The organism is Micromonospora avicenniae (assembly GCF_900156065.1).
Taxonomy (GTDB): Bacteria; Actinomycetota; Actinomycetes; order Mycobacteriales; family Micromonosporaceae; genus Micromonospora; species Micromonospora avicenniae.
On sequence record NZ_FTNF01000004.1, the window covers coordinates 345,016 to 402,327 of the forward strand.

A 57,312-nucleotide genomic window follows, 5' to 3' on the forward strand; every position below is an offset into this window, starting at 1 on the left:
CAGCTTTCGGGTGATCGACGGTGCGAGCAGGGCGTCGCCGCGCGCCGCGACGCGGATGGCGTGCAGAAAGTCTTCCGGCTGGATGTCCTTGACGAGGAATCCGGCAGCGCCGGCGCGCAGCGCGTGGAAGACGTGTTCGTCGAGGCCGTAGTTGGTCAGGATGACGACGTGCACCCCCGCCAGGGCCGGGTCCGCGGCTATGCGCCGGGTCGCCTCGATGCCGTCCATGACCGGCATCTGGATGTCGATGAGCGCGATGTCGGGCAGGTGTTCCTTCGCCAGTGCCAGGCCCTGCTCGCCGTCGGCGGCCTCGGCCACCACCTCGATGTCGTCCTCGACGTCCAACAGGGCACGGAAGCCGCTGCGCAGGAGCGGCTGATCGTCGACGAGCAGGACCCGGATCATGACGCTGGGCCGAAGGGCAGTTCGGCGTGGACGGTGAAGCCGCCCTCGTTGCGCGGCTCCGCGCGTAGGCGACCGCCGAGAGCGGTGACTCGTTCGCGCATCCCGAGCAGCCCGACGCCGGGCATCGGGGCGGTGTCCGGCATGGCCTTTCCGTCGTCATCGACGCGGATCGCGATGGCGTCCGGACGGTAGTCGACCCGGACCGACGCGCTAGCGGCGGCGGCGTGACGGGCGATGTTGGTGAGGGACTCCTGGACGACCCGGTAGGCGGTCCGGCCCACCGCTGCCGGTACGTCGTGTCGTCGTCCTTCGATCGTCAACGTCGCGTCCAGGCCGGTGGAACGGGCGCGCTCCACCAGTTCCGGAAGTTGGTCGAGCCCATGCGACGGCGCCTCGCCGTCGTCGCGCAGCGCCTCCAGGGTCGCTCGCAGCTCCCGGGTCGCCTCGCGGCCGGCGTCCCGGATCGCCAGGAGGGCCTCCGGCACCGGTTCACCCCGCTTGCGGGCGAGGTGGACGGCCACCTCGGCCTGCACCTTGATGATCGAGATCTGGTGGGTGAGCGAATCGTGCAACTCCCGCGCGATGTGCAACCGTTCCTCGTCGGCGCGTCGCCGCGCGGTCTCCTCCCTCGTACGCTCGGCTTCGTCCGCCCGCCGCTCGGCCTGCCGCAATGCTTCACCCGCCGCACCGGCGGCGACCAACCAGGCCAGTTCGAGGACGCCGCGGGCCCGGGCGAGCGCCTCGCCGACCGGCATGTCCGGTGGCAGGGCGAGCGCCGCGAGCGGGAGTGCGGCCAGCGTCATCACAGCCGCCACGACGGTGACGACGCGATGGCCCGCACGCACAGCGGCGTACACGGCGAACAGGAACGCGACGGCGGGCACCTCGAAGCCGACCGCCTGGTAGCCGACGGCGCACACGCCGGTGGCGGCCAGGACGGGGACCGGAGCCCGGCGGCGCGCGGCCAGCGCCAGGCCGCCGGCCACCAGCAGCACGTAGCCCAGTGGATCGACATCGGTGGCGGAACGGTTCTCGGACAGCCCGACGACCAACAGCACCGCCGCCACGCAGACGGCGATCGCCCAATCTCTGACACCGGCCCGAACCTCAGGCCGTCCTGTGCTCATGCGCGCACCTTAGCCGGATGTCGCGACGGGCGACTCCTGCTGGCGGACGAGCGGCCGGCTACCGCGAACGCAGTACCGGCGCGGCAGCTACGGCATCCGCAGCAGCCGGATGCGCCACCGGCGGCAGTGCGAACTGCATCCGCCTGCCGGACGACCGGCGGCCCGCTCGGCGACACGATCAGACGACACCCGGGCCTCAAAACGAGACGACGAAAGAGGAGAGAGTCATGAGCTCGTCAGGAATCCTGAGGTCGGTTCGACTGGTGCCTGCCGTCGCCGTAGCCGCGCTGCTCGGCGGCTTCGGGCTCGCCACACCGGCGGCCGCGCACGTGGCGGGGCAACCCGCCGCCGTCAGCGTCTACACCATGAGCGCCGGACGACTCGGGGCAATTGTCGCCGCCGTGCTGGGGCTTACCGGAGTTGTCGTCGGCGGGCTGGCTCTGGTCCGCCCCACCAGCCGTGTCGGCACCGGCAGCGGACGGCTCGGAGCGTCCATAGCCCTGGCGGCGGGGCTGGTCGGCGTCGCCCTCGGCGGTCTGGTCGTCGCCACCTCCGACAGCGGCATCGGCACCGGCAACGGACGTGCCGGGGCCTACGTGGCCCTGGTGGTGGGGCTGTTCGCCATGGTTGTCGGTGCGCTGGCGCTGGTCCGTTCCCGCCGTTACCGGATGGGCAGCTGACCGGCCTGGCGCGGTCAGTGCCCGTGTTGCGGCTCGTGCCTTCGCCGAGTAGGCCGACGGGGTGCGGCGAACTCGGCGAACGCCGCACGCGTGAGCCGGAGGGCGAGGGGCGTGGCAGGGCCGGATGCTGCCCGTGGCGGGTTGCCACGGGCAGCATCACCGTCGCGACGGCCGGCCGCGCTGGCAGGGCTGGGCTATGTTGCCGGCCATGGCTGGCGGTAGGGGACGTGGCCGGTCGGCGTCCGCATCGGACGCCGGGCGGGACGCCCGGGACCGGCGGGTACGGAGGCGGAAGAGATGGCCGCTCTGCGCACCCTTGTTGGCGGTGCCGTGCTCGGCCGGGCCGACGATGGTGTTCATCGGCGCCACGGGTACGCCACGAGCCGAGGTGATGGTGCCGCTGGTGGCCGGCACGGTGCTGGTCGCGTGGGGCATCTTCTACCTGACCCGCGTGCTGCCGATATCCAAGCAGGAGCTGATCGATGCCAGAAGGAACTGGTGGATCGTCCGCGCCGACTAGCCGCGCACTACCGGCTCGGGAAGCCGCCGCGAGCCCGGGACCAGCGTCAGCGCACGGTCACGCCTGCTTTGGCAGGGTGAGGATCTCGGCTCCGTCGTCGGTGATGGCGATGGTGTGCTCACTGTGCGCCGTCCGGCAGCCCGTCGCGCTTCGCAGCGTCCAGCCATCGGCATCGGTGACGAGCTCGGCGGTGTCCGCCATGATCCATGGCTCCAGTGCCAGCAGGAGCCCGGGGCGCAGCTTGTATCCGCGGCCGGGCCGGCCCTTGTTCGGGACGTGCGGGTCCTGGTGCATCGTCGATCCGACGCCGTGCCCGCCGAACTCGGTGTTGATCAGATAACCCGCCTCGCTGAGGACCGAGCCGATGGCGTGGGAGATGTCACCGAGGTGAGCTCCGGGGCCGGCCGCGGCTATCCCCGCGCTCAACGCGCGCTCGGTCGCGTCGATCAGCGCGACGCTCTCCGGGGACCGCACGTCGCCCACGATGAAGCTGATGGCGGAGTCGGCGACGACTCCGCCCTGGGAGACGGCGAGGTCGAGCGAGAGCAGGTCGCCGTCGGCGAGCGTGTAGTCGTACGGCCGCCCGTGGAGCACCGCGTCGTTGACCGACGTGCAGATGTAGTGACCGAACGGCCCGCGTCCGAAGGGCGGCTCGTAGTCGACGTAGCAGGACTGCGCCCCGGCCTCGATGATCATGCCCTTGGCCCACCGGTCGATGTCCAGGAGGTTGGTGCCGACCGTGCTGCGGCTCTTCAGGGTCTGCAGGATGCCGGCGACCAGGGCGCCGGTGTCCTTCGCGCGCGCCAGGTCGGTGGGGTCAAAGAGTTCGATCATGCGGCACCCTTAACTCGTACAGCCAATAAGTATCCCGGCCATATTATCCCGGTACTAGAATCGGAACCATGGTCAGGCTGCCACTCACTCCCGAAGAGGTCGAACGCGGGCAGCGCCTCGGCGCTCTCCTGCGTCGAGCCAGAGGGGAGCGTTCGATGCTCGTCACCGCGTTGGAGGCAGGTGTCTCGCCGGAGACCCTCCGGAAGATCGAGTCCGGTCGCGTGGCCACCCCTGCCTTCCCGACCATCGCTGCCATAGCCGACGTCCTCGGCCTCTCCCTCGATGCGGTGTGGTCGGAGATCAACCGGCCGGACGGCGGGGTCGCAATCGCCAGAACAGGTCGCGCCCTGGGTGCGCGGTTGGCCTCGTAGTCTCCCCGCAGCCGGTTCAGAGCCAGCCGTTCGCCCTGGCGCTGAGGGCCGCCTCGATCCGGTTACGGGTACCGGTCTTGCCGATCGCGGCCGACAGGTAGTTGCGTACCGTGCTCTCGGACAGGTGCAGGCGGGCGGCGATGTCGGCGATCGTGGCGCCGTCCGCGGCCGCCGCCAGTACGTGCCGCTCCCGGTCGGTGAGCGGGTTCGGGCCGGCTGACAGCGCCGCCGCCGCGAGCGTCGGGTCGATCACCCGCTCGCCGGCGAGCACTCGGCGCACGGCCACCGCGAGTTCCTCGACCGGCCCGTCCTTGACCAGGAAACCGGCCGCGCCGGCCTCCATCGCCCGGCGGAGGTAGCCGGGCCGGCCGAACGTGGTGAGGATCAGCACCCGGCACTGGGGCAGCTTCTTCCGCAGCGTCGCCGCGGTGTCCAGGCCGCTGCCGTCGGGCATCTCGATGTCCAACAGCGCCACGTCGGGTCGCAGCCTCAGGGCGGCCGCCACCGCCTCGGCGGTGGTTCCGGCCTCGGCCACCACCTCGATGTCCGGTTCGAGGTTCAACAGCAGGGCCAACGCGCCACGCATCATGCCCTGGTCCTCGGCGAGCAACAGCCGGATCATCCGGTCACCCCACGGCCTGTCGCGCGGGGACCCGGGCGGTGAGCAGCAGGCCGCCGTCGCGTGCGGGACCGACGTGCAGGGTCCCGCCCGCCTGCTCGAGCCGCTCGGTGAGGCCACGCAGGCCGTTGCCCGGCTGCGGCCGACCGCCCACCCCGTCGTCGCGGACGGTCAGCACCGCCCCGTGGGCGTCGGTGCTGACCTCGATGTCGCACCGCGAAGCCCGGCTGTGCCGCAGCACGTTCGTGACCCCCTCGCGGAGCACCCAGCGGAACGCGTCGTCGGCCTCGACGTCGAGCAGGTGCCCGCTCGCTCGTACCGTGACCATGATGCCGACGTCGGACAGGGCGTTGCGGGCGTTGTCCAGTTCCCGGTCGAAGCCGTGCTCGCGGTAGCCGGTTACCGCCTCGCGGACCTCGGCGAGCGCGGTGCGTCCGATCCGCTCGATCTCGGCCGCCTCGGCCGCGGCCCGGCCGGGATCCGCAGGGGCGAGCCGGCGCACCACCTCCGCCTTCACCACCACCAGCGACAGCGTGTGGCCGAGCAGGTCGTGCAGGTCCTTGGCGAACCGGAGCCGTTCCCGCTCCACCACCGTGCGGGCCAACTCCCGCTGGGTACGGCGAAGCTCGTCCACGAGACGGGCCACCCGGGCGAAGGCCAGTGTCATGGCACCCGCGAGCAGCGTGATCAGCGCCATCTGCGCGATGTCGTCCGCCGCCAGCCGTCGCGCTGCCCCGATCACCAGCACCGCGGCGACGCTGCCGCCGACCCAGCCGAACCCCCAGCTCGCCCGGATCAGCCCCACCGCGCCCGCGGAACACACGTACGTCAGCAGGGCCAGCCAGCCCGCCGGGTCACCGGCGTACGCGGCGGCGAGCCCGATCCCGAGCAGCGCGAGCAGGACCAACCCGGCGTGGTGCAGGGCCGGCCGGACGGGCAGGTCCGCCACGGGCACCGCCACCAGCGCGAGGTAGAGCAGTGCGAAGGCGGCCAACCCGACAGCTGCCACGGGCGCGTGGTGGATCTGTCCACGGGTGATCGCGGAGGCCGGTGGCAGGAGCAGCCAGAGCCACAACGTGTGGGCTGCCACGAGCATGAGCCCGCGACGTCGCCGGCTCCGGTCGACGGAGCTCGTGGCGTGCGTTGCACCGCGCATCAGGGTCACCCTAGCGACAGTCAACGGTGTGCGGTCGAGCGCCGATAGGCCCACGCCGCGAGGGTGGCGAAGAGGACGGTCCACACCGCCAGTACGCCGAGTCCGGACGGGGTCGGCGCGAGGCCGGCGACCGACCGCCAGCCGAGTTCGGCGTACCGGTAGGTCGGCAGGGCGTGCCCCAGGTGCCGCAGCGCGTCCGGGAAGTACGTCACTGGCACCAGCAGGCCACCGAGCACCGACAGGCCGAGGAAGGCCAGGAAGTTGACCGGTTGGGCGAGCTGCGGGGCGAGGCCGTAGCCGATGGCGAGGCCGAGCAGGGCGAACGGCACCGTACCGGCCCACATCAGCAGCAGCAGCGCGATCCACCGGCCGGCGCTCAGCTCGACGTGGTGCTGGAGCCGCCCGGTGATGCCCACCGCGATCACGGAAGGCACGCCGCTCAGCGTACTGACCAGGGCCTTCGCGGCGACCGCCTGCCAGGGTGGCAGCGGGGTGACGCGGAGTTGGGACAGCCAGCCCACCGCGCGTTCCTGGGAGACCAGGGAGCCCACCGAGAGCACGCCCGCCACGGCGCCGTACCCGGCCAGCCCGACCATGAGGGCGGCCGCAGCGTCCACACCCTCCAGTTGGTCACCGCCACCGGCCAACCCGGAGAAGATCAGGTACGTGACCACCGGGCCCAGAACGCTGAACAACGCGAGGCGGGGATCGCGGGCCAACCGGCGCAGCTCGAACCACAGGTAGGCACGCATCTCAGTGCTCCGTTCCGGCGGCCGTGAGGGTGAGGAAGGCGGTCTCCAGCCCGGCGGAGACCTCGAGGTTGCGGAAGCCGTGACCGGCGGCCAACGCCAGAACGGTGGCGTCGGCGTCGTCGGTGGTGAGCACCACCCGGTCGCCGCGGACCTGCACCGATCGGACACCGGGCAACAGCTCCAGGCCCTCCAGCCTCGCACCGGCGGCGTCGAAGGTGACGGTACGCCCACCGGCCAGGGCACGGATCTGCGCGGGTGGTCCGTCGGCGACCACCCGGCCTGCGGCGAGCACCACCACCCGGTCGGCGAACTCGTCCGCCTCAGGTAGCTGATGGGTGGTGAACACGACGGTACGGCCCTCGGCCGCGTACCGGTGGATGGCGGCCCAGAACGCCTGCCGGGCGGCGACGTCCATGGCTGCGGTCGGTTCGTCGAGGACCATCAGGTCCGGGGCACCGGACAACGCGAACGCGAACCGGGCGCGTTGCGCCTCGCCACCGGAGAGCTTGTCCAGCCGCCGGCCGGCCCGGTCCGCCAACCCGGCCATGGCGAGGATCCGGTCGGTGGCCAACGGTCGCGGGTACAGCGCCCGGGCCAGCTCGACCACCTCCCGGACGGTGGCGGTGGGCACCACCCCGGAGTCCTGGAGCATCGCGCCGACCCGGCCGGCCCGGACCGCCTCGGTGGGTGTCCGGCCGAACAGGGTCACCGTGCCCGCGTCGGGTTGGGTGAGGCCGAGCATCATCGAGATCGCGGTCGTCTTGCCCGCGCCGTTGGGTCCGAGCAGGGCGAGGGTGGTGCCCCGCGCGATGGCCAGGTCGAGGCCGTTGACGGCTCGAACCGATCCGAACCGTCGGGTGAGTCCGGTGAGGCGTACCACTATGTCATCCATGCCCGTCACGCTACGAACGCGCGACGGACGCCGGCAGAGTCGCCGGTACGCGGCTGGCCGGGACAAATGTCCTGGCCTGCGCCGTCAACCCGCCGACGCGCCCCCACCAGCCGAGAAGCAGACTGCGGTTCGTGTGGTGGCGGAACATGGCGACAGTGCCCTTGACGCGAGGATGTTAGTCACCGGCGCGGGCGCAGGCGGTGTCTCCCGGGCCTGTCCCGGGCCGCCTCTGGTCGAGGGCGTCAGCGGCAAGGGGCGTCGCCTTCGTTCCGGCCGCACGTCGCCAGGCTGCACCACCGGCGCATCCCGCTCTCGTCGAGGAACAACCACCCGCACCTCTCGTCCGGACAGACCCGGATGGTCGAGCGGCGGGGGTCACTGAGCAGCTCGGCGGCGCTCCAGGCGACGGCGTGCACCGGCAGCCGGAGCCCGGCGGCCAGGTCCGCCCTCCAGCGTCCGCGGCCGTCGGCGTCGCGCCGAAACACGAGTGTTCTCGCGGCGGCCTCCGCGTGCCGGGCCACCGCGTCGAACGCCGATCGGTCGTCGGGATCGGTGAGGCAGGCGTAGAGCCGAGTGCGCAGCGCGCGGGCGTTCTCGAGCTCCACGGCGGCGATGTCGGGCTCGCGCCGAGCGAGTTCGATCAGCCGGCTGACCGTGACGTCATCGGCCAGCCCCAGGTGCCCCGTCCACACCGCCAGCGTGCGGTACGCACGGAGCCACTCCGAGCCGGGCAGCGGCGGGTGGTGTCCCCAGCCGGCGAAGGTGTTGCAGAACTCCAGCGCCGGGTGGCCACCGACGCTCCACGGGAGGCTCTCCTCATGAACTCGGACCTCGTACACCGGTCGGTTCGGCCGGTCGAGGCGATGGTCGTCGCGCAGGATCCGCCGGTGTACCTCCCGCAGACGCATGCCGGGCTCGACGCCCAACTCCTCGATCAGCTTCTGCCGGGTCACCCGGTACAGCGCCAGCGCCTCTGCCTGCCGCCCGCCCCGGTACAGCGCGGTCATCAAGGTACCGACCAGTTCTTCGCGGGTCGGGTGTCGGGCAACCAGTGGCGTCAACTCGTTGATCACCTCACGGTGGCGATCGAGGACCAGCTGCGCCTCGGCCCGCAGTTCGAGGCTGGTGAGCCGGAGCTCCTCGATCGGGCCGTACAGCCGGTCACGCAGCTCCCCGTCGGCTGTGTCGGCGAGCAGCGGGCCCCGCCAGAGCGCCAATGCCCGGTCGAGCAGACCTACCCGCTGCGCCGGGTCGGCGGTGCCGCTCGCCTTGTGTGCGAGCCGGCTGAACTCCTCGACGTCGACGTGGTGCCCGCGCTCGATCAGGTATCCGTCCCCACCGGTGCGGATCTGCACCCCGTACGGCGCCAGCGACGCGCGGAGCCGTCCGATGTAGGTGTGCACTGCGCCGCGCGCTGACGCGGGCGGGCGCCCGTGCCACAGCAGGTCGATGAGGCGGTCGGTGGTGACCAGATGCCCCAGATCGAGCAGGAGGACGGCGAGGATGCAACGCTCCTGCCGCCGGCTGCCGAGCTCGACACGCTGGCCGTCCTGGCACGCCTCGAACGGTCCGAGTAGTCGGAACTCCATGGCGGCGGCACCTCCTCCGCGCCCACGTCGGGTGGTCGAGCCCGGTAAGCCGTTGGTGAGTGATCGTACGGAGGCAGCGGCGAGCGGACGGCTCAGGCGGCGGCGCACGGTCAGGATGTGGTCAGCGAAGCCAATGACGCTGATCAGGTCCGATCGCCGAACAGCGTGGAGTAAGCATGATCAGGAAATTGGTCCTCGGATTGATCTCGGCTACGGCTGTGGTCGGCGTGAGCCTCTCCGGCTCCGTGCCCGCCGTCGCGGACGGCCCCGGACATGGAGGCTGGGTGCCGGCACCGCAAGAGGCGTTCGAACAGCCGGCCGGAGCGCGGTGCGACTTCGCCGTCCGCGTCCAGCCCGTCGTGGACGAGGTCCGCAAGCTGGTGCTGGCGGAGTACCCGGACGGCTCACCTCGGCGGGAGTTGTACACCGGCAGGCTCGTCGACGAGGTGACCAACCTCGACACCGGGGCCGTCACGAGGGTGGACGCGAGCGGCACATCGCTCGTCGAATACGCCCCGGACGGCTCGATGACCTGGTACGTGACCGGGCCCGTACTGCTCGGCTTCCGCGAGAACGCCGGCTCCCTGCCGCGTGGCATCTGGATCGTCGACGGCGTGTACGTCGTCGAGTTCGACCCGACCTACGTTTACAAGACCATCACGCTGGTGCACGGCAGCACCCACAACGTCTGCACCGACGTGGACTAGAAGTCCTGGTCGCGGCGAGCCGAGAGCCACGAGATCAGCTACTCGATGGCAGGCCTGGTCGGGCCGGCGCATACCGCACGGATGCGCCGGCCCGGCCCCGGGCAGGACGTCTAGCGCGAGAGCAGCAGCGGGGCCAGGGTGCGCAGCTGCGGCAGCAGCTCCTCCGGCCCGTCCACGAGCGGCTGGACGCAGACGTGGTCCGCACCGGCGGTGTGGTGCGCCCGGACCCGCTCCGCCACCGTCTCCGGGTCGCCCCACGGCACGAGGGCGTCGACCAGGGCATCGCTACCCGCGCCGGACAAGTCGGCCTCGGCCCAGCCCAGCTCCCTCAGGTTGTTCACGTAGTTGGGCAGGGTCAGGTATCGCGAGGTGTACCGCCGAGCCTTCTCCCGGGCCGACTCGGGATCGGTGTCCAGCACCACGGCCTGCTCCGGTGCCAGCACCGGCTCCGGGCCGAGGATCTCGCGGGCGCGCGCGGTGTGCTCCGGCGTCACGAAGTACGGGTGCGCGCCCGCGCTGCGCCGCGCCGCCAGCTCCAGCATCCCCGAACGCAGTGCGGCCAGCACCCGCGGGGCCCGCTGCGGCAGCGGCGCGTCGTACTCGGTCTCGTCCATCGCGTCGAGGTAGGAGCGCATCGCCGCGAGCGGCCGCCCGTAGTCGTGGCCGCGCGGCGAGACCAGCGGCGCGTGACTCACCCCGAGGCCGAGCAGGAGCCGCCCGTCGTACGCCTCGGCCAGCGCGCTCGCGCCGTTCGCGGCGGCGGTGGCGTCACGGACCCAGATGTTGGCGATGCCGGTGGCCACCACCATGCGCCGGGTGGCGCCGAGCAGGATCGCCGAGTGGACGAGCGCCTCCTTGTTCCTCGCCGTCTCCCCCACCCAGAGCGCGCCGTAACCCAGCTCCTCCACCTCGGCCGCCACCGTGCGGCCGAACTCGGCCGACTGCCCGCCGAGGACCCCCGTCCAGACCCCGATCGGACCAATCCGCCGCTTCACCTGGGCCGGGTCGACGTCACCGGGCCGCTGTTGCTGAGCCATGGCATCTCCTTGCGCAACACAGACGATCGCCACCCCGACGCTATCTCGCCGGACGACAGGCTCACGGCGTGATCGCCGGGGTGGTGGGTTCCCGCCGTCCCCGCCGCTCGATCTCCGTCCGCGTCTGACACCCGGCTCGCCGGCCTGTTCTGACGTTAGGCCAGCAGGCCCGCCGCGTCACCAGTTGCGCCGTCGGCAACCACTCCTGCGGGCGGCAGCGGCACGCTCCGGCGGTCGAGGATGCCCGGCGGGCGGACGACAAATAGAAAAGGCAAGGAGATCGGACTCCTTGCCACTTCTAACGTATAGCGCACCGGGGGGCTTGCGGCAAGACCCGGGTCCTGCCGCAGAATCGGCGGCCGGACCAGCGCCGACGAACTAACGCGGGGCACGACGTGGGTGTTTGTCGACGTACGGGAGACGCGGCGACCTTGAACCGTTGACCAGTTCGGCGGGTGCGGTTGCGGGCGCTTGACGCGGAGGTGTCGCAGTGAACGAGCAGTACGTCCTGGATCTTCAAGAGGTCGACGAGACACAGATGGCGGTCGTCGGCGGTAAGGCCGCGCACCTGGGCGGGCTGTCGCGGATCGAAGGCATCCGCGTACCGGCCGGGTTCTGCGTGACGACGACCGCCTTCCGGCAGATCATGGCGGAGGTCCCGTCCATCGGCGACCGGCTCGATCATCTGTCGCGCCTGCACCCGGACGACCGGGAGGCGATCCGCACACTCAGCGCGGAGATCCGCCGAACCATCGAAGGGGCCGCCATCCCGGACGGTATGGCGGCGGCGATCACCCGGGCGCTCGCCCGTCTCGGCGAGCGAGCCGCCTACGCCGTGCGCTCCAGCGCGACGGCAGAGGACCTGCCGACCGCCTCCTTCGCGGGCCAGCAGGACACGTACCTCAACGTCGTGGGGCCGGCGGCGATCCTCCGGCACGTCAGCCGCTGCTGGGCGTCGCTGTTCACCGAGCGGGCCGTGACCTACCGCCTGCGCAACGGCATCGGCCACCGGAACGTCGACATGGCCGTGTTCGTGCAGCGGATGGTCTTCCCGGACGCGGCCGGCATCCTGTTCACAGCCGACCCGGTCACGGGTAACCGGAAGGTCGCCACCGTGGACGCCAGCTTCGGCCTCGGCGAGGCCTTGGTCTCCGGCCTGGTGACCCCGGACGTCTTCAAGGTGCGCGATGGCGAGGTCATCGCCAAGGCGGTCGCCGCCAAGAAGCGTGCCGTTCACACCCTGCCGGACGGCGGGACGGCGGAAGTGGCGATCGACCCGCAGCGGCAGGAGCAACCGGCGTTGACGGATGCGCAGGTCGTACGGCTCGTGCAGCTCGGACGGCGGATCGAAGCGCAGTTCGGACGCCCGCAGGACATCGAATGGTGCCTGGTCGACGACGACTTCCAGATCGTGCAGAGCCGACCGATCACCACGCTGTTCCCCGTACCGGAGACCGATGACCGGGAAAATCACGTCTACCTCTCCGTCGGTCATCAGCAGATGATGACCGACCCCATGAAGCCGCTGGGGCTCTCCATGTGGAAGCTGACGGCGATGGCACCGATGCACGAGGCCGGCGGGAGGCTGTTCGTCGACGCCACCCGGCACCTGGCCTCGCCCGCGGGACGTGCCGGCTTCCTGGAGATGGCGGGGCGGGGCGATCCGCTGACCAGGGACGCGCTGGAGACCGTCCTCGACCGCCACGACTTCGTACCCACGCTCCCGGAGGCTCCCGGCAGGCCACCGGTCGGCGCCGCTCCCACCTCGATCGCGACCGATCCGGTGATCGTCACCGAGTTGATCGAGCGCAGCCAGGCCTCCATCGCCGCGCTGCGGCGCGACATCCGGACGAAGACCGGGCCGGCGTTGTTCGACTTCCTGCTCGAGGCCTTCCAGGAACACAAGCGGGTACTCAGTGATCCGTTGAGCATGCAGGCGATCATGGCGGGGATGGAGGCCACCTGGTGGCTCAACGACCGGCTGCAGGAATGGCTGGGTGAGCGGAACGCGGCCGACACCCTCACGCTGTCCGCCCCCGGCAACATCACGTCGGAGATGGGACTGGCGCTGCTCGACGTCGCGGACGTGATCCGCCCCCACCCGGAGGTGGTGGCGTTCCTCCTGCAGAGCGTCGAGGACGACGGCTTCCTGGATGAGCTGCCGAAGTTCGCAGGCGGATCCGAGGCGCGCGACGCCATCGAGGCCTACCTCGACCGGTACGGCATGCGCTGCGTCGGCGAGATCGACATCACGAGGCCGCGGTGGAGCGAGCGACCCAGCACCCTCGTCCCCCTGATCCTCGACAACATCAAGCTCTTCGAGCCGGGCGCCGCCGCGCGGCGCTTCGAGCAAGGGCGGCAGGAGGCACAGAAGAAGGAACAGGACGTACTCGCACGCTTGCGGGCCCTGCCGGACGGCAAGCAGAAGGCCGACGAGACCAAGCGGATGATCGACCGGGTCCGGACCTTCATCGGCTACCGCGAGTACCCGAAGTACGGCATCGTCAGCCGCTACTTCGTCTACAAGCAGGCCCTGTTGGAAGAGGCCGAGCGCCTGGTGCGGACCGGCGTGCTCACCGAGAAGGAGGACGTCTTCTACCTCACGTTCCAGGAGCTCCACGACGTCGTGCGCTCGAACAGGGCAGATGAGAAGCTCATCCAGCAGCGCAAGGACGCGTTCCGGTCGTACCAATCGCTCACGCCGCCGCGGGTGCTGACCTCGGATGGCGAGGCCATCACCGGGGCGTACCGGCGCGACGACGTGCCGACCGGCGCCCTGATCGGCATACCGGTCTCCGCCGGGACGGTCGAAGGACGCGCCCGCGTCATCCTGGACATGGCCCAGGCCGCCCTCGAACCGGGCGACATCCTCGTCACGGCCCACACGGACCCGAGCTGGACGCCCCTCTTCGTCGGCATCGCAGGCCTGGTGACCGAGGTCGGCGGAGCGATGACCCACGGCGCGGTGATCGCACGGGAGTACGGCCTGCCGGCTGTCGTCGGCGTGCTGGACGCCACCCGGCTGATTCCCGATGGACAGCGGATCCGCGTGCACGGAAGCGACGGGTACGTCGAGCTCCTGCCTTGACGGTCCACTCACCAGGGAGGCCCCCGGCAGGTCGCCGCGTGCCGGTGGTCCTCGGTGAGGAGGAGGGCCACCACGGCGAGGAGTGGTCCGGAGGACCGGCGGGATCGACGTTATCCCGGTAGCGTCGGTCGCATGTGGGTGGTGATCGGCGAGCAGCGCGGCCTGTCGGCGGATGCCGGAGAGCGGCGGGCCCAGTTCGAGCACATGGCGGAGGTGACCCGCCAGAGTCCGGGCTTCGTCCGGGGCTGGTGGGGAGCGGACGACACCGATCCTGAGGTGATGCACGTTCTGGTGATGCTGGACTCCCTGGGAAACGCTCAGGCGTTGAAGCAGATGGTGGAGCGGAACGTCTCGGGTGTGCGCTTGCGGATCATGGAGGTCGGCGTCGAGGTCCCCGAAGCGGGCTGATCCACACCGGGGCCGAGACTCGCGCGCCCGGTGTGGGCCCGTTTCCGTTTTGCGTCCGATCCCCTAGCTCGCCCTCCGGCCCACGACCGCAGCGTCGGTCAGCGTGATCTCCCGTCCCGGCCACCGGGACCGCAGCCGCCGATCATGGCTGGCGAGGACGATCGCGCCCGGCCCTGAACCCAGCGCGTCCTCCAACTCGTCGCAGAGCCGCGGCGAGAGGTGATTCGTCGGCTCGTCCAACAGCAGCAGCTCCGGCGGGTCGGCGACGAGCATCGCCAGCGCGAGCCGGCGACGCTGGCCGACGGAGAGCGCCGACACCGGCCGGTCGAGGTCGGCGGACGCCAGCAGCCCGAGCGAGGAGAGCGGCACCGCCTCGGCGCGTTCCGGCCCGACGGTCGCTGTGAACAGCTCGCGCGCGGACCGGTGGGAGTCCTCGAAGAGGGTGTCCTGAGTCAGCAGGCCGACGCGAAGCCCCGGCCGCCGCCGGACGGCCCCGTCGACGACCAGACCCCCGGCCAGGACCGCGAGGAGGGTCGATTTGCCCGCGCCGTTCGGCCCGCTGACCAGTAGGCGGTCGGTGGCCGTGACGTCGAGCCGGTCGAGCCGGAGCCGGCCGGGCACGACTGCCCGCCGTACCGCGACCACGATCTCGTCACCGCCGCCGGCGGCCAGGACGGGCGCGTGGAGACGCAGCGGTTCAGGTGGCGCGGCGACCTGGTGACGTTCGAGCGTCTCGAGCCGGCGAGTGGCATCCCGGACCCGGCGGGAGATCTGGTTCTGCACGCGGCCCGCGGTGTGCCCGTACCCCATCTTCTCGTTGTCGCGAGGAGCGCGGTCATGGGCGACCCGGTGCCCGGTCACCGCTGCGGCCAGGCGAAGCTCGGCGAGTTGCTGCTGCTCCTCGTCGTAGCGGCGGCGCCAGCGTTCGGCCTCGGCGTGCTTCATCGCCAGGTACGCCGTGTAGTTGCCGCCGAAGCGGACCGGGCCCTCCACCGCCGGATCCAGGTCGATCAGGTCGGTACAGACCACGTCGAGGAACGCCCGGTCGTGCGTGGCCACCACCAGCACACCGGGGATCGCGCGCAGATGCTCCTCGCAGAAGGCCGCCGCCGCGTCGTCGAGATGGTTGGTGGGCTCGTCGAGCAGCAACGCCGCCGGCCGGCGGATCAGCAGCGCGGCCAGCGCCAGCCGGCCCCGTTGACCTCCGGAGAGGGTGGCCAGCGTCCGGTCGTGCGGGATCCCGTCGAGTCCGAGCCCGGCGAGCACCGTGAGGGCACGGCGGTCGGCGTCCCAGGCGTCGCGGTCCTGCGCCCGCTCCAGCGTCTCGCCGTACCGGGCCAGCAGCTGGGCGTGTTCCTCGGTGTCCTCGGGCGCGGACGCCAACGCGTCGCCGAGCCGGTCCAGGGCGGCGAGGTCCTCGCGGGCTTCACGCGTCGCGTCCTCCAGGACCGTGGCGACGGTCTCGGTAGGGGTGAAGGGTAGTTCCTGGTGGAGGAAGCCGAGATCCGGCGGGCGGGTGACGGTGCCGCCGTCCGGTTCGTCCAGGCCGGCCAGGATTCGCAGCAGGGTGGTCTTGCCGGTGCCGTTCTCGCCGATGAGCCCGATCCGATGCCCGGGCGCGGCGGCCAGGGAGATCCCGTCGAGCACGCGACGCGTGCCCCGGATGCGGATGAGGTCATGGGCGATCAGCGCGGGTCGCTGCCCGTGAGACATGGAGATCCTCGGAGAAGGTGAGATCCGGGCGCGCGTACGCACCCGTTCGGGGCAGGGCATGACGACGGTGGCCGCGTCGACGGCGTGATCACGCGCGTCGGCGGCCGATCCGGGCTCTCACCCGGAGATGTCGTCGTCACCTGCCACGTCTGCTCCCATCTCCGGCGACTCGCGAAAGGATAGCCCAGCGCCCGGCACGTGGCTCCCGCGAAGCGGGTCGGATCCGACATCCGTGCCGATCACGCACATCGGGCGTAGGTGATGCTCGGCCCCGCTGAGTCCAGCAGTGCCCGCGCCTCCCCGGCCGGCAGCCCTTCGACGCGCAGCTCCGGCAGGCCCGGGCGTTCGCCGATGCCGCGGCTACCCGCGACGATGCTCCGGGTGGTCACCGTGCTCGGTGACCACCCGGAGCCGACCGGCGTCCGACGATCAGCGCTTGAGGAGCGCGCCGTCGGGGCTGAACTGCGGCCGTAGTTGCTGGACCGCGGTCGCGTCCACCTCGGCGGCCGGGCCGTGGTAGATCGCGTTGTAGAGCAGGTTGTACTGAGCCCGGGGCAACGTACGGAAGGTGATCTCGCTGCCGTACGTCACGACCTGGCCCTTGCCGACGTCGAAGGACGCGACGTTGGTGGTGCCCCGGATGTGCTCGGCGCCGCGCAGGTAGCCGCTGGCCAGGATCTCACCCTCGGCGGGGTAGTTCGAAACCACCTCGCCGGAGTCGTCGGTGAGCTCCCACGCCTGGGTGTCGTAGAGCCAGACCGGCCAGGACTCGGGCATGCCCCAGGCGACCGGGTTGTCCGGGTCGAACTCCTGGTTGAGCAGGCTGCCGCCGGTGACGAACTCGTCGTCGTCGTTGGGCAGCGCCGGCTTCATCGGCAGGTCGAGCAGCTGCTGGGCGGTCTGCACCGAGTCGCCGATGGCCAGCAGCGTGCCGCCCTTGCGGACGAACTGCTGGAGCATGCGCCAGCCCTTCTCCCCCACCCCGTAGGCCCAGGAGTACGCCTCGTCGTACTGCGCCGGGTCCAGGCCCTCGACGATGTCGTCCCGGGACACCCCGGACGAGACGACGATCGTGTCGTACAGCTCGTTCAGGGACTTGCGCTGGAAGTCCTGGGCGGAGACCACGTCGTAGTTGATGCCGTACTGGTCGAACTGCCACATGTCCCAGCCGCCGGGCATGTTCCCGACGCCGCGCAGCAACCCGACCCTGGTCTTCGGCTTGAGTTGCACCCCGGCGACCTTGGGGGTCCGGTCCACGGCGGTGACCTGGAGTCCGACCTTGGCCGACGCGGTCGCCAGCACGTTACGGGCCTGCGGGGTGGCCGGGACGATGTAGGTGCCGGCGGGGTAGTCGACGCCCTTCGCGCTGAATCCCTTGCCGCCACGGAAGGTCGGGATGTTGGCGTCCTGCAAGGCCGAGACGATCTGGATGGTCCCGTACGACTCGGGGCGGACCAGGTACGCGCCCTTGGCGCTCGGCGCGGGTGGCATCGTCACCTGCGGCGGTTGGACCGAGGTCACCCGCTCCAGCTGCGCGTCGAACGGAGTGCGGACCTCGGCGACGTCGACGCCGAGCTGCAACGGCAGGCTGGTCGTCGCCTCCGCGTACGGCAGCAGCACCGGACATTCACCGCAGTCACGGACCTCCGGGTACCGGTCGGTACCGAGGACCTGGTGTGCCCAGTTGCCGCGCGGCTGGTGCATCTTGATGACGTACGACCCGGCGTCGTAACGCTTTCCGTCGGCGACGAACGCCGTCTTCGCGCGGTCGATCTCGACCTCCGTCCACTCCAGGCGCTGGAGCATCTCGAAGGTCGCGTACGTGTCGCGCTGCTCGGCGTCGACGACGAACGCGAAGGTGCCCGACGGCACGCCCTTGGTCAGGTACTCGTGCGGCACCGCGTACAGGTTGTCGTAGAGCAGCTTCTCGCCGTTGCTCGCGGTGTACTCCATGCCCGCGTAGGTGGCGATCTTCGCGTAGTCGACGATGTCCGCCAGGGTCCAGGTGTCGGAGCGATACGGCTCGATCAGGTTCATCCGGGCCTGCTGCGGACCGAGCGGGCGACCGTCCTGCGACTTCTGCGGGTACGCGTAGTCCGTCACCGAGGCGATCTCGGTGAGGTAGACACCCGCGCCGGTGAACGGGAAGTACCCGACGGGCTGCTCCAGGGTCCAGAAGATGTGGTAGTCGAGGCTGCCGACTCCGGTCTTGCCGGCCGCGGCGAACGCCCGGGCGGCGTGCTGCCCGATCGCCGACACCGAGGCGCTCATGTTCGCCGGGACGTTCTCGCTGGTGATGCCGCCATAGGGCGGGACGAAGATCCGGCTGCCCGAGTTCCCCTTCTGGTGCATGATGTGCACGATCGCCGGGCGGTACTTCTTCTCCAGTTCGAGCCGGTACCGCGCCTCGACCTGGGTGAACATCGTCCAGTCCCGGTTGTCGTCGTGGCCGGTGTATTTGTGGTACAGGTCCGGGTAGGTCCGCCGGTAGTCGGTACCGGCGGTCCGGTTGAAGTGGTCGATGATCAGTTGCTGCCCGTCGGGGTTCTGCGACGGCACCAGGACGACGACCGAGTTGTTCAGGACGTTCCGGGTGAAGTCCGAGTCCTCGGTGGCGAGGCGGTGGACGATGTCGTTGATCGCCTGCCCGTTGCCCACCTCACTGGAGTGGATCGTCGCCTCCAGGTGGTAGAACGGCACCCCCTCCGCGGCCAGCCGGCGGGCCTCCTCGGGTGTGGTGCCACGTGGATCAGCCAGTTTCTGGTTGATTTCCACCAGGCGATCCAGGCGGCGCAGATTCTTCGGCGCGCTGATGATGACGGTCCCGTATTCGTTGCCCATCGTCGTCGGACCGACGGTCTGGTAGTCGACGCGGTCCGACCGTTCTGCAATCAGTTTCATGTACTTGAGCACGTCGGAATATGAGGCGAGTTTCCCCTCCGTGCCCATCTTGAAGCCGAAGTGCTGTTCGGGGGTAGGGATGCTGGCGGCCCGGGCGGCCGCGGCGCGCGTCAGGTCGGGGCCGGCGCTGGCGACCGGGGCGGTCGCGGTGGCTCCTACCAGCGCGAGCAGGGCGACGCAGGCGCCGTACAGCAAGGGTGGACGGGTTTTGAGCATCGGCGAACCTTCCGACTCGACATTAGCCATAGTCGATCGACTGTGGCTGAACCGTAGCGAGGTACACCGGCCCGCACAGTTGCTCCGCTGTTCGCGTTTGTTCGCTTTTCCGCCGCCCGGAAAGCTCAAGAATGCCTCAACATGGTTGCCGCGGGTTCAGCCCACGCGGTATCAAAAGTCATGATCACCGAGGTGTCGCAACCGAGGTTGACCGAAACGCTCGACGGAGTCACCAGGGAGGTTCCCACGCGGCGACCACAACGTCTGCACGCCAGCACACTCGCATTGATGTTCACCGACAGATCCGCCCGCGGGATCGCCGACCGCCTCGGTGACCTCATCCACTCCGGGGAGATCGCCCAGGGCCTGCGCCTGCCCACCGTGCGCGCGCTCGCCGCCGCCCTGCACGTCGGCCCCACGACCATCGCCTCCGCCTGGGCCCAGCTGCGTCAGCGCGGGCTGATCCACTCCGATCGGCGGCGCGGCAGCTTCGTACGCGGCCCCGGAGCGCTGGCGGGCCGGCGGTTCGCCAGCCTGCCACCCTCACCACCGGTCCGGCTCGACCTCTCGACGGCCTATCCCGACCCGGCCCTGCTGCCCGACCTGTCCGGCCCGATGGCTGTGGCCGTCGCCGGTGCGCACTGGCGGACGTACCCGGACGACACGGTGGACGTCCACCTGGCGGCCGTGCTGCACGCGACGTGGCCCTTCGAGGCCGAGGACTTCACCGTCACCAGCGGCGCCCAGGACGCCGTCCACCGGGTCGCCGGTGTCGTCCTGCAGCCCCACGACCGGGTGCTCGTCGAGGAGTTCGCCGCCGCCTCGCTGCTCGACATCGTGGAGGACCACCGGGCCCAGGCGGTACCGGTGCGCTGCGACGACGAGGGCCCACTGCCGGAGGCGCTCAAAGCAGCCCTGGCCACCCGGCCCGGGATGCTGCTGTTGCAGACCCGGATGGCCAGCCCGTACGGCCACGCGCTGTCGCGCCGCCGAGCCCGGGCGCTGACGCCGCTGCTCGCCGGTCACGACATCGTCATCGTGGAACAGGACATCGTGCACGAACTCGCCCCGACCCCCGACGTGTCGCTCGGTGAGTTCCTGCCCGAGCAGACCCTTCTCGTCCGCAGCTGGAACAAGTCGCACGGCCCCCACCTGCGGGTCGGGGCCCTGGCCGGGATCGGGCGGGTCGTCTCGCGGGTACGGGCACGGCAGAAGGCCACCGGTGGCTGGCCGTCGGTGCTGACCCAGCGCGCGCTGGCACAGATGCTCACCGACCCGCGGACCCGGGAGACGATTCGCCGGGCCGGGGCCACCTACCACCACCGCCGCCAGCAGATGGTCCAGGCGCTGCGGGAGCATGGTCTGACGCCCACCGGGGTCGCCGGGCTCTCCGTCTGGGTGCCCGTGCGCGACGCCGCGACCGCGATCCGGTCGCTGGCCGCCGACGGAATCGGCATCGCCTCGGGCGCGCCGTTCAGTGTGCACGGCGACGGGCGGTCGCACGTCCGGATCGCCACCACGCTTCGGCACGACGAGCACCGGCGGATCGCCCGCGTCCTCGCCGACGCGCACCGGTAACGGTCTGACACCGGCCACTCCTCGCCAGGCAAGGAACGAGAGCGCCAGCCGGTCCGGGCCGGTGATTCCACCCCATCGGCTCGGGCGCCCGACCACGGCCCGGCCGCTGAACCGGCCGGGCAGCGAGCCGTCGTAAGCCTTTCCCCTGGTTCCGCGGCCACCGCCCCCAGCACCACGTACCGTCCCAGGTAGCAGAGCCGGACCTGGTCAGGTGCCATCGCCGGCCGAGCGGAGGAGGCTGCCCCGCGCCGCGGCGCCGGTGCCGCAGGTACGGGACGTCGGACGATCGCCCGATCGGCCCGTCCCGACCGGGAGGTACGAGGAGCGCCATGGGAACGCTCGACGGGAAGGTGGTGCTGATCACCGGCACCGGCGGCGGGATGGGCCGCACCGCGGCGCTGGTCTTCGCGCGGGAAAGGCGCGACCGTGGTCGGGTGCGACATCTACCCCGCCGGCAACGACGAGACGGTCGAACTCGTCCGCAGCGCCGGCGGTGAGATGACGGGTATCGCGCCGGTCGATCTCACCGACCCGGAGCAGGCACGCCAGTTCGTCGAGGACGCCGGGGCCGCCTACGCCGGGTTCGACGTGGTCTACAACAACGCGGCCTCGCAACGCTTCGGCCCGATGCCCGACTTCTCCGTGGCGGACTGGCGGGCGACCATAGCCGGCGAACTCGACATCCCCTTCTTCGTGTCGAAGTTCGCGTGGCCGCACCTGGTGCGCCGCGGCGGTGGCGTCATCATCAACGTGGCGTCCATGGCCGGCATGATCGCCGGAGAGTTCCCCCCGATGATCGGGCACTGCGCGGCGAACGCCGGCGTCATCGGCATGACGCGGCAACTCGCGCTGGAGGGCGCGCCCGTGGGGATCCGCGCGGTGGCGATCAGCCCCGGGCCGGTGCTGACGCCGGCCAGTGACCGCGACCTCGGCGACGACCAGGCGGCCCGGGACGCGATCACCCGCAAGACGATCCTCAAGCGCTTCGCCCAACCCGAGGAGGTCGTCGAACTGGCGGCGTTCCTCGCCTCCGACCGGGCGTCCTTCCTGACCGGTTCCAACTTCCCGGCCGAGGGCGGCGCCACCGCCTGGTAGCACGCCGGGGTGGTTCAGGCAGGTGCGGCAGGTTGGCCCGGTTGGTCAGATGCCGGCGCCGGCGTCGGGCGTGGTCCCTGCGGGGCAACTCGTTGGAGAGGCAGCGTCGAGCGAAGTCCGACGAGCCCGAGCCTCGCCCTGACTGCCGGCACCGCGCCCGCAGAGGAGACCTTCATGACCAGCACCGATGCCGAGATCGTTCGAAATGTCATGGACCAGTGGCGGTCCGCCGTCAACGCCCACGACCCTGATCGTGTCGCGTCGAACTTCGCCGACGACGCGATCTTCCAAGGCCTGCGCCCGTACAGCGTCGGCCCGGCCGGCGTTGCCGCGTACTACGAGGCCGCGACGGTCGGTATGACCGCCGCGTACGAGGTCCGCGAGACCCGGCGACTCGCTGACGATGTCGTCCTCGGCTACCTGAGTGTGGACTTCGCCTTTCCCGAGCGGCCGACGCTGTCCGTCAACCTGGGCGTGATCGTGCGCCGGATCGGCGATCGCTGGCTCATCAACCACTACCAGGTATCGCGGCTCGGATGATCCGGACGGCTTGCCCGCCGCCGGCGGGGTGCGATCGGCCGGTCACACACTGAGGTGGTTCATTCACGAGCTGGCAGACCGCTCAGCCGCCACACCCCGGATGCGACGTCGTAGGCCGCGCTGCGATCGACGCGCGCCGGGATCGGCTGACCAAGCCGCCACGGTTCCGGCGTCGCACACAGATCAACGGCCACCGACTCCCGCGACGTGATGCCGAGCATGCCGATCCAGTGCCGGCTCTGCTCCAACAAGCTCTCCAGGGCCTCTACGCCGGGCTCCGACACTTCCACCGGCGAGGCGTCAACCAGTGCCGAGCCGACCAGCAAGGCCAAGAGGCGGCCCATGATCATCGCGGGCAACGACCGGTCCGTCGACTCGACAACGACGTAACAGTCGTCGTGCCCGGAGAAGAACAGACGCGAGCCGCCAAGAGCGGGCAGGACCGGCTCATCGCGCGTGGCCGTTCCGATGGCGAGGACGATCTCGTCCAGACGCTTGGCGGTCAACCTGCCCGCCACGTCGATCAGTGTCAGCTCGTACGGATACCAGTCGCCCAGAAACCGGGGCAGGTCGTCGCGGCGGATCGCCAGGGCCTCCTCGCTGAGGCCGACGACGCCAGACGCCAGTACACCGAGGTCATGAACCTCGTAGTCGACGCCGAAACCGTCGGCGCTGGGCGGCTCCCTGTCGGTCGAGGCACTCGCTGCGCACGGCGGCTGTCGCCGCACGCCACCCGTTCGGTCAGGGCAACGGCGCGGCGGGGGGCTGCGCCGGCCCGGACGGGCGCCGGGTCAGGGCGACGATCCCGGTCACGGCGGTGGCCAGCACCGCCACCACCTCGAGCGGCACGGCCAGCAGGAAGGGCATCCGCCAGGTCATTCCCCGCGTCAGGAACTCCCCGGCCGCTGCGGACGAGAAGCCCACCGTCAGCACCACCGCGCCGGCGACGAGTGGTGCCACCCAGACGCGCGGTAACCTCATCTGCGCGATCAGCGCCGCCGTGACGCCCCAGGCCAGACCGGCCCCGATCCCGGTCAGCACGCGGCCGAACAGCAGCAGACCGCCGCCCGGGGCCAGCGAGGTCAGCAGCGTTCCGAGAATCAGCAGGACGGCCGCGGCCAACGCGATGCCGGACGGCCAGCGCCGGCCGACCAGGACGCCGACCGGAACCGCCAGTAGCGCCGGCACCAGGTACGCGACGAGGTGTCCGGGGACCACCGAGTCGGAAAGGTGCACGTCCCGCTGCATCACCCTTCCCACCAGCCCGAACGGGACGGCGAGCAGGTAGACACCCAACAGCGTGGTGAGCGCCGGCCCGATCAGCAACCAGGCCGGGCGGACAGGGGGCGGGCCATCACCACCGATCACGAGGATCACGCTGGAGCGTGGGCCGTTCGGGGGAACCTGGTTGGCGGTGCCGGGGGATGGCGCGGTCACGCTTGAGAGCATACGGACACAGCGCTCCGCGGCAAGTAGCGTCGGTCGATGGGCGTGGATTGTCCGATACCGGGTGCGGTCACGGGCTGCCGCGCCGCCGCTGCTCGGCTTCGAGCACGTCCGCGAGCGCGGATCGCTCGGCCTGATGGCGGCCGAGAAGGTCAGCGCTGAAGGCGGTCCACGCCGCCTCCTGGGCCGGCGTCATCTGGACTCCGTCGACTTCGGACTCGACATCCGGGTGGGCGTCGAGGAACGCCGAGAAGAGCAGACCCATCTCACGGCTGTGCCGCCGGTTCAGCTCGATGCGCCGCGGATCCATCGTCCTCATGCCTCCGGGAGATCCTCGCAGAGCGCCAACTGATCGAACACCACCAACGCTACCCGGGTGGGATCGCCTGGTGGATGCACCCGCAGGGTGTGATGTGGATTCGGCCCGTCGTCGAGGATGACAACGGTCTCGATTCCCGCCGGCAGGTCGGCGGGCCAATCGATCTCGTCGGTAGGTTCCTCGACGAGGACCCGGGCCAGCCTTCCGCGCAGACCCGTCTGGTCGTAGCGCAGCGGTGTCGGATCCTGCTCGTCTCTCATCTGCTGGCCCCCGCCTTCGAAACCTCGCAGTCGTCGGCCCAGCGTATCGGCAAATTTGAGATCATGCCGGCCGGGGCGCGGTCCGTAACGGCCGAGGCAATCCGCGATCAAGCCGGCCTCCCGCCCGGCCCGGATCGAAGAATCCCGGGCCGGGCGGGAACCGTTTGGCGGTCAGTCCGACCAGCGGCCGAACATGCCGGGCTCGTAGGAGCCGCCCTGCTGGTGCACGATCACGGCGAGCCGGTTGGCCGCGTTGATCAGGGCGACCAGGCAGACCAGCGCGGCGACCTGGTCGTCGTCGTAGTGCTTGCGTACCTGCGCCCAGGTCTCGTCCGACACGCCCGGGTGGGCGTCGGCGAGCCGGGTGCCCTCTTCGGCGAGCGCCAGCGCGGCCTGCTCGGCCTCGGTGAACACGGTCGACTCGCGCCACGCGGCGACCAGGTTGAGCCGGACCGAGGTCTCACCGGCAGCGGCGGCCTCCTTGGTGTGCATGTCGATGCACCAGCCGCAGCCGTTGATCTGGCTCGCGCGCAGCGAGACCAGCTCCTGAGTGGACTTCGGCAGCGGCGACTGATGGATGGCGAGACCGGCGTTGGCGAACCGCTTGGCGAACCTGACGCCGATCTCGTTGTCGAACATGTTGAATCGGGTGTTCATCGCTTCGTCCTCACTCGTGGTGTGGGGCTGGACGAACACGAGATGCCGAAAAACCGGCCCCTGTGACAGCAGGTGACGCGCGCCACATCCAGGCAGCTGGTTACCGTCGCCGTGTCACAGAGCGGCGGGTTCCGGCATCTGGTGGGTGACCCCGTCGAGAGCGAACAGGAGCCACCCATGGCCGGCACGCCGCAGACCGCATTCGACGATCGTGGCAGCAGCAGCGACGACCGTCCGGACGCCGCCACCGAGGCGTTCCTCGCCCATCGCAACCTGCTGTTCACCGTCGCCTACGAGATGCTCGGCTCGGCCGCGGACGCGGAGGACGTGCTGCAGGAGACCTGGCTGCGGTGGGTGGAGGTGGACCTCGACGCCGTACGGGATCAGCGCGCGTACCTGGTCCGGGTCACCACCCGCCAGGCGCTCGTACGGCTGCGTACGCTCCGCCGCCGAAGGGAGTCCTACGTCGGCTCCTGGTTGCCCGAGCCGCTGCTGACCGCGCCCGACGTGGCGGAGGACATCGAGTTGGCCGAGAGCGTGTCGATGGCGATGCTGCTGGTGCTGGAGACGCTCACACCGACCGAGCGCGCGGTGTTCGTACTGCGCGAGGTGTTCGATCTGGAGTACGACGAGATCGCGGGAGCGGTCGACAAGAGCCCGGCGGCAGTCCGCCAGATCGCGCACCGGGCGCGGGCGCACGTCGCGGCACGCCGGCCGCGCGGCGTGGTCTCCGTGGCCGAGACCCGGGACGCGCTCGATGCGTTCCAGCGGGCGGTCGAAACCGGCGATCTGCAGAGCCTGGTCGACATTCTCGCGCCGGACGTCGTCCTCCTCGGCGACGGTGGCGGAGTCAAACAGGCCGTACTGCGGCCGATCCTGGGGGCCGACAAGGTGGCCCGCGTGCTGACTGCCGGGCAGGGCAGGATCGCCGGCCGGGCGGAGCTGCGGCCGGCACAGGTCAACGGCTACCCGGCGCTGATCCTCCGGCTCGACGGCGAGACCGACACCGTCGTGGCACTGCGCGTCGAAGACGGCCTCATCACCGGGCTCTACGCCGTACGCAATCCCGAGAAGCTTTCGCACATGGAGCGGGAGACGCTCCTTCGCCGCTGAGGCCGACGCTCCCGGGCGTCGGCCTGCCCGTCGGCGCGCTCGCGCGTCTGCTGCGTCACTGCGGACGGGCCGTTCGCACGATCGCCGGTACGGATCAAAAAGCGACTTTGGTGCTGATCAGGAGCGAAAGTCCCGGCCGGAGCCGTCGGCAAATGGGATGAAATTCGCATTCAGGCGTTCGTTCCGGCACGGGTATCGCCGGGGCGGCGGCCACCTCACCGCCGGCTCGACAGCGCACCGACTCGGCCGTGGTCGCCCCGCGGCGAGTCGGTGTAGCCTTTCATCGGACACCCTGTCTCGACACCATGTCCGATGACACCGACCCGGATTGGACGCTGCGGTTGCCCGCCGGTCGCCGGGCTGGACGATCAACGAGGAGCAGACGATGAAATACCGCCTTCTTGGGCGTACCGGAGTGTGGGTCTCCGAGATTTCCCTGGGCACGATGACGTTCGGGGGCGAGACCCATCCGGTCTGGGGCAGTTTGGGTGCCCTGGGTCAGGAGGATGTCGATCGCCTGGTCGGCACAGCGCTCGACGCGGGAATCAACTTCATCGACACTGCCGACTTCTACAGCGACGGGGAGTCCGAGGAACTGCTCGGCCAGTCCCTGAAGCAACGTCGGCAGGATGTCGTCCTGGCGACCAAGCTGTACTCGCCGACCGGGGCGGGGCCCAACCACAACGGGCTGTCCCGGCTGCACGTGATGCGGGCGCTGGAGCACAGTCTGCGCCGACTGCGTACGGACTACATCGATCTGTACCAGATCCACCAGTTCGACCACCTGACCCCGATCGAGGAGACGCTGAGCGCGCTCGACGACGCGGTCCGCCAGGGCAAGGTCCGCTACATCGGCTGCGCCAACCTCGCCGCCTGGCAGATCAGCCAGGCCCTGGGCATCTCCGCGAAGCACAACCAGGCCGGGTTCGTCTCGGCGCAGGTCTACTACTCGCTGCTGGGGCGGGACATCGAGCGGGAGCTGGTGCCGATGGCCGAGGCGCAGGGCGTCGGCCTGACCGTGTGGAGCCCGCTGGCCGGCGGCTTCCTCTCCGGCAAGGTCACCCGGGACGGCGTCACCGACGCCGGCTCGCGCCACGCCGCGGGCTACGAGTTCCCGCCGATCGACCGGGAGCGTGGTCACGACGTGCTCGACGTCGTCCGGGCCGTCGCCGCCCGGCACGGGGTGAGCCCGGCCCGGGTGTCGCTCGCCTGGCTGCTGGCCCAGCGCGCCGTCACCAGCGTCATCGTCGGTGCCCGCAAGGCGGAGCAGCTCGTGGACAACATGGCCGCCACCGAGCTGACCCTGACCGAGCAGGATCTGGCCGAGCTCGACGCGGTCAGCGCGTTGCCCACGGCGTACCCGAACTGGATCCAGGAGATGTTCGCCCCGACCCGGGTTCCGCAGCAGGGCGGTCGCGCCACGCCGAACGTGGCGTAGCACCGCCCGCGGCGACACCTGTCACCAGGACCAGCGCCGGCCCCGGTGAGCCGCACCGGGGCCGGCCGGCTCCGCCACCGCCACGACAGCCCGGCCCTGCACAGCTGCCATTCACGTGACCACGCGGACGAGTTCATGCCCGCCGTGTTGTCGATTTATCAATACATTGCGTACTACGGGGGATTATCCGTGTCTGCAGAAGTCGCAGCCAATCCAAAGCGCTGGACAGCGCTGCTCTTCATCTCGCTCGCCCAACTCATGGTGGTGCTCGACTCCACCATCGTGAACATCGCGCTGCCCGCCGCGCAGCACGACCTCGGCTTCTCCGACGGCACCCGGCAGTGGGTCATCACCGCCTACACCCTGGCCTTCGGGGGCCTGCTGCTGCTCGGCGGCAGGATCGCCGACATCGCCGGCCGCAAGCGCACCTTCCTGATCGGCCTGGTCGGATTCGCTGTCGCCTCGGCGGTCGGTGGCTTCGCGGTCAACACCGGCATGCTGCTCGGCGCCCGGGCACTGCAGGGCTTCTTCGCCGCCCTGCTCGCCCCGGCCGCGCTCTCCCTGGTGACCGTCACCTTCACCGAGGTGCGCGAGCGTGCCAAGGCGTTCGGCGTCTTCAGTGCCGTCGCCGGTGGTGGCGGGGCGCTCGGTCTCATCCTCGGCGGGGTGCTCACCCAGTACCTGGACTGGCGGTGGTGCCTGTACGTGAACGTGCCGATCACGCTGGTGGCCGGAGTGGGCGCCGTAGTGGTGATCCGGGACGCGGCGCACGCGCGCAACACCAACCGGCTCGACATCCCGGGCGCACTGCTGGCCAGCCTGGGCCTGGTGAGCCTGGTCTACGGGTTCACCCGGGCCGAGTCCGACGGCTGGACGGCCGCCTGGACGCTGGGCTCGTTCGCCGCCGCGGTGGTGCTGCTGGCCGCGTTCGCGGTCGTGGAGTCCGTCGTCAAGGCGCCACTGCTGCCCTTGCGCGTACTCACCGAGCGCAACCGGGGTGGCGCCTTCCTCGGGCTGGGTATCGCCGTGATCGGCATGTTCGGTCTGCTCCTGTTCATCACCTACTACCTGCAGGTGGTCAAGGGCTGGTCGCCGGTCCTCACCGGTGTGGCGTTCCTGCCCATGGTGATCGGCCTGGTCATCGGTTCCGCACAGATCGGACCGCGCCTGCTGCACCGGGTCGCGCCGCGCCTGCTGATGGCACCGGGTTTCCTGGCCGGGGCGCTCGGCATGCTGCTGCTGACCCAGCTCAAGGTCGACAGCTCGTACCCGCTGCTGATCCTGCCCGGCATGGCCCTGCTCGGCGTGGGTCTCGGCGTGGGGTTCATCACCGCCATGCACCTGGCCGCACACGGTGTGCAGCCGCGCGACGCGGGTATCGCCTCCGCGATGGTGAACACCTCGCAACAGATCGGCGGCTCCATCGGTACCGCACTGCTGAACACCGTCGCCGCCAGCTCGACCACCGCCTGGCTGGCCACGCACCTCAACGGCCGACCGACGGCGCAACTGGCGAACGAGGCGGCGGTGCACGGTTACGTCACCGCGATGTGGTGGACCGTCGGCGTGATGCTGGCCGCGGCCGCGATCGTCGTCGTGTTCGTCAACGCCAGGCGGGAAGGCGGTTCGGGGGCCCAGGCCGGCGAGGGCGGCGACCACGACGTCCCGGCCGCGGCACTCGCACACTGACGCCATCAGCCGGATCGGCCGGAGGTCCTGCTCGTGCCGGGGTACGAGCAGGACCTTCGGCGTTCGCCCTGGTCCAGTGGCCGCAGGCGTCGATACGGATCGGCCGGTTACCGTTTCCCGTGTGCGGGCGGAGTCGGACGAGACGATCGGCTTCTCGGTGCTCGGCTCGATCAGAGTGGTCCGCGCGGGCACCGAACTGCGTCTGGGTGCCCGCCAGCAGCGCCTCGTACTCGCGTTCCTGCTGGCCAGAGCAGGTTCCCCCGTCTCCCTGACGGAGCTGGTCGACCTGCTCTGGGACGATGACGCCCCGGCCAGCGCCGCGAACGTCGTGCACCGGCACGTCGGGGTGCTCCGCCGGCTGCTCGAGCCGGACCTGCCCACTCGGTCGGCGGGGCGGTACATCCCCCGGGAGCTCTCCGGCTACCGGTTACGCGTCGACGAGGAGTCGCTGGACCTGCTGAAGTTCCGGTCGCTGAGCAGGCTCGCCAGGAGGCGTCTGCAAGACGGCGATCCGGAGTCGGCGCTGCGGCACTCCCTCGACGGGCTGCGGTTGTGGCGCGGCCGGTGCGCCGCGGGGCTGGAACCCGCCTCCCGCCTGCACCCCGCGTTCCTCGCCGTCGAAGCCGAACGCGCCCAGGCCGTGCGCGAGGCCGCCGACGCCGCCGAGCGCTGCGGCCGGATGAGTGCCGTACTGGGGCCGTTGCGGCAGGCTGCGGAGCTGCACCCGCTCGACGAGTCGCTACAGAGCCGGCTGCTGCTGGCGCTGGCCGCCGACGGCCGCCAGGCGGAGGCCGTCGAGACGTACCGGGTGCTGCGCCGCAGGCTCGCCGACGAGCTGGGCATCGATCCGGGCGAGGAGCTGCGGGAGGCGTACGACCGGCTGCTGCACCAGCGCACCCCGTCAGCGCGTCCCGTGTCGCCGGCGCCGCTCCCCCGGCCCGCGCAGCTGCCGCCGGACCTGCCCTTCTTCACCGGCCGCGACGACCTCGTCGCCGAGGCCCGCGCGTTGGTGACCCGCCCGGGCGGACCACCGGTGCTCGCGATCGACGGGATGCCCGGGATCGGCAAGACCGCCCTCGCCGTTCACCTCGCGCACGAGTTCGCCGGCGCCTACCCGGACGGGCAGCTCTACGTCGACCTGCGCGGATACGACGGGCGAGAGCCGGCGATGAGCCCGACCGAGGCGCTGCGCGGCTTCCTCGGCTCGCTCGGGGTGCCGCAGGACGGGATTCCCGCCGAGTTGCACGCGCAGGCGGGCCTGTACCGCAGCAGCCTGGCCGGCCGGCGCCTGCTGATTGTGCTGGACAACTGCCGGGACGCCGAGCAGATCCGGCACCTGCTGCCGGGCAGCCCAGGCTGTCTGGTGATCGTCACGAGCCGCAGCCGGCTCAGCACGCTGCTGACCACGGCGGGCGCGCACCCGTTGCCGGTCGGTCTGCCGAGCCTCGACGAGGCCCGCGCGGCGCTCCTGCGCCCGCTCGGCGACGTCCGCCTCGCTGCGGACCCGGCCGCGATCGACGCCATCATCGCTCGCTGCGGGCGGCTACCGCTCGCGCTGGCCGTGGTGGCCGCCCGCGCGGCGGCCCGGCCGCGAACAGCACCCGCGCAGATCGCCGCCGAGTTGGCCGAAGCGCCCGCAAGCCTGGACGGTTTCGACGGCGACGACCCGCAGACCGGGCTGCGGGCCGTCTTCTCGTGGTCCTACCAGGCGCTCTCCGACCCGGCCGCGCGCCTCTTCCGGCTACTGCCGATCCATCCCGGCCCCGACATCTCGGTCGCCGGGGCGGCGGGTCTGGCCGGCGTCTCGCTGCGCACCGGTCGGGCGCTGATCGGCGAGCTGAGCCGCGCGCACCTGATCAGCGAGGACCGGCCGGGCCGCTACCGCAGCCACGACCTGCTGCTGGCCTACGCCGCAGAGCTCGGCGAGGAGCACGACAGCCCGGCCGAGCGCGCCGCCGCGGAGTTGCGCTGCCTGCAGTTCTATCGGGCCACCAGCTACCAGGCGCATCGGCGGCTGCTGACCTCCGAGTACCACCCGATGATCGAGCCGGGGCCGGGCGAGACCCCGCTGCGCTTCGCCGATCAGGGCGAGGCCATGCGCTGGTTCGCCGCCGAACGGCGGGTCCTGACCGCGCTGGTCGGCCGGGCCGCCCGGCAGGGCCGGCACACCGAGGCGTGGCAGCTCGCCCTCGGCATGCAGCAGTTCTTCGACCTCAGCGGCCGCTGGGTCGACTGGACGACGACCGGCGAGATGGCTCTCGACGCCGCCCGGGCCGGCGGCGACCTGGTCGGGCAGGCCCGGATGCACCGGAGCCTGGCCGGGGCGGCCTACTTCCGGCACGAACACGAGACCGCGCTCGGGCATCTCGACCAGGCGGTCGAACTGCTCAGCCGGCTCGGTCTGCTCGGCGAGCTGGTCCGGGCCAACATCAACCGGGCGATGATCCTGGGCGCGCAGGGGCGACACGAAGAGGTCGTAAGGGCGGTTTCCGCGGCGCTGGGGCCGGCCCGGACGGTCGGCGACGACAAGCTGCTCGCCGACTCACTGGCGGTCATGGGCGCGAGCAACGCCGAGCTGGGCCGGGCGGAAGAGGCCATGCGCTGCGCGGAGCAGGCGATGGCGCTCTCGCGCGGAGCGCGGTACGGGCTGGGCATCGCCGAGGCGTGGGAGGTGCGCGGCCGGGCGCACCACGCCCGGCACGAGCTCGGCATGGCGGTCGACTGCTGGCGCGAGGCGGCGCTCGCCTACCAGGATGCCTCGGCGCCGGCGCCGGCCGCCGAGGTGTTGGCGCTGCTCGGCGACGCCCTCGCCGCCGCCGGCCAGCAGGACGCCGCGGTACGGGCGTGGCGGGAGGCGCTGGCCCTGATCCCGTACGCCCAGACCCGCACCGGCCGACGGTTGGCGGGCCTGCTCGCGGCGGTCACGTCACGTTCGTGACCGATTGCGATCGGCGACGGCACTCGATTCGCACTCACGCGTCAGTCCAACCGCATCGCACGTCCCTAGGCTCGGGCCTCGACTCGCCGTTGTTCCTGCCTGTGGGGGTAGACAGTGCTCCGGGCATCCGATGAACCGCCGGCCGGCCGGGCCGAGCGCATGACCACACTGCACGCGGAGCATGCCCGTGCCGTGCTGCGTCTCCTGCTCCTGTTGACGCACGGCCAACGGCAGACCGCCGAGGATCTGCTCCAGGAGACGATGCTGCGGGCCTGGCGGCACCTCGACTCGGTACCGGCCGAGCCCGAGGCCGCCCGCCGGTGGCTGTTCACCGTCGCCCGGCGGCTCGTCATCGACGGCGCCCGCCTGCGACGGGGCCGCCCGGCCGAGGTCCACCTCGTCGACATGGCCTGGATTCCCGCTGGTGACGACACGACCGGCAGCGCCCTGGCGTCGTACGCCATGCGGCACGCGCTCGGGCGACTGAGCCCGGCGCAGCGCAGCCTGCTCTCCGAGGTCTACCTGGTCGGCCGGTCGCCGGAGGAGATGGCGGGCCGGTTGGGGTTGCCGATCGGCACGGTGAAGTCCCGGACCCACTATGCGCTGCGCGCGCTGCGCAGCGGCCTCAACGCGGCCTGAACAGGGACGACTCCGTCGGTGGGCAGAGTCCCAGCTCACATCGCCGCGACCGGGGCCCGATCCGGGGTGCGGGTCCTGCCACGCTGTGGCGATCCTGGCAACCGGCCCCACCTGGATCGCATCACGATGACCAGCCCGCTCTCCTTCGCAGTTCTCGGCCCGATCCGGGCCTGGCGCGGCCGGTCCGAGATCGACCTGGGCACCCGGCAGCAGCGGCTGATCCTGGCGTTGCTGCTCGTCCGGGCCGGCGGGACGGTCAGCGTCACCGAACTCGTCGACCTGCTCTGGGAGTCCGATCCCCCGTCCAGCGCGGTCAACGTGGTGCACCGGCACGTCGGGGTGCTCCGGCGGCGCTTCGAGCCGCACCTTCCGACGAGGGCGGCCGGCTCGGTGCTGATCCGCGACGGCGCCGAGTACCGGCTGCGAATCGACGGGGAGTCGCTCGACCTGAGGCGTTTCCGGCGCCTGGTGGCCGAGGCGGCGGACAGCTCCGGCGAGCCGGCCGTCGAGCTCTACCGGGAGGCGCTGGCGCTGTGGCGTGACAGGTGCGCCTCGGGCCTGCGGGCCGGTGGCCGGCCCCATCCGGAGTTCGTCGCGGTCGACGGGGAGCGGTCCGCGGCCGCCCGGGCGGCGGCCGACGCCGCCTTACGGGCCGGGTACGTCCACAGGGTGCTGCCCGCGATCCGATTGGTCGCCGAGTACGAGCCACTGGACGAGGCGCTGCAGGCACGGCTGCTGCTCGCGCTCGCCGCCGACGGCCGGCGGGCCGAGGCCCTCGCGGCGTACGCCGACATCGAGCACCGGCTCGCCGACGAACTCGGCATCCAGCCGGGCGTCGACCTGCGCGCCGCGCGGGACAGCCTGCTCCGCCACCACTTTCCGGCCGCCGGCCCCGAGTCACCGCACGCCGCCACACCCACCCTCGTACGGCCCGCAGCGCCACCTGCCCGCACGCAGGCCGCCATCAGCCGCCCGGTCTCCACCCGGCCAGGCGGGCCGCCCGGCGGCGTGGAGGCCGAATCATGGCCGCCGGCCGAACTGGAGTTCTCGCGACCGGCCCGGGCCGAGCGGCCGGCCCAGTTGCCCGCCGACCATCCCTACTTCACCGGCCGCCGGGCCGCGCTGGCCGCCGCGGAGGAGCTGCTGGCCGCAGACCCGCCGGCCAGCGCGTTGGTCATCGACGGGATGCCCGGCGTCGGGAAGACGACGTTCGCGGTGCACCTGGCTCACCGGTTGGCCACCCGCTACAACGACGGGCAGCTGCACGCGGACCTGCGTGGTTTCGATTCCGGTGACTCGGTGATGACGCCGGCCGAGGCGCTGCGCGGCTTCCTGTGGTCGCTCGGCGTCGCGCCGGGCGCCATCCCGGCCGAGCTGCACGCCCAGGCCGGTCTCTACCGCAGCATCCTGGCCGAGCGCCGGATGCTGATCCTGCTCGACAACTGCCGCGACTGGGACCAGATCCGCCACCTGCTGCCCGGTGTCGGCGGCAGCCTCGTCATCGCCACCAGCCGTCGTCGGATCACCGGCGTGCCCGGCCCGGTCGGTGCCCACTCGTTGCACCTCGATCTGCCGACCATCGCCGAGGCACACGAGTTGCTCATCCGCCGCCTCGGCGACGCGGCGACCGCCGACCGGGCCGCCGTCGACGAGATCATCACGCGGTGCGGGCGGCTGCCGCTGGCCCTGGCGCTGGTCGCCACCCGCAGTGTCGGCCGGCGCGGGCTCAGCCTGCCCGCGGTCGCCGCCGAGCTGGCCGAGGCCGATGGCCGGCTGACCGGCTTCGGGGACGCGCACGCCGATCTGGCGACCGTCTTCTCCTGGTCGTACCGGGCCCTCTCGCCCGAGGCGGCTCGACTCTTCCGGCTGTTGCCGCTGCACCCGGCCGGTGAGTTCAGCGCGGAAGCGGTGGCTGCCCTGGGCGGCCTGTCCCCGCGTTCCGCCCGTAGCCTGCTCGCCGAACTCGGCGCCCAACTGCTGGTCGAGCCCGGCGACGGCCGGTGGCGGATGCACGACCTGCTGCGCGCCTACGCCGTGGAGCTCGGGGAGGAACACGACGACGTCGCCGAGCGCGATGCCGCCGTCGAACGGCTCCACGACCATCACGCATCGGCGAATTCCGCTTCACGGAACAGTGGTCCGGCCTCGGCCGGCCAGGAGTGGAGCGAGACCCTCGCCGGGCTCGACGGCACGGGCTCGCCGCCGGCCCGGCGGATGGGCGACGGGCCGGGCCGGCACCGGTGACCCGGACGCGGCGCCGGTGCGCGCCGCGTCCGGGGGCAACCGTCAGTACCGGTAGGCGCGGATGACGGTCTGCTTGACCGTGTTACCGCTGGTGTCCGTCGCGGCGCCACGCAGGGAGACGAAGCCGTGGCCGGTCGGGTTCTGCACCAGGGCGACCGCCTTCTCACCGGACCGCCGCACCGTCAGCGGCTGCCAGGTCTTGCCGTCGTCGAAGGACGCGTCGACGGTCAAGGTCTTGGTCCGGCCCGGTGCCGCGCCGACCTGACGGTCGAGCGAGATCGGGATCGCGAACAGTTGCCCGGCCGGGGCACGGTTGTCCAGGTCGAGCTCCGGGGTGTACCGGATCGCCGTCATCGGCAGCTTGACCAGGTCGCCGTCGCTCACGTGCCCGGACTTGAACGTCCACTCCGCGTCGACGACCGTCGACAGGGTGAACGCCGGGTCGCTCTGGAACTTCGCGGTCAGCTTGTAGTCACCCTCCTCCGCGGGCACGTCCCACGCCCACGGCGCCTGGTTCGCGTCACCGATCTTGACTCCGTTGCGGTAGACGTCCACCTGCACGCTGCCACCGACGACGTGCCGGAAGCCCATGTGCCCGGCGCCGTCGCCGTGCAGCGGCCCCGGTCCGCCGATCGTGTCACCCCAGTAGCGGGTGGCGTACTGCTGGCCGAAGTTCGGCTCCGGGAAGACGGGGCCGACCACGCCGTTGGCCCACTTCACGTTGTACGTGTGCCCGGGCTTGAAGCTGGTCCACGCCGACTCGTAGTACGTGTACCCCTGCTGTCCCGCAACCGACTGCCACACCGCCTTCTTGTCCTGGTTGTAGTACTCGGTGATGGTGCTCGGCACGTCGTAGGTGAAGCTCGGCGGGGCCTGGCGCCCGTCGGCCGAGCGGTGGATCGCCGAGTTCCCGGGTGCGTGCGCGAACGCGAGCCGCGACACCGGTACACCGGCCACGTCCGCGCTGACCTGGGAGCGGACCGTGGCGAAGTCCCGTGCGCCCAGGTGGCGGGTCAGCCCGGTCATCATCCTCTCCGGCTCGTAGAGGTAGACCCGGTAGACGTACGGGCTGTTGTGCAGGCTGCCGTCCTGGGCCACCTGGCCCCAGATCCCGTTGACGTAGGAGACGAAGCCGGGCGTCTTGCCGGCCCCGATCTGCGCGGTCCGCAGGTGGTCGAAGGGAAGGTTCATCAGCACGGCGAACGGGTCGTTACTGCCCCAGATCTGCGGCTGCTCGGTCCGGATCGTCCAGCCGGCCTCGGGGAAGATCAGGGTGGCCTTCGGGTTCGGCACCGACACGGCGATCGGCTTCGCCAGGCGGGTGTCCATGGTGAGCGCCTGGTCCCTGGTCAGGTCGAGGCTCGGGCGCACCAACGAGGTGATCTGCGGGAAGTAGGCGTCGCCACTCTGCATGTAGGTCTGGACCAGGTAGCGGCCCGCCCGGATCCGGTACGTGGTGGTCTCGGGATCGGTGAGCTGCAGCGTGGTCTGCCGGTCCAGGTCGGTCAGGAGGGTCACCCAGCCCTGCTCGGGCGTGGGCGCTCCGCCGTCCGGCCCCACCAGCTTGAGGGTCAGCTGACTGCGGGCGATGTCGAGCGCGACCGGGGTCTGCACCTGTACGCCGTCGCCGCTGGCGGTCACCTCACCGCCGAAGTACTGGTCGGGCAGGTCGGCGCCGGCCTGCACCGTGACGTTGACGGTGGCCGTGCCGCCGGCCGGGACAGTCACCGAGGAGGCACTGAGCCCGAACACGCCGGCCGGCGCCGGGGCGCCGTCGGCGCCCTTGGCGTCGAGCGAGACGGCCAGGGTGACGGCGGAGGAGCCGGTGTTCGCGTACGTGATCGTGCGCTGCTGAGCGGTGGTGGTGCGTTCGAAGGCGACGCTGACCGGGCTCGCCGTGACGGTCTGCCGGGTCGCCCGCGCCACGTCGAGGAAGCCCGCGCCCTGCTCGTAGACACCGATGGCGGGGTTCGGCTTCGCGGCCGCCATCAGCGTGGACTTGATCCGCTCGGGCGTCCAGTCCGGGTGCTGCTGGGTCAGGAGCGCCGCCGCGCCGGCCACGTGCGGAGTGGCCATCGAGGTGCCGTTCAAGCTGGTGTACTGCGGGTTCTCCTCGTACGGCCACAGGCCGGACGTCGCGCTGCGGGCGGCGACGATGCCGACGCCGGGCGCGGTGATGTCCGGCTTGATGCCGGCGTCGCCCGTGCGCGGGCCCCGGCTGGAGAACTCGGCCAGTTCGCCCGTCTTCGTCACGGCGCCCACGGTCAGCGCCTCTGCCACGCTGCCGGGCGAGTTCACCGTGGACTCGCCGGCCTCGCCGCTGTTGCCGGCGGCGACCACGAAGAGCGTGCCGTAGCGGTGGGTGAGGTCGGCCACGGCCGCCTCGATCGGGTCCGTCTCCGGGCTGTCCGGGCCACCGAGGCTCATGTTGACGACCTTGACGCCCTGCTGCGCCACCCAGGTCATGCCGGCCAGCATCGCCGACTCCGGGCAACCCTCCTCGACACAGACCTTGGCGCTGTAGATCGTCGCGTCGGGTGCCATGCCCTTGTAACGGCCCTGCGACGCCTCGCCGCCGCCGGCGATGGTGGAGGCGACGTGGGTGCCGTGGCCGACCCGGTCCAGGGCGTCCGGGTCGGAGGTGAAGTTCTCGGCGGCTGCGACGCGGCCGGCCAGGTCGGGGTGGGTCTGGTCGACGCCGGTGTCGACCACGCCGACCTTCACCCCGGCACCCGTCCAGCCCGCCTGCCAGGCCTCCGGCGCGCCGGTCAGCGGGACGCTGACGTCGAGGGTGGGCTTGCGCAGCCCGTCGAGCCAGATCTTGTCGAACCCGGCCCGCAGGCGCCGCTCGGTGCCACCCGCGGTGGACGTGACGCCGTTCCAGAAGGAGACCGCCTCCGTGCGGCTCTCCGCGACGGCGCTCAGCCCGGGAAGCTCCCGGGTGGTCCGGGCGCCGGCCAGCCCGGCCGGGGCGGCGCTGCCGTGTTGCACGATGAGCGGCAGGGTGGCCCGGGTGTCGTCGTAACCGAATTCGACAAGCGTCGAGATGTCGAAGAGGCGCTCGTCGAGCTTGCCCCGGTTGAGCAGGTTGACGGCGTCGGCGGGGATGACCCGCACGTTCTCGCCGGCGCTGTGGGTGATGAACGGGATCCGTTCCCGTCCCTTGCCCGGTACGACGTTGACGGCCGTCTGGCCGTTCACCGCGCTGACGTGGACGGTGTCGCCGGTGACCAACGTGATCGTCCGGGGCTTGGCGGCGACCGCGGGTACGGTCGCCGGCTTCGCCACCGCCGGTGTGGTCGCCGGCTTCGCGGCCCGGGGCTGCGCGGACGCGGGTGTGCCGCCCGGCACCACCGCTGAGACGCCCAGCACCACCAGTGCCAGCGCCGATAAGTTGCGAACTGATCGCATCGTTCTCCTAGAGGAATGCGAGGGGTATCCGGGCGCACCAGACGTGAATGGCGGATGAAAGTTCAAGTCAAGTGACGCAGGTCACAACCGTCGGACCGTCGGGCGCGACCGGGACGGGCGGCAAAAGCCGAGGAAGCCACTCGTCACCGGTCCGCCGCGAGCTGGGTGAGGCGATCGCCGCGGCGTAGGTTGGGGACGTGCCGCTGATCGACATCACCACCGTCGTCCCGGCGCCGCTGGAACAGGTCTTCGACCTGTCGCTGGACGTCGATGCACATACCGCCTCGATGTCGTCGGGCGGAGAGCGAGCGGTGGCCGGCGTCATGTCCGGCCGGATGTCGCTGGGGGACTCGGTCACCTGGGTCGCCCGGCACTTCGGCGTCCGCTGGCGGATGACGTCCCGGATCAACGCGTACGACCGCCCGCACCGCTTCGTCGACGAGCAGGTCGCCGGCCCCTTCCGCCGCTGGCGCCACGAGCACACCTTCGTCCCGGGTGCGGCGAGCGGAACCACGGTCATGCGTGACGTGATCGACTTCGCCGCCCCGTACGGTCTGCTCGGGTGGCTGATCACCGAGACGCTGCTGCACCGGTACCTGCGTCGGCTGATCGAGTCGCGCAACACCTACCTGGTGAGCGCTCTAGCCGGCGGATCGGACCCACACTGACACCGGCAAGCGGGGCGCTCGTACCTGACGGTACGAGCGCCCCGACGAGGCAGGCTCTCCAGTCACCTCGCCGTTGACTGCGGCTGCAGCTCGATGGTGTCGACCCCGAAGCCGTACCGCGGCGAGGTCGCCTGCTTGCCGGTTACGACGAAGCTGAGCTCGTGCATCCCGGCGGTGAGGTCGACGGAACCGTAGGTCTGGCGATCGATCGCCACGTCCCCGGATGTCGAATGGTCGTAGGCTTCCCCGAGCGGCTCGCCGTCGAGCGTCCGGGTCTGGATCCCGAAGTCCCAGGCCTTGGTGTACGCCAGAGTCAGGTCGTAACGGCCGGCCTGCGGCACCTCGAAACGCAGGGTGAGTCGGTCACCGACCTTTTCTGCCTGGAACCAGAGCTGTCGGCCGTCGGACCAGTTCACTCCGCAGCAGTCGCCCTGGATCTGGTACGGCGCGGTCGCCTCCGCCGGCGGTGTCAACGACTCCGCCTCGATCAGGAAGACAGAACCAGTGGTGGCCGAGGCCAGGTTCGAAACGGTTCCCTCGACGCCGCCGTCGTCCACCGGGATCACCCGGTAGTGCCAGGTCTCGTTCAACCCGGTTTCCGTGTGCGCGAAGGAGGTGTCGTCGACCTCCGCGAGCAGCGTGGCCGGTCCCACGACGAAGCCCGGGTCGGTCGACCCGTACACCCGGTATCGCACGAGGCCCTTCCCGGCGTCGGCCGGCCGCCAGCCCAGCTGGATGCTGTTCCCCCGCCCTGCGGTGGCCACCAGGGGACGGATGTCATTGAAGGTGAACACGGAGACCACCGCGGTGGCGGACGGGATGGCGATTCCGGCGACGCTCGCCTCGGCAGTCAGGTGCCGGAGCCCCAGGGTGCGCGTATCTTCCGGCACCTGGACCTGGAACACGGCGGACGCCTGCCCGCCGGGTCGCATGTTGCGGAAGTTCACGCTCTTCGGCGACACTCGCAGTCCGTCCGCGTCGAGCGTGAGGCGGCCGTTCCACGGGCGTGCCCCGCCGTGCGGGAGCGCGACGACGACCTTCAGCTTCGCACCGGGCGTGAGGGCGGCGGATGCGGGAGTGACCATCAGGGGCGAGTCGACGACTCCGCTTCCGCGGGATTTGGCAGGTGCGAGCGCGTCGACCTCGGCGACGCTCGCGTATTCGCTCTCCCCCAGGTCTCCGACCACCCGCACGCCCGTCACTCGCAGCGAGCGCCCGAGGGCGAAATCCACGATCTGGTACGGCTGCTCGCTACTCGGCTTGCTCAGCTGTACGACGCTCGACGGTGGCTTCTGCCAGCGGCCGTCGAGCCCTCGCAACTCGACCCGGGCTGACTTCAGCCAGCCGCCGGTCTGCGTGGTGTCGCCTCCCATGAAGCGCACCGTGTCGACCTCCACAGGGCGGTCGTAGGTCACGTCGAACGTCGCCGGCCCGTCGATGCGTCCGGTGAAGAACGTGGCATTCTGCCGGGGTTCGTTGCCGGAGAAGTTCGCTTCGCGTCCGTCGGCGAACAGCGCCGGGTCCGGACGCCCGCCGCCATCGCTCGTTCCGGTCGCCGAAGTGGTCGACTGAACCTTGCCGCCGGCCCGTCTTACCTGGTTGTTGGCACTGCGCAGGTACAGGTCGACCGCCGGGTTGGCGCTGGCGAGGCTGGCGGGGCGTCCAGGGTCGGGGGCCGGGACCATCGGGATGGCCCAGCCCTTGGTCGAGACCGTGCCGCCCCCGGAGCGGACCATCTCGTCCACCAGCGGCAGCATGCGGCCGGCGAGCATGGTGAAGGTGTCCTCGGCCTGCGCATCGTCTGGCAGGTAGTCAGGCATGTTGTCGCGGGTGCGGTTGATGTTGTACCGGTCCGAGAGAGTCACTCCGGGGAACTGTGCCCGGATGTAATCCGTGCCGCGCATCAGGCCAATGAGGCCGCCCAGCGTAGCGGTGGGATTGTCGGAGTCCCAGCCGGACAGGGTCCCGATCTGAATGGTGCGCCGGTAGTCGGTCTGCCCGTACAGCAGCGCCATGATTCCCGTGGCGAAGTTGATCGCGGCCTCGACGTCGGCGCGGTAAATGAAGCCGTGTTCCGCCGCGTCCACCTGATAACGCTGGTGAATCCGGTCGCGAGTCTTCTCCCAGTCGTTCACGTCCGGGTTGGCCAGGAAGTCGGCGAGGACGAAGTCGACGATGTCCGCCGCCTTCGACGTGTTCGGTAGGAACCTGCGTGCCTCTCGGGTCAGCCACAACGCCTGGTCGCGCCCGGTCATCCGCTGGTCGACGACCGGGGCGAGGGCGTACAACGCCACGTAGTACTGGGAGATGTGGGTGGCATAGCCGTCCGCCGTGGTGCGGATCGGCAGGTCCGCCAGCTGTAGGGCGCGGTCGGGCCGACCGGGGGCGACCGCACCGAACACCTCGGTCGTGAGCTGCGCGTCGATCATGAGCGAGTCGGTGTTCGCGACGTTCATTCCGGTGGACGGCGGCAGGATGCCGCGCTCCATCAGTCCTCGGGCGCGCGCGTCGGACACCCAGATGAAGTTGTTGATGTGCCTTCGCCACCCGTCGGCGATCTGCTCGGGCGACAACCAGGGGCTGCCCGCGACGTTGGCCATCAGGTGCGTGTAGACGTACTCGATGTCGGTGTCGTCATCGGCTCCCCACGGGTCCTGGATGACGAAGTCGATCGGCGCACCGCCCTGCCCCTGGTTGGTGCCCCAGTCGTCGTCTGTATAGAAGGGGGGTTTGGCCCGTTGCAGCTCGGTGCGGAGTCCGGTCCAGTTCGCGATGCACTCGGCGAGCCACATGGCCTGGAGCCGGTCGGCGTACGTCTCTCTGCTCAGCGAGAGCCTGTCTCCGGGTCCGCTCACGGAGGTGGCGCCGGCGGCGGCCGAGGTGTGGGCGGCCTGCGTGGTCGGGGCCGGCCCGATCGCCGCAGCCGGGGCGGGTGGTGCCGCCAGGGCGGTGGCCGCACAGGCGGCCACCGCCCCGACGGCAATCGTTCGGGTAACTCGTCGCGCTCCGTACATTCCGGGTCCTCCCTGCTCACGTACCTGCGGGAGCCGGTCCGGTGAGGGGGCGCGGGCCGCCCTCACCGCACGGCCGTGTCAAGTCATGGCCGCCGGTGGCACCGGGCCGGGCACCGACGGCTGTCCGGTCGGAGGGTCATCCGTCGTGCCGGTGGCGTCCCGACTCGGGTGGCTGGACCATCCATTCCTCGAGCACACCGGCGATCTCGCCGTCCGGGGCGGTCGTCTCGAGGTAGTAGCGGTTCGCGCCCGGTGTGGGGGTCCAGGTGTTCGATCCGTCGGCGGCGAAGTTGACGACGCCCGGCTCGGATGGCCGGAACATCCCGTTTCCGCCGAGCACCGCGTAGTAGACGGCAGTGATGTCCCAGCTCTCGCGGTTGTTCCCGAAGCCGACGTAGAGCTCGTAGGCGGCCCGGACCGGGTTGACCGGCGGGGTTCTGAAGAACAGTTGCCGTCCGGTGTAGATGCTGTCGCCCACCTCGAAGCCGCTGTAGATGACCGGCGTCGGCCAGCGTTCAGCGACGGTGGCGGCTGCTTCCGGGTCGAGTCGGATGTTCCACTCGAAGCCGCTCGGGAACTGGGCGCCCATCGCGACAACGTGGTGGACCTTCTTCGCCACCAGTTGCGTGCCGGAGAGCCTGCTGTGGTGGTCGGGATGTGATGCCAGCAGCTGGGCCAGGTTGGTCTGGCCACCCACCACGGCGATCACCACGCTGTGGTCGGGCTGCTTGGCGAGGATCTTCCGGTACAGGTCGACGGCCTCGGGTACGCGGGAGGAGTCCCGCACATCGTTCGGGAAGGACTTCGCGAGGTGCTCGGCGTACGTCGAGAGGTTGTTGTTCTCCGGGTCGTCGTAGCCCGGTTCGAGCGCACCGATGGGGATGTTCCCGTTGCGGTAATACGTGTTGATGGCGTCGAGCCCGGGGGCGGCCCAACGTGTCAGGTTGCTGGTCATCATCGCCAGCACCCGCACCTTGCCGTCGTCCTGCATCGCGTTGAGCATCGCGGCAGCGCCGGCGTCGTCGACGTCGCCGCCGAAGTCGGTGTCGAAGATGAGCCTGACCGGTTGCGGGTGGTGGCGTCCGGACGCGGACGACGGTGGTGCGCCGACCGCCGCGGCGGCGAGCGCAGTCGCGATGACGGCAACGATCCCGCGGGCTAGTCTTCGTCCTCCAAGCATTCGCGGTTCCCTTCTGTCCATGCTTGCAACTCGTGTTGTCAACACGTGTTGCAGTCATCGAAGCCAATCTCCGAAACGGGCGGCAAGACAGTGACCAGGGTCGTTACATGTTCGTAACCGAAGGCCGCCTCGCGCTCCGCGACCGCCACTGACGCGCCGCCGCCATGTCCATCCTCTTTGGACTGCACTGTGACGCAGGCCGAGCGGGGTGACCAGTTCGAGCGACATGCATCGGCCCGGCACGCATCGACAACGTGCTACATAACGGATCGATCACGAAGGGTTGCCGTCATGAATGCGGGTGCCGCAAGCTGCCTGGCAACTCGAGTTGCCAATTCGAGTTGATGATTGTGTGACGCTCCGGATCCGTCACTGGCAGCCCTCGTCCCAGCCAGCAACAGCGTGCGCGCCAAACCCCCGAGACACTCCTGGTGATCCTGGTCCACGTGCCGATTCGCCTCCGGGCCAGGCGGCCGTCGACTGGCGCGCCCCGGCCGCGACTCCATTCGGCGAGCCCCGCCTCGCCGCAGCGTACGAGCGAAAGGATGGTCCGCACGGTGAAGATGCCCAAAGCCCCGGCACTCGTCTCGACGGTGTCCACAGCTGTCCTCGGCGCGGTGCTCCTGGCGGTACCGGCCAGCCAGGCGCAGCCGGCAGCGCAGGTGGCCGCGCCAGCGCAGGTCACTCCGGCGGCACCGCCGGCCCCGACGGCGACCGAGAAAGTCATCATGGATGTCGACATGGGGCAGCTCAACGACGACGCCGTCGCCATGTTCATGCTCGCCAACTCCAAGAAGGTGGACCTGCTCGGGGTCACCGTGGTGTCGGGGAACACCTGGGCCGAGGAGGGGACGGCCTACTCGCTGCGGCAACTCGAACTCATCAAGCAGCAGAACCGGGTGCCCGTCGTACAGGGTGGCGGCGAGCCCCTGATGGGCAGCCGCCAAGCGACCATCGGCGCCGAGCAGGACCTGTTCGGCAACGTCGAGTACATGGGGGCGTACCGGCGCGAGCGTCCGCCGTCGTACCGCGAGCTGGCCACCGAGCCCTACGGCGGCTACCCCAGGACGAAGCCGGCTCGGGAGGCTGCGGCGCAGTTCATCGCCGAGCAGGTGAAGAAGTATCCGAACCAGGTAACCCTGTTCGTCCTCGGCCCGGCGACCAATGTCGCCCTCGCCGTGCGCACATACCCCGAGATCGTGCCGCTGGTCAAGCAGGTGATCTACATGGGTGGCGCCGTCGACATCCCCGGCAACACCTCACCGGCGGCTGAGTTCAACTGGTGGTTCGACCCGGAGGCGGCGAAGATCGTTCTCCGAACCCCGTTCAAGCGGCAGCTCGTGGTGCCCAACGACGTGGCCGAGCGCGTGCACTACACGAAGAAGGAGTACGACCGCATCGTCGGCGCCCGGAACACTCCGATCACCAAGATGTTCCGTGACCTGCAGGGCCCGCAGTTCGAGGCGAACCCAGCCCGCGAGTCCTTCGTGTGGGACTCCATCACCTCCGCCGTGTTCCTCGACCCCTCGATCGCCACCAAGATCGAGGACCGGTACGTGGACATCGACACGACGTTCGGCCCCGACTACGGCCGAGCGCTCGGCTACGGCCCGAGCAGGGACCGCGACATGAACGATCCGGAGAACTTCCCCGCCGGCACGCAGAAGATCCAGGTGCTCTTCGACATCGACCAGGACGCCTTCTGGAACCTGTACGTCGACCTGATGACACGACCGATCTGAGTGGGCTCGCGGCCACGACGTCGCGGCGAGGCACGCCTCGTCGTCGTGGCCGCGCGGCCACTGCGGCTGCCTTGGCGGAGGACGGACGAGACAACGATCGGTGAAACATGGTGATGGTCAGACAGCGGAAAGCACGGGCGGCTGATCGATCGACCCTTGCGGATCGCTGGTGGCGCTCAGATACTCCACCTCAACACGAGTTGATGACGGGAGTCGAGGGCGCGCAATGGTGACACGTCGAGATGTCGCACAGCTTGCCGGTACATCGGAGGCGGTCGTGAGCTACGTCCTCAACGGTGGTCCGCGGGGCGTCGCTCCGGCGACCCGGGAACGGGTGCTCGCGGCGATCACGCAGCTTGGTTACCGGCCCAACGCGGTAGCCCGCTCGTTGCGTACGAACCGGACCATGACCTTCGGCCTCGTGGTCCCGGACAACTCCAACCCGTTCTTCGCCGAACTCGCCCGCAGCATCGAGGACGTCGGCTTCGAACACGGCTACACGATGCTGCTGGGTAATGCGATGGACGACGACGAGCGGGAGGCCACGTACGTCCGAGCCCTGATCGACCGCCAGGTCGACGGCCTCATCGTGGTACCCGCGCACGGCGGCACCCGCGGCTGGATCACTGAACTCGCGCAGAAGGGCATGCCACGGCTCGTCCTCGACCGGGAGATCGAACTGCCAGAGGCGACCCAGGTGCTGGTCGACCACGAGGGGGGCGCCTATCAGGCGACCACGCACCTGATCGGGCATGGCCGGCGCCGGATCGGCTGCGTCGCCGGACTCGCCGGCCTGCACCCCACGGTCGACCGGGTGGCGGGCTGGCGGCGCTCGCTAGCCGAGGCCGGCCAGGAGCCGGCCGCCCTGGTACACGTTCCTTTCGGCCGGGCCCACGGATACCGCGCCGGCCTTGCCCTGCTGGCCGAGCGGGACCGGCCCGACGCGCTCTTCGTCGCCAGCGACGAACAGGCGCTCGGCGTTCTTCGGGCGGCTGCCGAGATGGGTATCCGGGTCCCGGACGACCTCGCGATCTTCTCGTTCGACGGAATCGAGGGCGGCGCCTACACCGTGCCGGCCCTGTCGACGATGCGGCAGCCCGTCGAGGAGTTGGGCCGACTCGCGGTGGAGTGGCTGGTGGCCAAGGTCGCCGACCCTGACCGCCCGGCGACCCGCGTCGTCTGCACCACCAGACTGGTCGCCCGCGGCTCCTGCGGCTGCCCGGACCCGGCCGGCGGCGACTCCACCATCACGGAGGCCACAGCGTGACGACTGGAAAGATCGTCGTCCTCGGCAGCCTCAACATGGACCTGTCGATCCGGGTGCCGCGCCTGCCACGTCCCGGAGAAACGGTCGCCGGGACCGAGATGGTGCGCGGCACCGGCGGCAAGGGCGCCAACCAGGCACTCGCCGCGCGGCGGCTGGGTGCCCAGGTCGCGCTGGTCGGCGTGGTCGGCGCGGACCAGTTCGGCGCCGAACTGCGCGACGACCTCGCCGCCAGCGGGGTGGACGTGTCCGGTGTGGCGGTCGCATCGGAGGTCGCCACCGGGGTGGCCCTCATCGTCGTCGACCCCGACGGCGAAAACATGATCACCATCTCGCCGGGTGCCAACGCGACGCTGACGGCACCCGATCTGCGCGCGCAGCTCGACGGTGCACACGCGCTGCTGCTCCAGCTGGAGGTCCCGGTCGACGCGTGTCGCGTCGCCGCGGACGCCGCCCGTTCCGCGGGTGTCCCAGTGGTGCTCAACGCCGCGCCGCTACCCGACCACCCGAGCGACGACCTCGCCGAGCTGATCCGCGGGTCCGACGTGCTGGTGGTCAACGAGACGGAGGCTACCGGGCTGGCCGGGGGAGCTGCCAGCGCCAACGACGCGGCGCGGATCCTGCGGGACCTCGGCGTCCCCGAGGTGGTGGTCACCCTCGGCGAACACGGCGCGATCGCCGCCGACCGGACCGGCGTCACCCACGTTCCAGCCTTCTCTGTGGACGCGGTCGACGCCGTCGGCGCCGGTGACGCGTTCTGCGCCGAGTTCGCCCTCGCCCGCACCGCTGGTGGGGCCGACCTGGCCACGGCCACCCGACGCGCCTGTGCCGCCGGCGGGCTGGCCGCCTCCCGCCCGGGGGCGGCGGCGTCCCTGCCACACCGCGACGAGGTGGACCGGCTGTTCGGCGCACCGACGTACGACTCTGCGGAGGTGACCATCCATGCGACCTGACGGACTGTGGCATCCGCGCCTGCTGGCGGTACTCGCCGAGGCCGCACACGGTGACCTCATCGTCATCGCGGACGCCGGGCTGCCCGTGCCACCCGGAGTGGAGTCGATCGACTTGCTCTGGCGACGCGGCGAGCCGCCGTTCCTCGCCGTACTCGCGGCGGTGCTTGACGAATGCGTCGTCGAACGGGCCACCGTGGCCGCCGAACGGGGCGGCGGCTGGGACGTCCTACGTGACATCCCGACCGAGATCGTGCCGCATGACGAACTCAAACGCCTCACGCGCCGGGCGCGCGCGGTGGTGCGTACCGGGGAGGCCACCGCCTACGCCAACGTCGTCCTGCACGCGGGAGTCGCCTTCTAAGCAAGGCCGAGCAGGCCCAGTCACATCCACCACCCACCGAGAGGAGTCACCCGTGCGACGCAGAACCGCCCTCACCGCGGTCGTCACCGTCACCACGGCATTGGCACTGGCCGGCTGCGGCCAGGAGAGCACCGATGACCCGGCGCCCGGCCAGGCCGGCGGCAAGCCGACCGTCTGCTTGGTGATGAAGTCCCTCGCCAACGAGTACTTCCAGCAGATGCAGACCGGCGCGGTCACGCACGTCAAGGAACGCAACGACCTCACCCTCGACTCAAGCGGCACCCAGAACGAGACCGACGTGGACGGACAGGTCGCTCTCGTGGAGAGCTGCATCACCAAGCGAGCCAGGGCGATCGTGATCGCTCCGGCGGACTCGAAGGCGCTGGTGCAGGTGGTCGCCAAGGCGGTGAAGGCCGATATCAAGGTGGTCAACATCGACGTCAAGCTCGACGATGGCGCGTTGCAACAGGCTGGGGTCGAGGTGCCCTTCGTCGGACCCGACAACCGGGACGGTGCTCGGCAGTCCGGGAAGGTGCTCGCTGATCTTCTCGGCAAGGGAGGCAAGGTGGTCATCCTCGAGGGCAATCCGGGTGCCGACAACGCCACCCAGCGCAAGAACGGGTTCAACGACGCGGTGTCGGAGGGCGGGCTGACGCTGCTCGACTCGAAGACCGCGCACTGGGAGACGGACGAGGCGAACCAGGTCTTCGCCAGCATGCTCACCGCCCACCCGGACATCCAGGGCGTGCTGGCCTCCAACGACTCGATGGCCCTCGGCGCCATCAAGGTCATTCAGGAGCGCAAGGCGAACGTCAAGGTGGCGTCGTTCGACAACATCCCCGCCGTCAAGGAGCACCTGCAGAGCGGGGTGATGGTCTCGACCCTCGACCAGTACGGCTCGAAGCAGGCCGCTGACGGCATCGACTTCGCGATGAAGATGATCGGCGGCGAGCAGGTGACGGGCTGGCAGAAGACCGAGATCAAGCTGATCACCAAGGACAACGTCGGGTCGTGACGCGGGTCGCGGTGGGATCGGCCATCCCGGTCCCACCGCAACCGCTGAAGGAGTAGTGGCCATGGCTGTGCTGGAGGTCTCCGGCCTCACCAAGCGGTACCCGGGCGTGACGGCGCTCGACGCTGTCGACCTCGATGTGCGGCCCGGCGAGGTCCACGTCCTGATCGGTGAGAACGGTGCCGGCAAATCCACGATGGTGCGGTGCCTGTCCGGAATTGAGCGCCCCGATGCCGGTGGCATGACGCTGTACGGCGAGCGGTACCAGCCGGACAGCGCCGCCGACGCGTTGCAGGCCGGCGTGCGCGTCGTGCACCAGGAACTGGCGCTGCTGCCCAACCTGTCCGTCGCTGAGAACCTGTTCCTGCACCACCTACCGCACCGGGCAGGGGTGGTCGACCGCTCGGCGCTGAACCGTATGGCGCGGGACCTGTTGACCGAGGTGGGCCTCGACCTGTCCCCCAGGACTCCGGTGGAGCGACTGGGGATCGCCCAGATGCAACTTGTCGAGATCGCGAAGGCACTCAGTGGGCAGTGTCGACTGCTCATCATGGACGAGCCCACCGCGACGCTCACGCCGAAGGAGACCGGGCGGCTGTTCGAGATCCTGCGCCGGCTGACTGCGACCGGCGTCGCCGTCATCTACATCTCGCATCACCTGGAGGAGATCTTCGAGATCGGCGACAGGGTCACCGTGCTCCGCAACGGAAAGCACGTGACGACCCAGGAGGTGGCCGGTCTCACCACGGCTGAACTCGTCCGCTTCATGGTCGGCCGGGACCTCGCCCACGAGTATCCCCCGGTGCGCCCGCGCGAACTCGGGGCGGAACTGCTGCGGGTCACCGACCTCAAGATCACTCCCGCCGCACCGTCGCTGTCGCTGGCCGTTCGCGCCGGTGAGGTCGTCGGCGTCGCCGGGTTGGTCAACTCCGGGCGTACCGAGGCGATGCGGGCCATCTTCGGCGCGGACCGCTCCGCATCCGGTCGCGTCGAGGTGCGCGGGCGTCCCGCCCGGTTACGGCACCCACGCACCGCCGTGCGGGCCGGGATGAGCTTCCTCACCGAGGACCGCAAGGCCCAGGGGCTGGTGCTCGACCTGTCCATCGCGGCGAACATGAGCCTCGCCAACCTGCCGGCCGTCAGCCGGTTCGGCCTGCTGAACCGGGCCGCCGAGGCCGCGTCGGCCTCCGCCCTGGCGGAGAAGCTGCGCGTCGCGTCCCGGGGCGTACGTCAACACGTCCGCGCCCTGTCCGGCGGCAACCAGCAGAAGGTCGTGCTGGGTCGCTGGCTCGCCGCGGACACCGACCTGCTCATCGTCGACGAGCCGACCCGCGGCATCGACGTCGGCGCCAGGTACGAGATCCACCAGCTGCTGCTGGACCTCGCCGACGCCGGCAAGGGGCTGCTGGTGGTCTCCTCCGACCTGCCGGAACTGCTCGGCATCTGTGACCGGATCATCGTCTTCTCCCGAGGCGCGATTGCGGGGGAGGTACCGCGGGCCGAGTTCGACGCGGAGCGGGTGCTCAATCTCGCCTACTCGGGTTACCTGAAAGGAGTTGCGGTATGACGGCGGTAACCGCGCCGCGGGCGGTCGGCGGTCGGTGGGCCAGCCAGGTGCTCGGCGAGGCCGGAATCGGGGTGGCCCTCGTCGCGCTCGTGGCGTTCTTCCTCGCCTTCGCACCGTACTTCGGCACCTCGCAGAACGTGCGCGACATCATGACCCAGATCACGATCAACACGATCCTCGCGGTCGGCATGACGTTCGTGATCCTGGTCGGCGGCATCGACCTGTCCGTCGGCTCGGTGATCGCACTGTGCGCGGTCGTCGCCGGCACCGCCATGACGGACTCCGGCCTGCCGACGGCCCTCGCGGTGCCGTTCGCGATCCTGGTCAGCGTCGTGATCGGCGCGGTCACCGGTTTCGTCAACGGCTTCGTCACCGAACGCTGGGTGGTGCCCTCCTTCATCGTCACGCTCGGCATGTTGTACGTCGCCCGCGGCGCTGCTCAGCAGTACACCGGGGCCGCCACCATCTACGACCTGCCGCCGGGCCTGACCCGCTTCGGCACCGCCACCTTCGCCGGCCTGCCCGCCGTGTTCGTGGTCGCCATGCTGCTGGTGGCGGTGGCCTGGTTCGTACTGAGCCGCACGGTCTTCGGCCGCCTGATCTATGCCACCGGCAACAACGAGGAGGCGGTGCGGCTGTCCGGCCACCGCACCTCCCTGATCAAGGTGGCCTGTTTCGTGATCGGCGGGGCCTGCGTCGGCGTCGCCGCGATCATCTACATGGCGCGGTTGGGAGTGGCCAGCCCGATCCTCGGGCAGGGCTACGAACTCAACGCGATCGCCGCGGTGGTCATCGGCGGCGCGAGCCTCGCCGGTGGCCGGGGCTCCGTTGTCGGCACGCTGCTCGGCGCCTGTCTGCTGGGGGTGCTGTCCAACGGGCTGAACCTGATGGGCGTCTCCGACTTCCAGCGGACCATGGTCACCGGCGCGGTCATCATCGTCGCCGTGGTTCTGGACGCCTACCGCCGTCGCCTGTCAGTACGCCTGAGCTGATTGATGCTCCGGCCTCGGCATCAGTCCGGATGCCGAGGCCGGCGACCTCGTTCCACCCGGTCAGCCGAAGTACGAACCGGGGGGCCGCTCGGCGCTCGTCAGTCGAGTCAGGGGCGGAGAGCGGCGAGGATGATTCCCGCGTAGCGGTGCCAGACGGCCGGATCGCGTTCGTCCAGCACGATGAGTTGGCGGACCACGCCACACAGCACGACACGAACGTCGAGGACGCCGGCGTCCGCGCGGACCGGACCCGATGTCTTCGCCGCCTCGACCAGCTGGCCGATCATCTCGACGAGTTTCGCGGCGGGCAGCAGCCGGCCTTCGAAGAACGCCGCCGCGAGGCCGCGATCGCGGGCGAGCTGGTCGAGCAGGTCCGGCACTTAGTCGGACAACGCGCGGTAGGCGTCGTCGGCGGCGAGGGCCGCCAGCGTACGCGCCTGCAGTGAGCGGAAACCGTCCCGCGCGACTGCCAGTACCAGCTCTTCCTTGCTCGGGTAGCTGCGGTAGACCGTGGCCCGTCCGACTCCGGCCCGCGCTGCCACCTCGGGCACCGTGACGTCCAGGCCGCGCGCGGCGAACAGTTCGCGGGCCGCCGCGACGACCCGCTCGTGGTTACGCAGCGCGTCCGCACGCCTGAGCACGTTGTCTGTCGGGCCGGGTCCGGGCAGGGGCGGCTCGGGTTCCCGTTCAGTCAACGTCGAACCCGGTCTCGTGGACCTGCTGGAAACGACCGTCCTCGGCCAGTGTCGCGAAGTAGTAGATCTCCCGGTGGACGACCGTTCCGTCGGTCAACGTCATTCGGTAGCGATGCCGCTCGGCGTAGTTCGAGCCGTCGTACAGCTCGTCGAGCACGGTCACCGTGCCCTCGGCGACCCGGCTACGGATGCCAGCGACCATCTCCGCGAACCCGGCGCGACCACGCTCGGCGACCTGGCCGACACTCCCGCGCATGTCGCAGGCGGGATTCCGTCCGACCCCGGCCCTAATCTCACCTTCATGACTACGAAGCAGACCCACACGCTCGCCGCGCCCGGTGTCGATCTGGTCTACGACGTGCGCGGGCCGCTCCCGCCGGCCGGTGGCCAACCGGCGTTGCTCATGATCGGCCAGCCGATGACGGCGGAGGGCTTCGACGCGCTCGCCGCGAACTTCCCGGACCGCACCGTCGTCACCTACGACCCGCGTGGCCTGGGCCGCAGCAGACGCACGGACGGCCGGTCCGACCACACCCCGCAACAACAGGCGGCCGACCTGCACCTGCTGATCGAGGCGCTCGGCGCCGGTCCGGTCGACCTGTTCGCGAGCAGCGGCGGCGCCGTGACCGCGCTCGAACTGGTCGCGACCCATCCCGGCGACGTCGTCACGCTTGTCGCGCACGAGCCGCCGATCAACGCCGTGCTTCCCGACGCCGCCAACGCCGAGCGAGCCCGCGCCGCCTTCCACGAGGCGTACCAGTCCAGGGGCTTCGGCGCCGGCATGGCCGCGTTCATGGCGATGACCTCCTGGCAGGGCGAGTTCACCGACGCCTACTTCGCCCAGCCCGCGCCCGATCCGGCGATGCTCGGCATGCCGGCCGACGACGACGGCACTCGCGACAACCCGTTGTTGTCGAAGAACTCCTGGGCCATCTCGGACTACCGCCCCGACCCGGGCCTGCTCACCGCGGCGTCGACGCGAATCGTGATCGCTGTCGGCGAGGAGTCGGCGCAGACGTACACGGCGCGTACGGCCTTCGGCACCGCAGCCCTGCTCGGCCAGGAGGCCACGGTCTTCCCGAGCCATCACGGCGGCTTCCTCGGCGGTGAGTTCGGCTACGCGGGCAAGCCCGAGGAGTTCGCGAAGCGGCTGCGCGAGGTCCTCACCCGCGGCTGAGGAACGCCGCCCCTTCGACCGGGCTGGTGGCCGGCCGCAACGGCTTTCGATCCTGAACCTGTGCGGCGCAGCGCGGACGCTGATGGCCGCCGCGCGCGGAGTACCGTGTCGACGGTTGGGCAACAAGCCCCGGCCGCCCGCTGGAGGTGTACGACCGTGCAGTACGTGAGGCTAGGTTCGACCGGCCTGGAGATCTCGAGGATCTGCCTGGGAGCGATGAGCTACGGCGACCCGGAACGCGGCAACCACGCGTGGTCGCTGCCCGAGGATCAGTCCCGTCCGTTCATCCGGCAAGCCCTCGATGCCGGCATCAACTTCTTCGACACCGCGAACGTGTACTCGGACGGCAGCAGCGAGGAGATCCTCGGCCGTGCGCTGAAGGACTTCGCCCGCCGCGAGGATGTCGTCATCGCCACCAAGGTGCACGGTCGGATGCGTCCTGGCCCGAACGGCGCCGGCCTGTCCCGCAAGGCGATCAACACCGAGATCGACAACAGCCTGCGGCGGCTGGGCACCGACTATGTCGACCTCTACCAGATCCACCGCTTCGACTACACGACGCCGCTCGAGGAGACGCTCGAGGCCTTGCACGATCTGGTCAAGGCGGGCAAGGTGCGGTACATCGGCGCGTCCTCGATGCACGCGTGGCAGTTCGCCAAGGCCCTGTACCTGGCTGATCTGAACGGCTGGACGAGGTTCGTCTCGATGCAGAACCACTACAACCTGCTCTACCGCGAGGAAGAGCAGGAGATGCTGCCACTCTGTGCCGACCAGGGGATCGCGACGATCCCGTGGAGTCCCCTCGCTCGCGGCAAACTGACCCGCGACTGGGATGCGACCACCGCCCGCACCGAGTCGGACGAGTTCGGCCGCACGTTGTACAGCGGCTACGAGGACGCCGACCGGGCGATCGTGGAGACGGTCGCGGCGATCGCCACGAACCGGGGTGTGTCCCGGGCTCAGATCGCGCTGGCCTGGGTGGCCGGTAACGTCACCGCGCCGATCGTCGGCGCGACCAAGCCGCACCACCTCGACGACGCCGTCGCGGCACTCGACATCGAGCTGACCGATGAAGAGATCAAGGCACTCGAAGCCCCCTACCGGCCACGCCCGGTGGCGGGCTTCAACTGAACGTCCAGCGCTGCCGATGGCCGGGCCCGGCCAATGACCTCCAGGTCACCGGAGGCGTGGGTCCGGCCTTGAGGCACCGCGGCTGTTCGACCTTGCGCCCGGCGCATAGAAGGGCACTGTGCGGGTGCTGCCGATGGCACAGCTGGTACTTCAGGTCAATCTGGCGTCCCGCCCCCACCTGACCGCTCGTCGACGGCGGGACCGCGGTCCTCGAACTCGTACGTGGTGGTGAGCGCCTCCGGCAGGTCGGGCACCAGAGCGTTGGTGCCGTCGACCACCTGGACGTACCGGCGGCCTTGGAAGATCGAGTAGCTGCCGTCGGCCAACTGTTCGATTTTGAACAGCTGGGTTTGGGCGCTCGGATCGCAGACCCGGTCTCGGACACTGCCCGGTGCGGCGTCGTGCACGACGGTCATGCAGACCTGGCCGGTGCCACCCGGACCGGCCAGCACGATCCGGAACCGGTCGCCCTCGGGCCGCAGCACCCACAGGGCCCGGTCGTCGATACCGTGCTCAGCGGTGGCGCGCACCTGGTCGCCGTCCCGGTCCACCGCCAACACCGCCCGGTTCATGCCGGGGACCACGATCGCGACCTGGCGGCGGCCGGCGAGGATCTCCTGCGGTCCCGCCGGCGCGGTCACGGACGGGACGACCGACGGTGGGACCTCGCCTGCCGGGGCCACGACACCACGGTCCGGCATCCCGAGGTGATCCCGCGCCTGCAGCCCGGTTGCGCCGGCGAGCAGGGCCAGCGCGGCGAGGCCGACGCCGGTGACGGCCGTCCGACGACGGCGGCGCTGGTCACTGCGGCGGCGCACGGCCTGCGCCGGGGGCAGCGTGGCGACCCGACGGATCCCGTCGGCGATGGCCGTGAGGTCGTCGCGCGGGTCAGCCATGGGACGCCCCCTCCTGGTGCTCCTCGGTCAGCATCCCGGCCATCGCTCTCCGGCCGCGAGCAAGGTACGACTTGACGGTCCCGGTGGGCCGCTGCATCTCGGCCGCCACCTCGGCGACACTGAGATCGTTCAGGTGGTACAGCACGACGGCTCGGCGTTCGTCGGCGCTCAGCCGCCGCAGTGCCTGGAGCAGGGCGACGTGATCCTCGCTGAGGCCGGGGACGCTCTGTTCGACGACGGCCCGGTGGTGTGCGCGCATCCGGTTGAGCGCCTTGCGCCAGCTGCTCACCGCGATTCGGGAGGCGACCCGGCGCACCCACGCCTCCGGGCTGTCCGCCTCGCGCACCGTCTGCCAGCGCTGCCAGGCCCGCATGAAGGCCTCGGCGGCGGCGTCCTCCGCCTCGCTGAGGTTGCCGGTCAGCAGGTAGACGTGGCCCACGATCCGACCCGCACAGGCCGCGTAGAGGGCGTCGAACTCCTCGGCGTCGCGCATCCGACCGTTGCCCCCTCGAAGCCTCGTCCGCTGGTCACCGCCGCATGCAACCCGGGAGGAACAACCGGTCCCACTGGCGCGGTCCAATATTGTGGCGTCCGTCACAGCCCGCATGATCAACCCGGCGGGCCGGTCAGACGTCATCGTGCCGACCCCGGGAGAGGCCCGTGGCGGAGAGGACGATGTGCGACGACGGCAACGACGCGCCCTGACAGCCGCAGTGCTCGCGACCGCGCTGGCCACGGCCGGCCTGTCGGCTTCCCCAGCGAGCGCGCAGGAGGAGCCGGCGACGCCGGTCTCCGGGCCAGGCGGCACCTTCACGTTGATCACCGGGGACCGCGTGTCGCTGGACGCGGACGGCCACCCGGAGATCCAGCGTGGACCGGGGCGGACCGGAATGCGGTTCGTGAGCAGCCGGGAGGGGGGCCACCAGTACGTCATCCCGGTCGACGCGGTACCTCTGCTGCACGACGGGCGGCTCGACCCGCGGCTGTTCGACCTCACCGTGCTCGGGCAGTTCGGCTACGACGACCGCACGCCCGAACTGCCGTTGCTGGTCGCGTACCCGGAGAACATGGCCGCGCGGGCGCGGTCCGCGGCCGTCGGGGGTTCGGCGCGGGTGCGGGCCGACCTGCCCGCCGCCCGGGCGCTGGCCGTGCGGGCAGGCCTGGATGACCGGGTGGAGCTCTGGTCGTCACTCACCCGCGGCACGCAGTCCGCACGTACGCTCGCCGCCGGGGTCAGTCATGTCTGGCTCGACGGCAAGCGCAAGGTCTCGCTGGACCGCAGCGTGCCGCAGATCGGCGCCCCGGCGGCCTGGCAGGCCGGCTTCGACGGCACCGGCGTCACCGTCGGTGTGCTGGACACCGGGATCGACGCCGACCACCCCGACTTCGCCGGGCGCCTCGCCGCCGTCCGCGACTTCACCGGCGGCAACGACCCCGCGGACGCGGTCGGCCACGGCACCCACGTGGCGTCGACCATCGTCGGCAGCGGCGCCGCCTCCGACGGCCGGTACCGCGGTGTGGCGCCGGGCGCGAAGCTGCTCGTCGGCAAGGTCTGTGCCACCAACGAGTGCCAGGACTCGGACGTCATCGCCGGCATGCAGTGGGCCGCGTCGCAGGCCCGGGTGGTCAGCCTGAGCCTCGGCGACACCGACACCCCGGCGCTCGACCCACTCGAGACCGCGGTCCAGGAGCTGAGCCACCGCTACGGCACGCTCTTCGTGGTCGCCGCCGGCAACGAGGGCAAGCCCAAGTCGGTCTCCACGCCGGCCTCCGCCGATGACGCCCTCGCCGTCGCCGCGGTCGACGCGGAGGACCAGCGGGCGTACTTCTCGTCCAAGGGCCCCCGCGTCGGCGACAACCACATCAAGCCGGAGATCAGCGCACCGGGTGTCGACATCGTGGCGGCGGCTCCCGGCGGCGGCTACGTCCCGATGTCGGGTACCTCGATGGCCACCCCGCACGTGGCGGGCGCGGCCGCGATCCTCGCCGGGCAGCACCCGGACTGGTCCGGGCAGCAGCTGAAGGCCGCCCTGATGGACTCGGCCAAGCCGGCCGGTGAGAACAGCCTCTACGAACAGGGCGCGGGCCGGGTGGACATCGGCCGCGCCGTCGCCCAGCCGGTCGCCGCCGACCTCGGCGCGATCGACTTCCCGGTCCAGCGCTGGCCGCACGCCGACGATACGCCGATCACCCAGGTCGTCGGCTACCGCAACACGAGCACCGCGCCGATCACCCTGTCGCTGGCCGTCGACGGGACGCCGACCGGCATGGTCACGGT

The 57,312-nt window shown here is 70.8% G+C and carries 51 protein-coding genes (2 of these 51 cut by a window edge); 26 read left to right on the forward strand and 25 right to left on the reverse strand.

The window, feature by feature from the left end:
• A protein-coding gene (locus BXA10_RS09255) for a response regulator (protein WP_076469757.1) crosses the window boundary here: on the reverse strand, positions 1–405 show its 5' portion. Its footprint begins 258 nt before the window's first position; only the first 405 of its 663 coding nucleotides appear in the window; its start codon is at positions 403–405; its stop codon lies beyond the left edge, outside the window.
• On the reverse strand, positions 402–1,532 hold the full coding sequence (locus BXA10_RS09260; RefSeq protein WP_076469759.1) for a sensor histidine kinase: 1,131 nt from the start codon (positions 1,530–1,532) through the stop codon (positions 402–404). Before BXA10_RS09260 ends, BXA10_RS09255 begins: the two co-directional genes overlap by 4 nt.
• A 227-nt stretch (positions 1,533–1,759) precedes the next feature.
• On the opposite strand from BXA10_RS09260, the gene BXA10_RS09265 reads away from it, so the two are divergent.
• The gene (locus BXA10_RS09265) at positions 1,760–2,212 is read left to right on the forward strand and encodes a DUF6223 family protein (RefSeq protein WP_076469761.1); all 453 of its coding nucleotides are present in this window, start codon (positions 1,760–1,762) and stop codon (positions 2,210–2,212) included.
• 325 nt (positions 2,213–2,537) lie between these two features.
• Positions 2,538–2,732: a hypothetical protein gene (locus BXA10_RS09270; RefSeq protein ID WP_076469763.1), complete on the forward strand. Its 195-nt coding sequence runs from the start codon at positions 2,538–2,540 to the stop codon at positions 2,730–2,732.
• Between the two features lie 57 nt (positions 2,733–2,789).
• On the opposite strand, the gene map is transcribed toward BXA10_RS09270, so the two are convergent.
• On the reverse strand, positions 2,790–3,566 hold the full coding sequence (gene map / locus BXA10_RS09275) for a type I methionyl aminopeptidase (RefSeq protein WP_076469765.1): 777 nt from the start codon (positions 3,564–3,566) through the stop codon (positions 2,790–2,792).
• 68 nt (positions 3,567–3,634) lie between these two features.
• Between map and BXA10_RS09280 the strand changes: the two genes are divergently transcribed.
• A complete protein-coding gene (locus BXA10_RS09280; protein WP_076469767.1) occupies positions 3,635–3,937 on the forward strand; it encodes a helix-turn-helix transcriptional regulator in 303 nt (100 codons plus the stop codon).
• 16 nt (positions 3,938–3,953) lie between these two features.
• Here BXA10_RS09280 and BXA10_RS09285 read toward each other — a convergent pair whose 3' ends face one another.
• From BXA10_RS09285 to BXA10_RS09305, 5 genes are all read right to left on the reverse strand, one after another.
• Entirely contained in the window at positions 3,954–4,559 is a 606-nt protein-coding gene (locus BXA10_RS09285) for a response regulator transcription factor (RefSeq protein WP_076469769.1), read from the reverse strand.
• 4 nt (positions 4,560–4,563) lie between these two features.
• Positions 4,564–5,712 (reverse strand): sensor histidine kinase, encoded by a 1,149-nt coding sequence (locus tag BXA10_RS09290; protein WP_076469965.1) that lies wholly within the window; start codon positions 5,710–5,712, stop codon positions 4,564–4,566.
• Positions 5,713–5,732: 20 nt separating this feature from the next.
• The gene (locus tag BXA10_RS09295; protein ID WP_076469771.1) at positions 5,733–6,464 is read right to left on the reverse strand and encodes an ABC transporter permease; all 732 of its coding nucleotides are present in this window, start codon (positions 6,462–6,464) and stop codon (positions 5,733–5,735) included.
• Position 6,465: 1 nt separating this feature from the next.
• Complete coding sequence (locus BXA10_RS09300; protein ID WP_076469773.1) at positions 6,466–7,356, reverse strand: ABC transporter ATP-binding protein; 891 nt, start codon at positions 7,354–7,356, stop codon at positions 6,466–6,468.
• 242 nt (positions 7,357–7,598) lie between these two features.
• The gene (locus tag BXA10_RS09305) at positions 7,599–8,945 is read right to left on the reverse strand and encodes an AfsR/SARP family transcriptional regulator (protein WP_076469775.1); all 1,347 of its coding nucleotides are present in this window, start codon (positions 8,943–8,945) and stop codon (positions 7,599–7,601) included.
• 176 nt (positions 8,946–9,121) lie between these two features.
• Between BXA10_RS09305 and BXA10_RS09310 the strand changes: the two genes are divergently transcribed.
• The gene (locus BXA10_RS09310) at positions 9,122–9,652 is read left to right on the forward strand and encodes a hypothetical protein (RefSeq protein WP_076469776.1); all 531 of its coding nucleotides are present in this window, start codon (positions 9,122–9,124) and stop codon (positions 9,650–9,652) included.
• Positions 9,653–9,762: 110 nt separating this feature from the next.
• Here BXA10_RS09310 and BXA10_RS09315 read toward each other — a convergent pair whose 3' ends face one another.
• Positions 9,763–10,689 carry an LLM class F420-dependent oxidoreductase gene (locus BXA10_RS09315; protein WP_076469779.1) on the reverse strand — a complete coding sequence of 309 codons (927 nt, stop codon included), beginning with the start codon at positions 10,687–10,689 and terminating at the stop codon, positions 9,763–9,765.
• A gap of 490 nt (positions 10,690–11,179) precedes the next feature.
• On the opposite strand from BXA10_RS09315, the gene rph reads away from it, so the two are divergent.
• The gene (gene rph / locus BXA10_RS09320; protein WP_076469781.1) at positions 11,180–13,777 is read left to right on the forward strand and encodes a rifamycin-inactivating phosphotransferase; all 2,598 of its coding nucleotides are present in this window, start codon (positions 11,180–11,182) and stop codon (positions 13,775–13,777) included.
• 132 nt (positions 13,778–13,909) lie between these two features.
• Positions 13,910–14,185, forward strand: a complete 276-nt coding sequence (locus BXA10_RS09325) for a hypothetical protein (RefSeq protein ID WP_076469783.1) — start codon at positions 13,910–13,912, stop codon at positions 14,183–14,185.
• Between the two features lie 63 nt (positions 14,186–14,248).
• Here BXA10_RS09325 and BXA10_RS09330 read toward each other — a convergent pair whose 3' ends face one another.
• From BXA10_RS09330 to BXA10_RS09335, 3 genes are all read right to left on the reverse strand, one after another.
• Positions 14,249–15,898 carry an ABC-F family ATP-binding cassette domain-containing protein gene (locus tag BXA10_RS09330; protein WP_076469785.1) on the reverse strand — a complete coding sequence of 550 codons (1,650 nt, stop codon included), beginning with the start codon at positions 15,896–15,898 and terminating at the stop codon, positions 14,249–14,251.
• Between the two features lie 239 nt (positions 15,899–16,137).
• On the reverse strand, positions 16,138–16,287 hold the full coding sequence (locus BXA10_RS31395; protein WP_175649148.1) for a hypothetical protein: 150 nt from the start codon (positions 16,285–16,287) through the stop codon (positions 16,138–16,140).
• 40 nt (positions 16,288–16,327) lie between these two features.
• A complete protein-coding gene (locus tag BXA10_RS09335; RefSeq protein WP_076469787.1) occupies positions 16,328–19,015 on the reverse strand; it encodes a M14 family zinc carboxypeptidase in 2,688 nt (895 codons plus the stop codon).
• Between the two features lie 288 nt (positions 19,016–19,303).
• On the opposite strand from BXA10_RS09335, the gene BXA10_RS09340 reads away from it, so the two are divergent.
• The 3 genes from BXA10_RS09340 (at position 19,304) to BXA10_RS09350 (ending at position 22,228) form a co-directional block, all read left to right on the forward strand.
• Positions 19,304–20,593 (forward strand): aminotransferase-like domain-containing protein, encoded by a 1,290-nt coding sequence (locus BXA10_RS09340; RefSeq protein WP_076469789.1) that lies wholly within the window; start codon positions 19,304–19,306, stop codon positions 20,591–20,593.
• Positions 20,594–21,019: 426 nt separating this feature from the next.
• On the forward strand, positions 21,020–21,688 hold the full coding sequence (locus tag BXA10_RS09345; RefSeq protein WP_217696744.1) for an SDR family NAD(P)-dependent oxidoreductase: 669 nt from the start codon (positions 21,020–21,022) through the stop codon (positions 21,686–21,688).
• A gap of 174 nt (positions 21,689–21,862) precedes the next feature.
• Positions 21,863–22,228: a YybH family protein gene (locus BXA10_RS09350; RefSeq protein ID WP_076469791.1), complete on the forward strand. Its 366-nt coding sequence runs from the start codon at positions 21,863–21,865 to the stop codon at positions 22,226–22,228.
• 59 nt (positions 22,229–22,287) lie between these two features.
• On the opposite strand, the gene BXA10_RS09355 is transcribed toward BXA10_RS09350, so the two are convergent.
• From BXA10_RS09355 to BXA10_RS09375, 5 genes are all read right to left on the reverse strand, one after another.
• Positions 22,288–22,956: a hypothetical protein gene (locus tag BXA10_RS09355; protein ID WP_076469793.1), complete on the reverse strand. Its 669-nt coding sequence runs from the start codon at positions 22,954–22,956 to the stop codon at positions 22,288–22,290.
• A 13-nt stretch (positions 22,957–22,969) separates the two neighbouring features.
• Positions 22,970–23,665, reverse strand: a complete 696-nt coding sequence (locus BXA10_RS09360) for an MFS transporter (protein WP_084752452.1) — start codon at positions 23,663–23,665, stop codon at positions 22,970–22,972.
• Positions 23,666–23,744: 79 nt separating this feature from the next.
• Entirely contained in the window at positions 23,745–23,993 is a 249-nt protein-coding gene (locus tag BXA10_RS09365; RefSeq protein WP_139337934.1) for a hypothetical protein, read from the reverse strand.
• Positions 23,990–24,364 carry a DUF7161 family protein gene (locus tag BXA10_RS09370; RefSeq protein WP_139337935.1) on the reverse strand — a complete coding sequence of 125 codons (375 nt, stop codon included), beginning with the start codon at positions 24,362–24,364 and terminating at the stop codon, positions 23,990–23,992. The genes BXA10_RS09365 and BXA10_RS09370 overlap by 4 nt, the downstream gene beginning before the upstream one ends.
• A gap of 60 nt (positions 24,365–24,424) precedes the next feature.
• Positions 24,425–24,910: a carboxymuconolactone decarboxylase family protein gene (locus tag BXA10_RS09375; protein WP_076469799.1), complete on the reverse strand. Its 486-nt coding sequence runs from the start codon at positions 24,908–24,910 to the stop codon at positions 24,425–24,427.
• A 177-nt stretch (positions 24,911–25,087) separates the two neighbouring features.
• Here BXA10_RS09375 and BXA10_RS09380 point away from each other — a divergent pair, with 177 nt between their 5' ends.
• The 6 genes from BXA10_RS09380 to BXA10_RS09405 all read left to right on the forward strand — a co-directional run bounded on the left by BXA10_RS09380 (position 25,088) and on the right by BXA10_RS09405 (position 34,971).
• On the forward strand, positions 25,088–26,023 hold the full coding sequence (locus BXA10_RS09380) for an RNA polymerase sigma-70 factor (protein ID WP_076469801.1): 936 nt from the start codon (positions 25,088–25,090) through the stop codon (positions 26,021–26,023).
• Positions 26,024–26,408: 385 nt separating this feature from the next.
• A complete protein-coding gene (locus BXA10_RS09385) occupies positions 26,409–27,461 on the forward strand; it encodes an aldo/keto reductase (protein ID WP_076469967.1) in 1,053 nt (350 codons plus the stop codon).
• A gap of 189 nt (positions 27,462–27,650) precedes the next feature.
• Positions 27,651–29,150, forward strand: coding sequence for an MFS transporter (locus BXA10_RS09390; RefSeq protein ID WP_076469803.1), 1,500 nt, complete (start codon positions 27,651–27,653; stop codon positions 29,148–29,150).
• Between the two features lie 121 nt (positions 29,151–29,271).
• Entirely contained in the window at positions 29,272–32,088 is a 2,817-nt protein-coding gene (locus tag BXA10_RS09395; RefSeq protein ID WP_139337936.1) for an AfsR/SARP family transcriptional regulator, read from the forward strand.
• 159 nt (positions 32,089–32,247) lie between these two features.
• Positions 32,248–32,727 carry a sigma-70 family RNA polymerase sigma factor gene (locus BXA10_RS09400; protein ID WP_076469808.1) on the forward strand — a complete coding sequence of 160 codons (480 nt, stop codon included), beginning with the start codon at positions 32,248–32,250 and terminating at the stop codon, positions 32,725–32,727.
• Between the two features lie 126 nt (positions 32,728–32,853).
• A complete protein-coding gene (locus BXA10_RS09405; protein ID WP_139337937.1) occupies positions 32,854–34,971 on the forward strand; it encodes an AfsR/SARP family transcriptional regulator in 2,118 nt (705 codons plus the stop codon).
• Between the two features lie 42 nt (positions 34,972–35,013).
• Here the strand turns inward: BXA10_RS09405 and BXA10_RS09410 are convergent, their stop codons facing one another.
• Positions 35,014–38,382, reverse strand: coding sequence for a S8 family peptidase (locus BXA10_RS09410; protein WP_084752458.1), 3,369 nt, complete (start codon positions 38,380–38,382; stop codon positions 35,014–35,016).
• Between the two features lie 197 nt (positions 38,383–38,579).
• Between BXA10_RS09410 and BXA10_RS09415 the strand changes: the two genes are divergently transcribed.
• On the forward strand, positions 38,580–39,050 hold the full coding sequence (locus BXA10_RS09415) for an SRPBCC family protein (protein WP_076469812.1): 471 nt from the start codon (positions 38,580–38,582) through the stop codon (positions 39,048–39,050).
• 62 nt (positions 39,051–39,112) lie between these two features.
• Here BXA10_RS09415 and BXA10_RS09420 read toward each other — a convergent pair whose 3' ends face one another.
• Positions 39,113–42,019 (reverse strand): ADP-ribosylglycohydrolase family protein, encoded by a 2,907-nt coding sequence (locus BXA10_RS09420; RefSeq protein ID WP_076469814.1) that lies wholly within the window; start codon positions 42,017–42,019, stop codon positions 39,113–39,115.
• Between the two features lie 181 nt (positions 42,020–42,200).
• Entirely contained in the window at positions 42,201–43,244 is a 1,044-nt protein-coding gene (locus tag BXA10_RS09425; protein ID WP_076469816.1) for a nucleoside hydrolase, read from the reverse strand.
• A 563-nt stretch (positions 43,245–43,807) separates the two neighbouring features.
• On the opposite strand from BXA10_RS09425, the gene BXA10_RS09430 reads away from it, so the two are divergent.
• From BXA10_RS09430 to BXA10_RS09460, 7 genes are all read left to right on the forward strand, one after another.
• Complete coding sequence (locus tag BXA10_RS09430; protein WP_245828198.1) at positions 43,808–44,986, forward strand: nucleoside hydrolase; 1,179 nt, start codon at positions 43,808–43,810, stop codon at positions 44,984–44,986.
• A gap of 226 nt (positions 44,987–45,212) precedes the next feature.
• Positions 45,213–46,253 (forward strand): LacI family DNA-binding transcriptional regulator, encoded by a 1,041-nt coding sequence (locus BXA10_RS09435; protein ID WP_076469818.1) that lies wholly within the window; start codon positions 45,213–45,215, stop codon positions 46,251–46,253.
• Positions 46,250–47,203 carry a ribokinase gene (locus BXA10_RS09440; protein ID WP_076469820.1) on the forward strand — a complete coding sequence of 318 codons (954 nt, stop codon included), beginning with the start codon at positions 46,250–46,252 and terminating at the stop codon, positions 47,201–47,203. The genes BXA10_RS09435 and BXA10_RS09440 overlap by 4 nt, the downstream gene beginning before the upstream one ends.
• Positions 47,193–47,564: an RbsD/FucU domain-containing protein gene (locus BXA10_RS09445; RefSeq protein ID WP_076469822.1), complete on the forward strand. Its 372-nt coding sequence runs from the start codon at positions 47,193–47,195 to the stop codon at positions 47,562–47,564. Before BXA10_RS09440 ends, BXA10_RS09445 begins: the two co-directional genes overlap by 11 nt.
• A 52-nt stretch (positions 47,565–47,616) precedes the next feature.
• Complete coding sequence (locus BXA10_RS09450; protein WP_076469824.1) at positions 47,617–48,579, forward strand: sugar ABC transporter substrate-binding protein; 963 nt, start codon at positions 47,617–47,619, stop codon at positions 48,577–48,579.
• Positions 48,580–48,640: 61 nt separating this feature from the next.
• Positions 48,641–50,143, forward strand: coding sequence for a sugar ABC transporter ATP-binding protein (locus tag BXA10_RS09455; RefSeq protein ID WP_076469826.1), 1,503 nt, complete (start codon positions 48,641–48,643; stop codon positions 50,141–50,143).
• Positions 50,140–51,135 carry an ABC transporter permease gene (locus tag BXA10_RS09460; RefSeq protein WP_076469828.1) on the forward strand — a complete coding sequence of 332 codons (996 nt, stop codon included), beginning with the start codon at positions 50,140–50,142 and terminating at the stop codon, positions 51,133–51,135. Before BXA10_RS09455 ends, BXA10_RS09460 begins: the two co-directional genes overlap by 4 nt.
• 107 nt (positions 51,136–51,242) lie before the next feature.
• Here the strand turns inward: BXA10_RS09460 and BXA10_RS31400 are convergent, their stop codons facing one another.
• Genes BXA10_RS31400 through BXA10_RS09470 form a run of 3 tightly spaced genes read right to left on the reverse strand, consistent with a single transcriptional unit; the run spans position 51,243 to position 52,086 of the window.
• Positions 51,243–51,515, reverse strand: coding sequence for an SbtR family transcriptional regulator (locus tag BXA10_RS31400; protein WP_175649150.1), 273 nt, complete (start codon positions 51,513–51,515; stop codon positions 51,243–51,245).
• Positions 51,516–51,830 carry a helix-turn-helix domain-containing protein gene (locus tag BXA10_RS31405; protein ID WP_245828188.1) on the reverse strand — a complete coding sequence of 105 codons (315 nt, stop codon included), beginning with the start codon at positions 51,828–51,830 and terminating at the stop codon, positions 51,516–51,518. It abuts the gene before it with no gap.
• Positions 51,823–52,086, reverse strand: a complete 264-nt coding sequence (locus BXA10_RS09470; RefSeq protein WP_084752471.1) for a hypothetical protein — start codon at positions 52,084–52,086, stop codon at positions 51,823–51,825. Before BXA10_RS09470 ends, BXA10_RS31405 begins: the two co-directional genes overlap by 8 nt.
• A gap of 45 nt (positions 52,087–52,131) precedes the next feature.
• On the opposite strand from BXA10_RS09470, the gene BXA10_RS09475 reads away from it, so the two are divergent.
• Both BXA10_RS09475 and BXA10_RS09480 read left to right on the forward strand, forming a co-directional pair.
• The gene (locus BXA10_RS09475; RefSeq protein ID WP_076469971.1) at positions 52,132–53,007 is read left to right on the forward strand and encodes an alpha/beta fold hydrolase; all 876 of its coding nucleotides are present in this window, start codon (positions 52,132–52,134) and stop codon (positions 53,005–53,007) included.
• Between the two features lie 156 nt (positions 53,008–53,163).
• A complete protein-coding gene (locus BXA10_RS09480) occupies positions 53,164–54,138 on the forward strand; it encodes an aldo/keto reductase (RefSeq protein WP_076469830.1) in 975 nt (324 codons plus the stop codon).
• Between the two features lie 155 nt (positions 54,139–54,293).
• On the opposite strand, the gene BXA10_RS09485 is transcribed toward BXA10_RS09480, so the two are convergent.
• Both BXA10_RS09485 and BXA10_RS09490 read right to left on the reverse strand, forming a co-directional pair.
• Positions 54,294–55,034: a hypothetical protein gene (locus BXA10_RS09485; protein WP_076469832.1), complete on the reverse strand. Its 741-nt coding sequence runs from the start codon at positions 55,032–55,034 to the stop codon at positions 54,294–54,296.
• Positions 55,027–55,527, reverse strand: coding sequence for a sigma-70 family RNA polymerase sigma factor (locus BXA10_RS09490; protein WP_076469834.1), 501 nt, complete (start codon positions 55,525–55,527; stop codon positions 55,027–55,029). The genes BXA10_RS09485 and BXA10_RS09490 overlap by 8 nt, the downstream gene beginning before the upstream one ends.
• Positions 55,528–55,711: 184 nt before the next feature.
• Here BXA10_RS09490 and BXA10_RS31850 point away from each other — a divergent pair, with 184 nt between their 5' ends.
• Positions 55,712–57,312: the 5' end (the start) of a S8 family peptidase gene (locus BXA10_RS31850; protein ID WP_139337938.1), read on the forward strand. Its footprint extends 1,630 nt past the window's final position; the window shows 1,601 of its 3,231 coding nt (coding positions 1–1,601); it begins with the start codon at positions 55,712–55,714; the stop codon falls past the right edge of the window.

Excerpts from the sequence above, each read along its gene's own strand:
- BXA10_RS09405 (WP_139337937.1), top strand. The coding sequence starts at position 32,854 with ATGACCAGCCCGCTCTCCTTCGCAGTTCTCGGCCCGATCCGGGCCTGG.
- map (WP_076469765.1), bottom strand. The coding sequence starts at position 3,566 with ATGATCGAACTCTTTGACCCCACCGACCTGGCGCGCGCGAAGGACACC.
- BXA10_RS09430 (WP_245828198.1), top strand. The coding sequence starts at position 43,808 with ATGCCCAAAGCCCCGGCACTCGTCTCGACGGTGTCCACAGCTGTCCTC.
- BXA10_RS09380 (WP_076469801.1), top strand. The coding sequence starts at position 25,088 with ATGGCCGGCACGCCGCAGACCGCATTCGACGATCGTGGCAGCAGCAGC.
- BXA10_RS09310 (WP_076469776.1), top strand. The coding sequence starts at position 9,122 with ATGATCAGGAAATTGGTCCTCGGATTGATCTCGGCTACGGCTGTGGTC.
- BXA10_RS09410 (WP_084752458.1), bottom strand. The coding sequence starts at position 38,382 with ATGCGATCAGTTCGCAACTTATCGGCGCTGGCACTGGTGGTGCTGGGC.
- BXA10_RS09280 (WP_076469767.1), top strand. The coding sequence starts at position 3,635 with ATGGTCAGGCTGCCACTCACTCCCGAAGAGGTCGAACGCGGGCAGCGC.
- BXA10_RS09295 (WP_076469771.1), bottom strand. The coding sequence starts at position 6,464 with ATGCGTGCCTACCTGTGGTTCGAGCTGCGCCGGTTGGCCCGCGATCCC.
- BXA10_RS09455 (WP_076469826.1), top strand. The coding sequence starts at position 48,641 with ATGGCTGTGCTGGAGGTCTCCGGCCTCACCAAGCGGTACCCGGGCGTG.
- BXA10_RS09350 (WP_076469791.1), top strand. The coding sequence starts at position 21,863 with ATGACCAGCACCGATGCCGAGATCGTTCGAAATGTCATGGACCAGTGG.
- BXA10_RS09435 (WP_076469818.1), top strand. The coding sequence starts at position 45,213 with ATGGTGACACGTCGAGATGTCGCACAGCTTGCCGGTACATCGGAGGCG.
- BXA10_RS09290 (WP_076469965.1), bottom strand. The coding sequence starts at position 5,712 with ATGCGCGGTGCAACGCACGCCACGAGCTCCGTCGACCGGAGCCGGCGA.
- BXA10_RS09400 (WP_076469808.1), top strand. The coding sequence starts at position 32,248 with ATGACCACACTGCACGCGGAGCATGCCCGTGCCGTGCTGCGTCTCCTG.
- BXA10_RS09330 (WP_076469785.1), bottom strand. The coding sequence starts at position 15,898 with ATGTCTCACGGGCAGCGACCCGCGCTGATCGCCCATGACCTCATCCGC.
- BXA10_RS09265 (WP_076469761.1), top strand. The coding sequence starts at position 1,760 with ATGAGCTCGTCAGGAATCCTGAGGTCGGTTCGACTGGTGCCTGCCGTC.
- BXA10_RS09385 (WP_076469967.1), top strand. The coding sequence starts at position 26,409 with ATGAAATACCGCCTTCTTGGGCGTACCGGAGTGTGGGTCTCCGAGATT.
- BXA10_RS09470 (WP_084752471.1), bottom strand. The coding sequence starts at position 52,086 with ATGCGCGGGAGTGTCGGCCAGGTCGCCGAGCGTGGTCGCGCCGGGTTC.
- BXA10_RS09325 (WP_076469783.1), top strand. The coding sequence starts at position 13,910 with ATGTGGGTGGTGATCGGCGAGCAGCGCGGCCTGTCGGCGGATGCCGGA.
- BXA10_RS09375 (WP_076469799.1), bottom strand. The coding sequence starts at position 24,910 with ATGAACACCCGATTCAACATGTTCGACAACGAGATCGGCGTCAGGTTC.
- BXA10_RS09300 (WP_076469773.1), bottom strand. The coding sequence starts at position 7,356 with ATGGATGACATAGTGGTACGCCTCACCGGACTCACCCGACGGTTCGGA.
- BXA10_RS09305 (WP_076469775.1), bottom strand. The coding sequence starts at position 8,945 with ATGGAGTTCCGACTACTCGGACCGTTCGAGGCGTGCCAGGACGGCCAG.
- BXA10_RS09490 (WP_076469834.1), bottom strand. The coding sequence starts at position 55,527 with ATGCGCGACGCCGAGGAGTTCGACGCCCTCTACGCGGCCTGTGCGGGT.
- BXA10_RS09485 (WP_076469832.1), bottom strand. The coding sequence starts at position 55,034 with ATGGCTGACCCGCGCGACGACCTCACGGCCATCGCCGACGGGATCCGT.
- BXA10_RS09365 (WP_139337934.1), bottom strand. The coding sequence starts at position 23,993 with ATGAGGACGATGGATCCGCGGCGCATCGAGCTGAACCGGCGGCACAGC.
- BXA10_RS09315 (WP_076469779.1), bottom strand. The coding sequence starts at position 10,689 with ATGGCTCAGCAACAGCGGCCCGGTGACGTCGACCCGGCCCAGGTGAAG.
- BXA10_RS09425 (WP_076469816.1), bottom strand. The coding sequence starts at position 43,244 with ATGCTTGGAGGACGAAGACTAGCCCGCGGGATCGTTGCCGTCATCGCG.
- BXA10_RS09285 (WP_076469769.1), bottom strand. The coding sequence starts at position 4,559 with ATGATCCGGCTGTTGCTCGCCGAGGACCAGGGCATGATGCGTGGCGCG.
- BXA10_RS09260 (WP_076469759.1), bottom strand. The coding sequence starts at position 1,532 with ATGAGCACAGGACGGCCTGAGGTTCGGGCCGGTGTCAGAGATTGGGCG.
- BXA10_RS09335 (WP_076469787.1), bottom strand. The coding sequence starts at position 19,015 with ATGCTCAAAACCCGTCCACCCTTGCTGTACGGCGCCTGCGTCGCCCTG.
- BXA10_RS09475 (WP_076469971.1), top strand. The coding sequence starts at position 52,132 with ATGACTACGAAGCAGACCCACACGCTCGCCGCGCCCGGTGTCGATCTG.
- BXA10_RS09445 (WP_076469822.1), top strand. The coding sequence starts at position 47,193 with ATGCGACCTGACGGACTGTGGCATCCGCGCCTGCTGGCGGTACTCGCC.
- BXA10_RS09340 (WP_076469789.1), top strand. The coding sequence starts at position 19,304 with ATGTTCACCGACAGATCCGCCCGCGGGATCGCCGACCGCCTCGGTGAC.
- BXA10_RS09460 (WP_076469828.1), top strand. The coding sequence starts at position 50,140 with ATGACGGCGGTAACCGCGCCGCGGGCGGTCGGCGGTCGGTGGGCCAGC.